Source organism: Rhizobium sp. Root1334, from assembly GCF_001426665.1.
Lineage (GTDB): Bacteria > Pseudomonadota > Alphaproteobacteria > Rhizobiales > Rhizobiaceae > Pararhizobium.
The window spans coordinates 1-56,258 of record NZ_LMEY01000010.1 but is presented as its reverse complement, the minus strand read 5'-3'; the positions used below and the strand labels follow the sequence as shown (position 1 = coordinate 56,258).

The 56,258-nt window shown below is 57.0% G+C and carries 54 protein-coding genes and 4 pseudogenes (1 of these 58 running past the window's edge); 39 read left to right on the top strand and 19 right to left on the bottom strand.

The features are described from left to right. The 5 genes from ASD36_RS13755 to ASD36_RS13735 form a co-directional block, all read left to right on the top strand. Nucleotides 1-444: the end of an MFS transporter gene (locus ASD36_RS13755; protein ID WP_164491965.1), read on the top strand. The gene continues 789 nt to the left of window position 1, outside the view; only the last 444 of its 1,233 coding nucleotides appear in the window; its start codon lies beyond the left edge, outside the window; it ends in the stop codon at nucleotides 442-444. 62 nt (nucleotides 445-506) lie between these two features. Then, on the top strand, nucleotides 507-1,613 hold the full coding sequence (locus ASD36_RS13750; protein ID WP_060511187.1) for an alpha/beta hydrolase: 1,107 nt from the start codon (nucleotides 507-509) through the stop codon (nucleotides 1,611-1,613). 140 nt (nucleotides 1,614-1,753) lie between these two features. Then, nucleotides 1,754-2,227, top strand: coding sequence for a hypothetical protein (locus ASD36_RS13745; protein ID WP_060511185.1), 474 nt, complete (start codon nucleotides 1,754-1,756; stop codon nucleotides 2,225-2,227). Between the two features lie 18 nt (nucleotides 2,228-2,245). Beyond that, nucleotides 2,246-2,944: a hypothetical protein gene (locus tag ASD36_RS13740; protein ID WP_060511183.1), complete on the top strand. Its 699-nt coding sequence runs from the start codon at nucleotides 2,246-2,248 to the stop codon at nucleotides 2,942-2,944. After that, the gene (locus ASD36_RS13735; protein ID WP_082562810.1) at nucleotides 2,941-3,360 is read left to right on the top strand and encodes a cyclophilin-like fold protein; all 420 of its coding nucleotides are present in this window, start codon (nucleotides 2,941-2,943) and stop codon (nucleotides 3,358-3,360) included. The genes ASD36_RS13740 and ASD36_RS13735 overlap by 4 nt, the downstream gene beginning before the upstream one ends. Before the next feature lie 260 nt (nucleotides 3,361-3,620). Here ASD36_RS13735 and ASD36_RS13730 read toward each other — a convergent pair whose 3' ends face one another. Continuing rightward, entirely contained in the window at nucleotides 3,621-4,337 is a 717-nt protein-coding gene (locus tag ASD36_RS13730) for a prolyl oligopeptidase family serine peptidase (protein WP_244489834.1), read from the bottom strand. A 314-nt stretch (nucleotides 4,338-4,651) separates the two neighbouring features. Here ASD36_RS13730 and ASD36_RS13725 point away from each other — a divergent pair, with 314 nt between their 5' ends. From ASD36_RS13725 to ASD36_RS31455, 7 genes and pseudogenes are all read left to right on the top strand, one after another. Continuing rightward, entirely contained in the window at nucleotides 4,652-5,596 is a 945-nt protein-coding gene (locus tag ASD36_RS13725) for a tripartite tricarboxylate transporter substrate-binding protein (protein WP_244489833.1), read from the top strand. 56 nt (nucleotides 5,597-5,652) lie between these two features. Continuing rightward, nucleotides 5,653-6,126 (top strand): tripartite tricarboxylate transporter TctB family protein, encoded by a 474-nt coding sequence (locus ASD36_RS13720; protein ID WP_060511174.1) that lies wholly within the window; start codon nucleotides 5,653-5,655, stop codon nucleotides 6,124-6,126. A gap of 11 nt (nucleotides 6,127-6,137) precedes the next feature. Further along, complete coding sequence (locus tag ASD36_RS13715) at nucleotides 6,138-7,637, top strand: tripartite tricarboxylate transporter permease (RefSeq protein WP_060511172.1); 1,500 nt, start codon at nucleotides 6,138-6,140, stop codon at nucleotides 7,635-7,637. 83 nt (nucleotides 7,638-7,720) lie between these two features. Further along, a complete protein-coding gene (locus ASD36_RS13710; protein ID WP_060511171.1) occupies nucleotides 7,721-8,605 on the top strand; it encodes a GntR family transcriptional regulator in 885 nt (294 codons plus the stop codon). A 141-nt stretch (nucleotides 8,606-8,746) separates the two neighbouring features. Next, complete coding sequence (acnA, locus tag ASD36_RS13705; protein ID WP_060511169.1) at nucleotides 8,747-11,365, top strand: aconitate hydratase AcnA; 2,619 nt, start codon at nucleotides 8,747-8,749, stop codon at nucleotides 11,363-11,365. 248 nt (nucleotides 11,366-11,613) lie between these two features. Beyond that, nucleotides 11,614-11,912: pseudogene (locus ASD36_RS31460) on the top strand (DUF892 family protein); the annotation flags it as partial. An 87-nt stretch (nucleotides 11,913-11,999) separates the two neighbouring features. Continuing rightward, nucleotides 12,000-12,299 (top strand): hypothetical protein, encoded by a 300-nt coding sequence (locus ASD36_RS31455; protein WP_060511167.1) that lies wholly within the window; start codon nucleotides 12,000-12,002, stop codon nucleotides 12,297-12,299. Nucleotides 12,300-12,725: 426 nt separating this feature from the next. Here ASD36_RS31455 and ASD36_RS13695 read toward each other — a convergent pair whose 3' ends face one another. Further along, nucleotides 12,726-15,071: a PBP1A family penicillin-binding protein gene (locus ASD36_RS13695; protein ID WP_082562808.1), complete on the bottom strand. Its 2,346-nt coding sequence runs from the start codon at nucleotides 15,069-15,071 to the stop codon at nucleotides 12,726-12,728. 279 nt (nucleotides 15,072-15,350) lie between these two features. Here ASD36_RS13695 and ASD36_RS30115 point away from each other — a divergent pair, with 279 nt between their 5' ends. The 6 genes and pseudogenes from ASD36_RS30115 to ASD36_RS30110 form a co-directional block, all read left to right on the top strand. Beyond that, the gene (locus ASD36_RS30115; RefSeq protein ID WP_082562807.1) at nucleotides 15,351-15,800 is read left to right on the top strand and encodes a BA14K family protein; all 450 of its coding nucleotides are present in this window, start codon (nucleotides 15,351-15,353) and stop codon (nucleotides 15,798-15,800) included. Nucleotides 15,801-16,111: 311 nt separating this feature from the next. Then, nucleotides 16,112-18,085, top strand: coding sequence for an OmpA family protein (locus ASD36_RS13685; protein WP_060511163.1), 1,974 nt, complete (start codon nucleotides 16,112-16,114; stop codon nucleotides 18,083-18,085). A gap of 161 nt (nucleotides 18,086-18,246) precedes the next feature. Next, the gene (locus tag ASD36_RS13680) at nucleotides 18,247-18,582 is read left to right on the top strand and encodes a hypothetical protein (RefSeq protein WP_060511162.1); all 336 of its coding nucleotides are present in this window, start codon (nucleotides 18,247-18,249) and stop codon (nucleotides 18,580-18,582) included. Nucleotides 18,583-18,785: 203 nt separating this feature from the next. Next, a complete protein-coding gene (locus tag ASD36_RS13675) occupies nucleotides 18,786-19,034 on the top strand; it encodes a DUF982 domain-containing protein (protein WP_060511160.1) in 249 nt (82 codons plus the stop codon). 804 nt (nucleotides 19,035-19,838) lie between these two features. Then, on the top strand, nucleotides 19,839-20,516 hold the full coding sequence (locus ASD36_RS13670; protein WP_060511158.1) for a hypothetical protein: 678 nt from the start codon (nucleotides 19,839-19,841) through the stop codon (nucleotides 20,514-20,516). A gap of 281 nt (nucleotides 20,517-20,797) precedes the next feature. Beyond that, nucleotides 20,798-21,534: pseudogene (locus ASD36_RS30110) on the top strand (ABC transporter ATP-binding protein); the annotation flags it as partial. A 68-nt stretch (nucleotides 21,535-21,602) separates the two neighbouring features. On the opposite strand, the gene ASD36_RS13660 reads toward ASD36_RS30110, so the two are convergent. Then, nucleotides 21,603-22,022: a hypothetical protein gene (locus ASD36_RS13660; RefSeq protein ID WP_060511153.1), complete on the bottom strand. Its 420-nt coding sequence runs from the start codon at nucleotides 22,020-22,022 to the stop codon at nucleotides 21,603-21,605. A gap of 428 nt (nucleotides 22,023-22,450) precedes the next feature. Here ASD36_RS13660 and ASD36_RS13655 point away from each other — a divergent pair, with 428 nt between their 5' ends. The 4 genes from ASD36_RS13655 to ASD36_RS13640 all read left to right on the top strand — a co-directional run bounded on the left by ASD36_RS13655 (nucleotide 22,451) and on the right by ASD36_RS13640 (nucleotide 25,848). Next, nucleotides 22,451-23,851 carry a sensor histidine kinase gene (locus ASD36_RS13655; protein WP_060511151.1) on the top strand — a complete coding sequence of 467 codons (1,401 nt, stop codon included), beginning with the start codon at nucleotides 22,451-22,453 and terminating at the stop codon, nucleotides 23,849-23,851. Next, nucleotides 23,848-24,495, top strand: a complete 648-nt coding sequence (locus ASD36_RS13650) for a response regulator transcription factor (protein ID WP_112834768.1) — start codon at nucleotides 23,848-23,850, stop codon at nucleotides 24,493-24,495. The genes ASD36_RS13655 and ASD36_RS13650 overlap by 4 nt, the downstream gene beginning before the upstream one ends. 314 nt (nucleotides 24,496-24,809) lie before the next feature. Beyond that, nucleotides 24,810-25,205 carry a DUF1236 domain-containing protein gene (locus ASD36_RS13645; protein WP_060511147.1) on the top strand — a complete coding sequence of 132 codons (396 nt, stop codon included), beginning with the start codon at nucleotides 24,810-24,812 and terminating at the stop codon, nucleotides 25,203-25,205. A 457-nt stretch (nucleotides 25,206-25,662) separates the two neighbouring features. After that, complete coding sequence (locus ASD36_RS13640; RefSeq protein ID WP_060511145.1) at nucleotides 25,663-25,848, top strand: hypothetical protein; 186 nt, start codon at nucleotides 25,663-25,665, stop codon at nucleotides 25,846-25,848. Nucleotides 25,849-25,913: 65 nt separating this feature from the next. Here the strand turns inward: ASD36_RS13640 and ASD36_RS13635 are convergent, their stop codons facing one another. Next, nucleotides 25,914-26,345: a hypothetical protein gene (locus ASD36_RS13635; protein WP_060511144.1), complete on the bottom strand. Its 432-nt coding sequence runs from the start codon at nucleotides 26,343-26,345 to the stop codon at nucleotides 25,914-25,916. Between the two features lie 413 nt (nucleotides 26,346-26,758). Between ASD36_RS13635 and ASD36_RS13630 the strand changes: the two genes are divergently transcribed. From ASD36_RS13630 to ASD36_RS13620, 3 genes are all read left to right on the top strand, one after another. Then, on the top strand, nucleotides 26,759-27,031 hold the full coding sequence (locus ASD36_RS13630; protein WP_060511142.1) for a hypothetical protein: 273 nt from the start codon (nucleotides 26,759-26,761) through the stop codon (nucleotides 27,029-27,031). 202 nt (nucleotides 27,032-27,233) lie between these two features. Further along, nucleotides 27,234-27,485 (top strand): hypothetical protein, encoded by a 252-nt coding sequence (locus tag ASD36_RS13625; RefSeq protein WP_060511140.1) that lies wholly within the window; start codon nucleotides 27,234-27,236, stop codon nucleotides 27,483-27,485. A 356-nt stretch (nucleotides 27,486-27,841) separates the two neighbouring features. Then, nucleotides 27,842-28,669, top strand: coding sequence for a Hint domain-containing protein (locus tag ASD36_RS13620; protein WP_060511138.1), 828 nt, complete (start codon nucleotides 27,842-27,844; stop codon nucleotides 28,667-28,669). A 130-nt stretch (nucleotides 28,670-28,799) separates the two neighbouring features. Here ASD36_RS13620 and ASD36_RS13615 read toward each other — a convergent pair whose 3' ends face one another. The 3 genes from ASD36_RS13615 to ASD36_RS13600 all read right to left on the bottom strand — a co-directional run bounded on the left by ASD36_RS13615 (nucleotide 28,800) and on the right by ASD36_RS13600 (nucleotide 30,663). Further along, nucleotides 28,800-29,135 carry a hypothetical protein gene (locus ASD36_RS13615; RefSeq protein ID WP_060511135.1) on the bottom strand — a complete coding sequence of 112 codons (336 nt, stop codon included), beginning with the start codon at nucleotides 29,133-29,135 and terminating at the stop codon, nucleotides 28,800-28,802. Between the two features lie 330 nt (nucleotides 29,136-29,465). Beyond that, on the bottom strand, nucleotides 29,466-29,879 hold the full coding sequence (locus tag ASD36_RS13605) for a hypothetical protein (protein WP_060511131.1): 414 nt from the start codon (nucleotides 29,877-29,879) through the stop codon (nucleotides 29,466-29,468). A gap of 79 nt (nucleotides 29,880-29,958) precedes the next feature. After that, nucleotides 29,959-30,663, bottom strand: coding sequence for an IS6 family transposase (locus ASD36_RS13600; protein ID WP_060511129.1), 705 nt, complete (start codon nucleotides 30,661-30,663; stop codon nucleotides 29,959-29,961). 51 nt (nucleotides 30,664-30,714) lie between these two features. On the opposite strand from ASD36_RS13600, the pseudogene metB reads away from it, so the two are divergent. After that, nucleotides 30,715-31,707, top strand: a pseudogene (gene metB / locus ASD36_RS13595) (cystathionine gamma-synthase); the annotation flags it as partial. A gap of 153 nt (nucleotides 31,708-31,860) precedes the next feature. Here the strand turns inward: metB and ASD36_RS13590 are convergent. Beyond that, the gene (locus ASD36_RS13590) at nucleotides 31,861-32,211 is read right to left on the bottom strand and encodes a MarR family transcriptional regulator (RefSeq protein ID WP_082562815.1); all 351 of its coding nucleotides are present in this window, start codon (nucleotides 32,209-32,211) and stop codon (nucleotides 31,861-31,863) included. A 322-nt stretch (nucleotides 32,212-32,533) separates the two neighbouring features. Between ASD36_RS13590 and ASD36_RS13585 the strand changes: the two genes are divergently transcribed. Then, nucleotides 32,534-34,351: a chloride channel protein gene (locus ASD36_RS13585; protein ID WP_060511199.1), complete on the top strand. Its 1,818-nt coding sequence runs from the start codon at nucleotides 32,534-32,536 to the stop codon at nucleotides 34,349-34,351. Nucleotides 34,352-34,634: 283 nt separating this feature from the next. Here ASD36_RS13585 and ASD36_RS13580 read toward each other — a convergent pair whose 3' ends face one another. The 3 genes from ASD36_RS13580 to ASD36_RS13570 form a co-directional block, all read right to left on the bottom strand. Then, the gene (locus tag ASD36_RS13580; RefSeq protein ID WP_060511125.1) at nucleotides 34,635-35,018 is read right to left on the bottom strand and encodes a response regulator; all 384 of its coding nucleotides are present in this window, start codon (nucleotides 35,016-35,018) and stop codon (nucleotides 34,635-34,637) included. A 96-nt stretch (nucleotides 35,019-35,114) separates the two neighbouring features. Beyond that, nucleotides 35,115-36,032, bottom strand: a complete 918-nt coding sequence (locus ASD36_RS13575) for a DUF6671 family protein (RefSeq protein WP_060511123.1) — start codon at nucleotides 36,030-36,032, stop codon at nucleotides 35,115-35,117. Nucleotides 36,033-36,099: 67 nt separating this feature from the next. Then, nucleotides 36,100-37,029: a LysR family transcriptional regulator gene (locus ASD36_RS13570; RefSeq protein ID WP_060511121.1), complete on the bottom strand. Its 930-nt coding sequence runs from the start codon at nucleotides 37,027-37,029 to the stop codon at nucleotides 36,100-36,102. A 123-nt stretch (nucleotides 37,030-37,152) separates the two neighbouring features. On the opposite strand from ASD36_RS13570, the gene ASD36_RS13565 reads away from it, so the two are divergent. From ASD36_RS13565 to trpB, 5 genes and pseudogenes are all read left to right on the top strand, one after another. Further along, nucleotides 37,153-38,736, top strand: coding sequence for a proton-conducting transporter membrane subunit (locus ASD36_RS13565; RefSeq protein ID WP_060511197.1), 1,584 nt, complete (start codon nucleotides 37,153-37,155; stop codon nucleotides 38,734-38,736). A 4-nt stretch (nucleotides 38,737-38,740) separates the two neighbouring features. Beyond that, nucleotides 38,741-41,158, top strand: coding sequence for a DUF2309 domain-containing protein (locus ASD36_RS13560; RefSeq protein WP_060511119.1), 2,418 nt, complete (start codon nucleotides 38,741-38,743; stop codon nucleotides 41,156-41,158). Between the two features lie 498 nt (nucleotides 41,159-41,656). Further along, the gene (locus tag ASD36_RS13555; RefSeq protein ID WP_277995999.1) at nucleotides 41,657-43,291 is read left to right on the top strand and encodes a diguanylate cyclase; all 1,635 of its coding nucleotides are present in this window, start codon (nucleotides 41,657-41,659) and stop codon (nucleotides 43,289-43,291) included. Continuing rightward, a pseudogene (locus tag ASD36_RS31450) lies at nucleotides 43,278-43,382 on the top strand (magnesium transporter); the annotation flags it as partial. The gene ASD36_RS13555 and the pseudogene ASD36_RS31450, both read left to right, overlap by 14 nt. Before the next feature lie 219 nt (nucleotides 43,383-43,601). After that, nucleotides 43,602-44,810 carry a tryptophan synthase subunit beta gene (gene trpB / locus ASD36_RS13550; RefSeq protein ID WP_112834769.1) on the top strand — a complete coding sequence of 403 codons (1,209 nt, stop codon included), beginning with the start codon at nucleotides 43,602-43,604 and terminating at the stop codon, nucleotides 44,808-44,810. A 64-nt stretch (nucleotides 44,811-44,874) separates the two neighbouring features. On the opposite strand, the gene ASD36_RS13545 is transcribed toward trpB, so the two are convergent. The 3 genes from ASD36_RS13545 to ASD36_RS13535 form a co-directional block, all read right to left on the bottom strand. Continuing rightward, complete coding sequence (locus ASD36_RS13545) at nucleotides 44,875-46,380, bottom strand: HWE histidine kinase domain-containing protein (protein WP_060511115.1); 1,506 nt, start codon at nucleotides 46,378-46,380, stop codon at nucleotides 44,875-44,877. Between the two features lie 64 nt (nucleotides 46,381-46,444). After that, the gene (locus ASD36_RS13540) at nucleotides 46,445-47,122 is read right to left on the bottom strand and encodes a ChrR family anti-sigma-E factor (RefSeq protein ID WP_060511113.1); all 678 of its coding nucleotides are present in this window, start codon (nucleotides 47,120-47,122) and stop codon (nucleotides 46,445-46,447) included. Further along, nucleotides 47,086-47,604: a sigma-70 family RNA polymerase sigma factor gene (locus tag ASD36_RS13535; RefSeq protein WP_244489831.1), complete on the bottom strand. Its 519-nt coding sequence runs from the start codon at nucleotides 47,602-47,604 to the stop codon at nucleotides 47,086-47,088. The genes ASD36_RS13540 and ASD36_RS13535 overlap by 37 nt, the downstream gene beginning before the upstream one ends. Before the next feature lie 296 nt (nucleotides 47,605-47,900). On the opposite strand from ASD36_RS13535, the gene ASD36_RS13530 reads away from it, so the two are divergent. Continuing rightward, nucleotides 47,901-48,302 (top strand): response regulator, encoded by a 402-nt coding sequence (locus ASD36_RS13530; RefSeq protein WP_060511110.1) that lies wholly within the window; start codon nucleotides 47,901-47,903, stop codon nucleotides 48,300-48,302. Further along, nucleotides 48,302-48,685, top strand: a complete 384-nt coding sequence (locus ASD36_RS13525; RefSeq protein WP_060511107.1) for a response regulator — start codon at nucleotides 48,302-48,304, stop codon at nucleotides 48,683-48,685. The genes ASD36_RS13530 and ASD36_RS13525 overlap by 1 nt, the downstream gene beginning before the upstream one ends. Nucleotides 48,686-48,708: 23 nt before the next feature. Here the strand turns inward: ASD36_RS13525 and ASD36_RS13520 are convergent, their stop codons facing one another. The 3 genes from ASD36_RS13520 to ASD36_RS13510 are packed head-to-tail and all read right to left on the bottom strand — an operon-like array spanning nucleotide 48,709 to nucleotide 50,844. Further along, on the bottom strand, nucleotides 48,709-49,149 hold the full coding sequence (locus ASD36_RS13520) for a DUF3429 domain-containing protein (RefSeq protein ID WP_060511105.1): 441 nt from the start codon (nucleotides 49,147-49,149) through the stop codon (nucleotides 48,709-48,711). Beyond that, on the bottom strand, nucleotides 49,146-50,141 hold the full coding sequence (locus ASD36_RS13515; RefSeq protein ID WP_082562802.1) for an FAD-dependent oxidoreductase: 996 nt from the start codon (nucleotides 50,139-50,141) through the stop codon (nucleotides 49,146-49,148). The genes ASD36_RS13520 and ASD36_RS13515 overlap by 4 nt, the downstream gene beginning before the upstream one ends. A 58-nt stretch (nucleotides 50,142-50,199) precedes the next feature. Then, entirely contained in the window at nucleotides 50,200-50,844 is a 645-nt protein-coding gene (locus ASD36_RS13510) for a hypothetical protein (protein WP_060511101.1), read from the bottom strand. A 145-nt stretch (nucleotides 50,845-50,989) separates the two neighbouring features. On the opposite strand from ASD36_RS13510, the gene folE reads away from it, so the two are divergent. From folE to ASD36_RS30100, 5 genes are all read left to right on the top strand, one after another. Beyond that, entirely contained in the window at nucleotides 50,990-51,598 is a 609-nt protein-coding gene (gene folE, locus ASD36_RS13505) for a GTP cyclohydrolase I FolE (RefSeq protein ID WP_060511100.1), read from the top strand. 40 nt (nucleotides 51,599-51,638) lie between these two features. Further along, the gene (locus tag ASD36_RS13500) at nucleotides 51,639-52,346 is read left to right on the top strand and encodes an SDR family NAD(P)-dependent oxidoreductase (RefSeq protein WP_244489830.1); all 708 of its coding nucleotides are present in this window, start codon (nucleotides 51,639-51,641) and stop codon (nucleotides 52,344-52,346) included. 120 nt (nucleotides 52,347-52,466) lie between these two features. Continuing rightward, nucleotides 52,467-53,078 (top strand): response regulator, encoded by a 612-nt coding sequence (locus ASD36_RS13495; RefSeq protein WP_244489829.1) that lies wholly within the window; start codon nucleotides 52,467-52,469, stop codon nucleotides 53,076-53,078. Nucleotides 53,079-53,205: 127 nt separating this feature from the next. Further along, on the top strand, nucleotides 53,206-54,753 hold the full coding sequence (locus ASD36_RS13490) for a cryptochrome/photolyase family protein (RefSeq protein ID WP_347360129.1): 1,548 nt from the start codon (nucleotides 53,206-53,208) through the stop codon (nucleotides 54,751-54,753). Beyond that, complete coding sequence (locus ASD36_RS30100) at nucleotides 54,734-54,976, top strand: DUF2256 domain-containing protein (protein WP_347360128.1); 243 nt, start codon at nucleotides 54,734-54,736, stop codon at nucleotides 54,974-54,976. Before ASD36_RS13490 ends, ASD36_RS30100 begins: the two co-directional genes overlap by 20 nt. 225 nt (nucleotides 54,977-55,201) lie before the next feature. Here the strand turns inward: ASD36_RS30100 and ASD36_RS13480 are convergent, their stop codons facing one another. Together ASD36_RS13480 and ASD36_RS13475 are read right to left on the bottom strand one after the other, a co-directional pair. Continuing rightward, nucleotides 55,202-55,477 carry a hypothetical protein gene (locus ASD36_RS13480; RefSeq protein WP_156393854.1) on the bottom strand — a complete coding sequence of 92 codons (276 nt, stop codon included), beginning with the start codon at nucleotides 55,475-55,477 and terminating at the stop codon, nucleotides 55,202-55,204. Nucleotides 55,478-55,947: 470 nt separating this feature from the next. Then, nucleotides 55,948-56,258: aldehyde dehydrogenase family protein (locus tag ASD36_RS13475; RefSeq protein ID WP_156393853.1), on the bottom strand; the 311-nt coding region annotated here is incomplete at its 5' end.

Below are 56,258 nucleotides of genomic sequence, written 5' to 3'. Positions count from 1 at the left end.
TCGATCTCGACACTGTCTCTCCTGCTCCTGTTGATGGGCCTGGCGGGTGTGGCCGGGACCACGATCGTCAGTCATTTCCTTCAAAAGCGATTGTTCGTCATTCTCGCTGCAATCCCGCTAATCATGGCCGTCATTGCATTGGGGCTGATCGCATTCGGATCGTCCTCGACCATCACCGCAATCCTCCTGATCGGATGGGGTCTGTTCAGCACCGCCGCTCCTGTCGGCTGGGGAACCTGGCTTAGCCGGACCATGCCCGACGACGCGGAGGCAGGCGGCGGGCTGCAGGTGGCGACCATCCAGCTCGCAATCACTCTTGGCGCTTCTATCGGCGGCGTCCTGTTCGACGGCTCCGGCTGGTGGACCACTTTCCTGTTCGCCGCGGTTCTGCTGGTCGGCTCATTCATTTTCGCCATCGCCGCCTGGCGGTCCACACGCCGATGAAACGCGGCGGTCACTCCCGCCAGCTCAATTTCCGTCGCACCACCACTCAAGGAGACATGCAGATGACCAACCAAAACCAAGACGACACGCAGACCTCGACGACCGGTATCGACCGCCGACATCTTCTCAAGATGACGGGTGCCGGCGTCGCGGCCCTTGGGGCGATGTCCATTTTCAACATGACAAATGCAAAGGCTCAAGACATGTCCAACGGCGCGTCAAATTTCTACACCAGTGACCGGGTGACCCTGCAGAAGGTCACGTTCAATACCCAGTACCAGACGAATGTCGCCGGCAATCTCTATCTTCCCAAAGATCTGGACCGTGCGACGAAGAACCCGGCAATCATCGTCGGTCATCCGATGGGTGCGGTGAAAGAGCAGAGCGCTAATCTCTACGCCACCAAAATGGCGGAACAGGGCTTTGTCGCGATGTCCATCGATTTGCCGTTCTGGGGAGAAAGCGAAGGGCAATCGCGTAACCTGGTTTCCCCGGAAGTCTATTCCGAGGCGTTCAGCGCCGGTGTCGATTTCCTTGGTTCAAATGCTTTCGTTGACCGCGCCAACATCGGTGCAATTGGTGTCTGCGGCAGTGGCAGCTTCGTCGTCAGCGCGGCCAAGATCGACCCACGTATCAAGGCCGTCGCAACCGTCAGCATGTACGATATGGGCTCGGCCTTCCGTGATGCGCTCAACCACTCCCAGAGCGTCGAGCAGCGCAAGGCGTTCATCGCCGCAGCAGCGGAACAGCGCTGGGCAGAAGCAGATGGCGCCCCTGTCCAATATGTCGGCGGCACCACTCTGGAACTGACAGCCGATACAGATCCAGTGCAGCGCGAGTTCTTCGACTTCTACCGGACGCCGCGCGGCGAGTTCACCCCAGCAGGCGCAACGAAGCAGACGACCACCAAGCCGACGATGAGCAGCGTGGTCAAGTTCGCGAACTTCTACCCGTTCAACGATATCGAGACGATTTCTCCGCGGCCGATGCTGTTCATCTCGGGCGACCAGGCGCACTCGAAAGAATTCAGCGAGGACGCCTACAAGCGTTCTTCCGAGCCGAAGGAACTGGTCTGGGTAAAGGGAGCCGGTCACGTCGACCTCTACGACCGTGTCGATCTGATCCCGTTCGACAAGCTGAAAGGCTTCTTCGATCAACACCTCGCTTGACCGGTAAGCGGAATGGGGCCGCGGGAATTGCTCGGGGCCTCAGTCCTTCCATCGGTCACGGCCAACTCGAGAATATGCGTACGCATGGCGAGGCAGAGCGTGCGACAGCCGCTAATCGATCGGTACAAGGGATCAAAACAATGAAGATCTTTCGCTGGTCCGGCTTGATGGCCCTTCCCTTCCTGATCGTTCTGGCAGGCTATTTCGTGGTCGAAACCGAGCTATCGCCGACGAAAGCACGCGCGGCGTCGAACTCGGTGACCTTCCCGCCTCTCGATCAGCTCGAGCATTACACGACGGTTCGGCGGGGGATCACCCGCGAGCACATGCTGACAAGCCCTGAAGCCCTCGCGGCGCTCAAGGCCGGGCAGCCTGTTCCCACCGGCACGCATATGGTTCTTGTCGACTTTCAGAGCGATGTTCTGACGCGGTATCTCGTCGGACAGAAGATCGGTGATGGCACCGATCAGTGGGAATACCAGTGGTTCTGGCCGGATCAGACCGTCAAAGCGGACGAGAATGTCGCTCGCTGTTATTCCTGCCACCGGTCAAAGCAATCCGAACATTTCATGTTCACGTTCGATGGAGCGATCTCCGATGACGATGCGCTTTGATGGCAGCGAGGCGTCGCCATGCTCCGGCTAGCAACCGACCGTCTTCTTCTTCCCGCCAGTATGGCAGCGCTTTTGTTGCTGTCGCTCGCCTACTGGTGGCTCGACAACGGCCCGCATGAGATTTTTGGCACGGCTATGTTCGGACTTTTGGCATGGCACCTCTACACCAACAGGCGTTGGTTCCTGAAACTTCGTATCGGGCGTTATGACGCCCGCCGCTGGGCAGTCGCGGTGATGCATACCTGGCTCGCGATCAACATTGCGGTGCTGTTGGTGACCAGCGTGCTGATATCCCGCTCGGTGCTGAGCTTCATCCAGTTCACGGATAATATCAGCGTCATCGAGTTCCACTGGTTCTCGGCCTATTGGGTGGCAATGATCATCGCCGTTCATGTCGGCAGCCATTGGACGCGTGTGATGGTCACGGCAGCAACAGTGTTCAGGCTCTCCCCGTCGCGAATCAGGTGCGGCGTGCTCAGACTTGTTGCGATGACCTTCGTAGCTCTTGGCGCCTGGAGTTTCGCTGTCCTCGGCGTCTCGACGAAGCTAATGTTTGGTTACAGCCTGGATTTCTGGGACTTCACGGCGTCTGTGACCCCGTTTTTCGCGCACTGGACTGCGGTCGTCGCAGGTGTCGCGGTACTTTCACACTACTCGTCGGCTGGTCTGATGTCAGCCCTAAAGCTTCGTTCTCAGTCACAGAATGGTGGAACATGAAACGTCTGACAGAAACATCGATGATAGCCGCTTTGCTCACACTAACGCTTGGAGGAGCCGCCTTGGCGCAGGACCGCATTTCGATTTCATCCGAGTGGGGCAACGTCACGGCCGAGCTGGCCGACAACGCGGCTGCTCGCGCACTTGCCGACATGCTGCCATTGACGATCGAGATGGACGATCATCTGCGCCAGGAAAAGACGGGCAACTTGCCGGCGGCACTGCCGGCCGCTTCGCGACAGCGGGAATTTTCTGCGGGGACGCTTGGCCTTTGGAGTTCGGGGGATTTCGTCATCTACTACCGTGATGGACGCGTACCGTCGCCCGGCATCGTCATTCTGGGTCAGGTCCAGGGCGATGTCTCGATCTTTGACCGATCCGGAACCGTCACTGTCAGCATAGGTAAGGCTCCCTGAATCCGTTGCAGGGTGGCGATACTCTCAAGCGCACATGCTGCGCCCGATTGATGGGATGGGCGCATACCCGCGAGGACATTCTGCGCGCGGTCGATATCTTTCGCTATGGCCTGCCGCCCGACAAAGGGGTGGTAGGTACCCTGCCTGTCGTAAAAAAGGAACGACCGCTTTAAGTTCGCAAGTCCGGTTGTGTGACCTATAGCACTGCGGGCGCCAAGTCGACGCCCCCGTTGCGCGGTACGCAGAAAGGATTTAGACACCTACTGTGGCGCAACCTCAAGGCGCTGTTTAAGAAGCCAATCCCAAAGCTCCGGATCATTTAAGGCGGCCCACTCGACGCCCGAGTGGTCCACGCCCTCCAGAACGCTCAAACGAGCATTCCGCTTTAGACCCACAAGGCGTTCGTAAAGCACGACTGAATCCGACAAGGGAATGACGTCATCGCTTGTGCCGTGGAAGACCCAGAAGGCCGCCTTTTCATTTGTTCTGCTCAGGTAGTGGCGATTTCCGCCACCAGCGATCGGAACGAAAGCGGCAAACTTCTGGGGAAACTGTTCCGCCATCGCCCAAGTGCCGAAACCGCCACGGCTGAACCCCACGACATAGACCCGCGTGCGATCGACGCGATACTTCGACATGACCTCGTCGAGAGCCGCCTCCACTTTCTCGATCGGAAATAGCAGTTCTTCACTCGGGTTTTGCGGCGAAAACACCAGGAAGGGGAATTTCTTCCCATCCTCGATCAATTTCGGAATGCCGCTCGATCTCACCTTCTCGATATCTGTCCCGCCCTGATCGCCGCCGTGAAGCCACACGACTAGCGGATACGCCTTATCGGACGACGCATAGTCGTCTGGCGTGTACATCAGATAACTGAGATCGTTCTTTATGCTTGTGCTCGACCTCACTGCCAACTGCTCGGCATGCGTCAGTCCCGCACTGTACAGGCCGCATACGGCCGCAAAGACCAGCACCATGATGTTCCGCGTCATTCGATCACCTCCTCCGCGATGTTCGGCGTGTAGGCACATCAAATGGAACACAGGTACCAAAACTCAAGCTTTGGCCGCCAATTGGAAGGCAAACCGTCGATCCCATCGTATCCCGCTATCGCTTGAAACAAACTCATGTCCCACCGCGAAATTTGGAAATCCGTCCGTCCCGGATAAAAACTCGCCTCATCCCATATTTACTTTTATAGTTATATAATGCAAATTCTGCGCACGGCTCAGGAGGTGAGCCTTACCAGCAGGAGGAAATCGCTGTGCGCAATTATTTTAAACTCGGACTTTTGGCCGCCGTCGTCGGCGGCACTTTAGGTTTTGGAACGCTGCAGGCTTCGTCGCAGGATCTGGAACTGACCATCATGGCGCCCGCCGGTGCCGGTGGCGGATGGGATTCGGCGTCCCGCTCGATGCAGGAAGCCATGATGGCGAGCGGCAATGCGAAGAGCGTGCAGGTCATCAACGTCCCCGGCGCAGGTGGTACGGTCGGTCTTGCCCAGTTCATCGGCTCCGCGAAGGGCAACCCTAGCCAACTTCTCGTCGCGGGCATCACTCTCGTCGGCGCAAGCATCTCCAACCAGTCCCCGGTCGATCTGACCCAGGTCACCCCGATTGCCCGTCTGACCGGCGACCCGCTCGTCATCGTCGTCCCGAAGGATTCCCCGATCAAATCAATGGACGATCTGCTGGCTACGATTAAGAAGGACGTCGCGACAACTATCTGGGTTGGCGGATCGGCTGGCGGTGCGGATCATATCCTCGCGGCACTCGTAACCAAGGCAGCGGGTGCAGACCCCAGCAAGATTAACTACGTCGCCTATTCCGGTGGCGGCGAGTCGCTTGCAGCGATGCTTGGTGGTCAGGCGACCGCAGGCGTGTCGGGCTACGGAGAATGGGAAGGCCAGATCAAATCCGGCGACCTCAGGGCATTGGCGATCTCATACCCGGAACCGATCGAAGGCATCGAGGCAAAGCCGTTGAAAGGGCAGGGACTTGATATCGAACTCGTCAACTGGCGCGGTATCTTTGCGGGTCCTGGCGTCGAAGGCGCCGATCTCGATGCGCTAAAATCTGCTGTCGAGAAGACCGTGAAGTCCGCCGAGTGGCAGGCAATCCTGAAGACCCGGGGCTGGACCGATTACTATGCGCCATCCAATGAGTTCAAGGCCTTCATCGGTTCGGAAACCGAGCGTGTGAAGACCATCCTGACGTCCATCGGTCTCGCAAACTAACCTGACGAAGTGCGCGGAAGTCGCCGAGTGCCGCTTCCGCGCGCGACGAGGACAAAATGACCCAGAAAACTCTTCACATCCCCAACCGTCCAACGGCGGTGATCGCTGTCGTCCTGTTTGCCATCGCGTTCATCACTTACTGGGATGCCAGCCATATGAAGGTGCGGGCAACCTACGGGATGAGCGCCAGCGCGGCGTCTTATTTCGTGGCGCTCCTTTTCGTAGCGCTTGCCATCGGCCACCTGATCAGCGCCTTCAAGCCATCGGACATCGAAGTCGAGGCCGCGGACTGGATGGCTGTCGGCTGGATCGGTTTTGCTCTTGCAGGGTTGATCGGGTCGATCTGGCTCGGTGGCGGCTTCATCCTGGGCTCGACGCTTCTCTTCGCGCTGACCGCGCGGGCGTTCGGGCGCAAGGCCCTTCTCGTCGATCTCTGTCTCGGAGCGGTCATCGGGGTCCTGGTTTTCCTTCTCTTCAATAAGCTCCTGACGCTCGCGTTGCCGCAAGGCCCGCTTGAGCGGCTCTTCTGAGGACGCCCCTGATGGATACTTTTTCCTTTTTGATTGATGGGTTCGCGCTGGCTATTCAGCCGGCGAACCTCATCTACGCCGCCATTGGCGTTCTTATTGGAACGGCCGTCGGTGTTCTCCCAGGTATTGGCCCGGCACTGACGGTAGCACTTCTGCTTCCCGTGACCTTCAAGCTGGATCCTGGAGGTTCGATCATCATGTTCGCCGGAATTTACTACGGCGGCATGTACGGTGGCTCGACCACCGCGATTCTCCTCAACACGCCTGGCGAAAGCGCATCGGTCGTCACCGCGCTCGAGGGCAACAAGATGGCACGGGCAGGACGCGGGGGGCCGGCACTCGCGACTGCGGCCATCGGTTCGTTCGTGGCCGCATTGATCGCTACAGCCGGGTTAGCGGTTCTTGCGCCATACCTCGTGAAGATTGCCGTCAAGTTCGGGCCCTGGGATTATTTCGGCCTGATGCTGATCGCGTTCGTGACGGTATCGGCAACATTCGGGTCATCGCCGCTGAGGGGGCTGACCAGTCTGGCCTTCGGTCTCTGGCTCGGACTGATGGGGATTGATCAGTTGACCGGGCAGGCTCGCCTGACATTCGGTGTTCCGGAATTGCTGGATGGCGTCGAGGTGACAACGCTCGCGGTTGGTCTGTTCGCGATCGGTGAAGCCTTCTTTGTGGCGTCCCGTCATCTATACAAGCCCGAGAAGCCTATCCCAGTGAAGGGATCGATCTGGATGACCAGAGAAGACTGGAAACGTTCCTGGAAGCCATGGCTTCGCGGTACGATCATCGGCTTTCCCATCGGCGCACTTCCGGCGGGCGGCGCCGAGATCCCGACCTTCCTGAGCTATACGATCGAACGCAAACTGAGCAAAAATCCGGAAGAATTCGGCCACGGGGCTATCGAAGGCGTCGCTGGTCCGGAGGCTGCAAACAATGCGTCCGCCGCCGGCACGCTGGTTCCACTGCTGACGCTTGGATTGCCGACGTCTGCAACCGCTGCCGTCATGCTCGCTGGCTTCCAGCAGTACAACATTCAGCCGGGCCCCTTGCTGTTCACGCAGCACGCCGACCTCGTCTGGGGGCTGGTCGCCAGCCTGTTCATTGCCAATGTCATGCTGCTCGTTCTCAATCTGCCTTTGGTCGGAATGTGGGTGAAGCTCCTCAAAATTCCGCTGCCCTGGCTCTATGCAGGCATTCTTGTGTTTGCTTCGATGGGTACGATTGCGGCGAACCCCTCGGTGACGGAACTGCTGCTCCTGACGGGTTTCGGCGTCGTCGGATTTGTGATGCGCCGCTACGACTATCCCATCGCTCCGGCGGTTGTCGGTCTGATCCTCGGGCCCCTCGCAGACAGTGCCTTGCGTCGCTCCCTGCAGATGAGCCTTGGCGATCCGATGATCCTGCTCCAACACCCGAGTTCGGCCATCATGATCGGCATTGCCGTCGTTGCCTTGGTCGCTCCGTTCGTATTCAGAGGTCTCTCAAAGTTCCGTCAAGACGAGGATTGATGGCGCAAATCTGTTTGACTGCGCCGGGCGGCGCACATCACTGTGGTAAATTCTACTGAAAGAACAGGACGCACGGAAAAGGCATGGCCAGGAACAGTCTCTCACCCCGGATCAGTACGGACATCATCGAGTTCGTGAAATCCAACGCTATGCGAAAGGGAGATCATCTGCCTCTGCAGATGCTGGCCGATAATTTTCGTGTGTCCCGAGCTCCGATCATGAGCGCTCTTCAAAAACTGGAAGAGAGAGGCATTGTGCGAGCCGAGCCGAACCGCGGATATTTCCTTGCTGTGAACGGCGAGGCAATCGACGATCTTGAGTCAGAGAATGGCCAGGCTGCCGAGGGCGACGATGCGATCTATCTCAGGATCGCGGACGATCGCCTGTCCGGGAAGTTTGCCGAGCGCGTCAGCGAAAACGAGTTGATGCGCATCTACGAAGTGCCACGAACCAGGCTGTTGAAGATCCTTCACCGGATCGCCGACGAGGGCTGGATCGAGCGGCTTCCGGGGAACGGATGGTCGTTCAAGCAAACCCTCATGTCGAGGAAGAGCTATGAGGAAGGCTATGTCTTCCGTGCCGTGATCGAGCAGCAGGCGATGCTGCTGCCGACGTTCCAATCGGATGCGGACGGTTTTCGAAGAGCGCGCGAGACACAGACGGAACTTGGAAACGGCGGATACGAACATTGGTCGCGGGCCGAGATCTTCAAGGCCAATAACGACTTCCATGAAATGCTTGTCGCCTGTTCCGGAAACGAGTTCTTCCTGGACGCGATAAAGCGGATCAACAAATTGCGACGTCTCCTGGAGTACCAGATCACCATCGATCGCAGCCGCCTGCCGAAACAGACGGCAGAGCATCTGCATATCCTCGATCTTCTCGAGAGTGATCGACGATCAGAGGCGGCGGCCTTTCTCTACACCCACATCATGGGCGCCAGCAGGATCAAGACACCGAAAGTGTAATCAGGAGGGGACTGACAGGCGAAACCGCGCTGCCACAGGGATATTACATTTTGTTATGATAAAATGTGATTTGTAGATGCCCTTTGCGACTTCGTCCTTGACAATCCTGTTCCAAAACGGACATGCGATGAGAGATTTGAGATGACGATCATATCGAAACTCACGGTAAACGAGGTGGCGTACGACGTCATCGACCTGCCAGCAGAGGTTGGACACCAGCTTCGGTCGCTTCCATACATTCAACGCATCCTGTTGGAGAACGTTCTTCGAACAGCAGGTGAAGATGCTGCGAGAGCAAAGGCTGCGATCATTGACTGGCTTGCGACGGGTTCGAGTGAATTGGAGATCCCGTTTCTTCCCAATCGTGTCATGATGCACGATACCACATGCGGTCCTGCACTTGTGGACATCGCCGGAATGCGGTCGGCTCTTGCAGAGGCGGGCTATGATCCCGCGCTTCTCAATCCCGTTGTCCCGGTGGACGTCTCAACGGACCACTCCCTGGCGGTCGATGCCTTTGGCGGCTCTGAGTCGCTCGAACTCAACATGAAACGCGAGTTCGAGCGCAATGCTGAGCGGTATCGCTTCATGAAGTGGGCGACCAATACGCTCACCGGGTTTCGCGTGCATCCGCCCGGTACCGGCATCATGCACACGCTCAATCTCGAACGCCTCGCGACGGTCGTGTCGACCATCGAGAAAGATGGTCGTCTCTGGGCGGCGCCCGACACATTGATCGGTACCGACAGTCATACACCGATGATCAACGGCATCGGCGTCCTTGCATGGGGCGTTGGCGGGCTGGAAGCGGAAAGCGTGTTCTTCGGCATGCCTGTCTCGCTCCGCGTGCCTGATGTGGTGGGCGTCCGGCTGACGGGTATTCTCGGAGATGGAGTGCTTGCGACCGATCTGGCGTTGACGGTAACCCATATCCTTCGAAAGATCGACCTTCAGGACAAGTACGTGGAATTCTACGGTCCCGCAGTGTCGGCGCTGACGGCTGGCGACCGATCGGTGGTTGCAAACATGACGCCTGAGTTTGGTGGCAATTCCGGCTATTTTCCGGTCGACAGCCGCACGCTTGATTACCTTCGGGCAACGGGTCGAACGCCGGAACAGGTCGAGCTTGTCGAAGCCTACACCAAGCGCGTGGGTCTTTGGTTCAATCCGGACGAAAATCCGCGCTACACGCACGTGGTCGAGATCGATCTGTCGGCGATCGAACCCAGCCTTGCCGGACCTACGCGTCCTCAGGACAGGATCTCGTTGGGAGAGACTTCTGCAGCGATCTGGTCGATGAAACGCGGAGCAGTCGCAAGTACCGACACTTCGGAACCGAACGATGGTGCGGTCGCCATCGCGGCCATTACGAGTTGCACCAACACGTCCGATCCGCGACTGGTTATTGCGGCAGGTTTGCTAGCGCGAAAAGCGAGGTCATACGGTCTTCTTCCGGCGCCTTGGGTGAAAACGTCCCTCGCGCCGGGATCACCGACTGCAGAAAGATATTTGCGGCGTTCTGGGCTGCTGACGGATCTCGAAGCGGTCGGATTTGGGATCGTTGGCTATGGGTGCACGACCTGCATTGGCAACTCCGGACCATTGACCGAGCCGATCGCCCTCGCGATGAAGGACCGTGGAATCCTTCCGGTCGCCGTCCTCTCGGGAAATAGAAACTTCCCCGGTCGCGTACATCCGCAGATCGAGGCCGGGTTCCTTGCTTCGCCTCCACTTGTCGTGGCGTTCGCGCTAGCGGGAACTGTGGAGCTGAATATTTTAACCGACCCGATCGGGCAAACGGCTGATGGGCAGGCCGTGACCCTGTCGATGTTGTGGCCCACGAGCCAGGAAATTGACGAGGCGGTAGCGCTTGGGTCCGATGCGGTGGATTTTAAGCCAGCCTATGATGAAGCGGAAGCCAGCAAGGCCTGGCGCGATCTCGAGGCGCCGGCGACGACGTTGTTTCCATGGGACGAGACGTCGACCTACATCCGCAGGCCACCGTTTGCTGGCTTCGGAAAAGGCAGCTTGCTCGGAACGTACGATGCGCATCCGCTGATCGTTGTCGGTGACGACATTACGACGGACCATATTTCGCCAGCCGGGGCGATCCGGGCTCAGAGTGAAACCGGCCGATATCTCATCGAGCGAGGAGAAGTCCCGACCGATCTTAATGTCCACGCCTCGCGACGTGGCAACTGGGAAGCGATGGTTCGGGGGTTGTATACCAACCGGACCGTTCAAAATCTTCTCGGCGGCGAAATACCTCCAGGATCGACGATCCATGCGCCCTCAGGCGAAATCCTCCCGCTCTGGTCAGCCGCCAATCGCTACGCCGAGAGCGAGCAGTCCGTCGTGATTGTAGCCGGTGAACGCTACGGCATGGGATCGTCGCGAGATTGGGCAGCCAAGGGAGCCTCCCTCCTCGGCGCACGCGCGGTCTTGGCTGTAAGCTTCGAAAGGATTCACCGATCCAATCTCATCGGCATGGGTATTCTTCCAATGAGACTGCCGGAGGGTTTGGGACCAGATGAACTCGCTCTGAAGTCAGGTGACCTCATCGAAATACATGCCAACGCAGGCCTGATCTCGCCGCGTTGTCCGATCGACGTTGTCATTAAACGATATGGGGGTGTAGCTACCACGTTCAAAGCGGTCGCGGCGATCGAGACGGCCGCTGAGGTCGACACATTGAAGGCGGGCGGAATTTTGCCGCTGATGTTGAAGAACTTGGTCGAATCTCAACGCAGCACGATTTAGCGCGACATCGCGCCACCGCAAAGGTCGATTCTAGCGTTCTGGACGGTCTTCCCACCACAGACGGAAAAACAGCGCAGTCATTGATTTTCGTCTTCGAGCTGCAAGATATCCGTCATCTCATCGCTGGCTGCCTCGGTCGCCGTTTGTTGGTTTTCACGCGGGGCAGTTCTCAGTGGAAACCAACACCCAACAGGAGAACCACATGGCTGAGAAGACACTCGACGACCTGTTCCTCAACACCCTCAAGGCAGCAGGTGTTCGAAATCGTCGTCAAGGCAGCCGGCGGTAAAACCTGCGAAACGATTCAGGGCATCATCGCCGAGGGCGAAGAGATCATGGAAGAATACAAAGGCTCGCGCTCGATGCTGGCCTAATTTCCTCGGCACAGGCTGTTGAGCACTACGAGTTCGCCCGCTACGGCACTTTCAACTAGGGCAGAGCTGTTGGCTACACCGAAGCCATCGCGCTGCACGATGACAATCTGCAAGAGGACCTTGCGACCGATGCAATCCTCACCCGACTGGGCGAAGCTTCTGCGAACCGAAGGGTGCATAAAAGAAAATCGCTTGATACTTTATCGTACAATGGAAGCGCAAGGCCCGCCCGGGCGAGCCTTTTTGTCTGTGAGGTATCCGTGAGCATAGAAAGCCGTCGGTCAACGATCCAAAAGCTGATCATCAGCGAGGGCATCGCTGGACGCCCGATCGAGGATGACGCCGAATTCTTGTCGCTGGCGGAACTTTGGGTCCACCGCGAAATCGACATGATGGAAATGCGTAGGCTGTACGAGGGTGTTCGGGAAGAACGGCGTCGACGAAAGTTAGGTGCGGACACTACACCCGCCCTTGACCCCACCGTGAATGAACCGCCACCATCGACTGATGAAGTGTTGGCTGAGATCGCGCGGATCACACGAGCCAGTGAGAAACGGTGATGCCCGCGAACTTCCTTTCTTCCCGTGCGCTGCTGGTGGCCTGGATTCGGTGAGCGTTTGAACTCGGGAAGATCGAAAGCAGCACGATGACGGCGTTTGACACAAACTCGGTCTGCCACTTCTGCAAGCGTCGAACCAGAACCGCCGCAGCCCATGTGATCCATCGTTGACGTCGCGTGCTGTCCATGCATCATGGCTTCGGCGTTTTCCGCCTCCTCTTGGAGGTCTCATGCGAGCGCCGAAAGGGGCCTGGTTTTGCTCTGCCGCCTGGCCGGTTTTTACTCCGGCGTTGAAAACGAGGTTTGGGGGTTCGAGTCTTCGTATCTCTCCACGGGCCAAATTTTTCCGCCATGTCCAGTGCCCACGGATCTCGAAAGGTGGGCTGGTGGACGAAATTGTGCGTGTGCATTTGTAATCGCCACAACGTTATTTCTCGCAGATTTGCCTTGGTCCTCGATACGGCTGATAGCTGCAGTCTGAAACGCGGAACGAGCGATAGTTTTGTGAGCAGGCGGGAATATTACACGACTGCGCTTCTTCGTTTCCGCCGGTGATATCACCCGTCCCGAGGTCGGGGTTTGTTCTCGGCTCCGCAAGGCCGACTTGCATGAATTCCCTCCATATCCGAGCGGGAAGGTCGCCACCGGTGACGCCCTTCATTGGCCCTCCATCGTCGTTGCCCACCCAAACACCTGCAACCAGTGGCTCCGTGAATCCGACAAACCACGCATCCCTATTGTTCTGACTGGTGCCTGTCTTGCCAGCTGCAAAGACGCCCGGGGATGCCACACGTCCCGTGCCTCGTTCCACGACCAACTGGAGCAACGTGACCAGGTACTGCTGGTACTGGGAAATATCCACCGAAGGTTTGATCTGTGGTCCGATACGGAAAGCGCGCGGCTGCGCTTCCGCCTGAAAATCGATGACGCCCCAAGGTACAATCGGGGAACGTCCGGCGCGCACGGATGCGTAGGCTCCTGTCAGGTCAAGCAGATTGACCTCCGAGGCGCCCAGAGCAAGTGCTGGACCTTTGGCCAGAACTGCATCAATTCCGAGTTCCTTGGCTGCGGCTGCGACGTTATCGATTCCGACCTCTTGTGCTAGGGCAACGGTGGCGGCGTTGAGGGAACGAGCGAAGGCTTCCGCAAGGGTTACGCGGCCACGATATCTGCCGCTCGAGTTTTCCGGCGACCAGCCATCGATCTCGATTGGGCGATCGTCAATCCGATCACCGAGAGTGAAGCCCTTTTTCAAGGCTGCATAGAATACGAATAGCTTGAACGTAGACCCTGGCTGCCGCATGGCGGCGACAGCGCGGTTAAACTGGCTGGCTTTATAGTCGCGTCCGCCCACCATCGCGACAACTGCTCCATCGGGCGTCATTGCGACCAACGCGGCCTGCGATACCCCGCGCGTCACTCCCTCTTCATCAAGGGCGCGTTTTACTGCGGCTTCTGCGGCTTGCTGCAGACGGGGTATCAGTGTCGTCCGGACCGTCATCGAGCCGGGGGACGGACCTGCTATTTCACGCGCCTGTCCTGAGACCCAATCGGCAAACCAACTGCCCGCGCGAGGCGTCGGAGCGGTGACATGGAGCGCAGCAAATTCGGCCTTCGCCGCCTTGGCCACATCTGGCTTCAGTTTGCCATTTTCCACCATCGCGTCTAGCACGGTTGTCGTCCGTTGCCGGGCGCCGTCGAAATTATCGATCGGGTTTAGCTGGCTCGGTGCCTTCAAAAGACCTGCCAACATGGCGGACTCCCTGATATCGAGGGCTTCGATATCCTTGTCGAAATAGATTCGTGCGGCAGCAGGCATCCCAGTCGCGCCAGCACCAAGATAAACAGAATTCAAGTATCGGGTAAGGATCTCTCGTTTGCCCAGTTTCCATTCCAGCCAGAAGGCGATAACCACCTCCTGTATCTTGCGCTTCAGTGTCCGGTCGCTTTCCAGGTAAAGGATCTTGATCAGTTGCTGGGTAATCGTGCTGCCGCCTTGCACGACCTCACCGGCCTGGAAATTTCTGACTAACGCGCGTGAGATGCCCCTTAGATCTATACCATAATGATCCAGAAACCGCCGATCCTCAATTGAGAGAACAGCATCGACCAGGTGTGGCGGAAACTGTGCGTATCGTGCCAGCGGTCCCTGGAAAGGACCCTGCCGCACTAATGGCTGCCCGTCCGCGGTCACGAGCACGGTGGTTGGCTTCAGAGTTCCATCGGCTATTTCCCGCCACGGGACGTCCTTCAGCGCCAGGAATAGAAGGCTGGCCGAAACCAAAAGAAAGCCTAGCAAAACCAACGTCGAAATAGCGCGCCAGGAGCGCCATCTCACGCGTTTGAAAAGCTTCTTGAAGGACAGTTTTACGGGAAGCAGAGCCCGTATCTTTGCTGGACGTACCGAAAGGCGTGACAAGAAAACTTCACGTCTCAGGCCCGGCCGCGAGGTATTGAGATTCTGAGATTGTTCCTTGAGATTTCTTAACGCGTGTAAAAGCCAAGCCGTCGTGCGCCGCCATATCGTCCCAACATCATGGCGCAGTGCAGATGCGAGTTGCTGAACTGCTGGCCGGCTTCGTCCAAAGGGTGGCCCCAGATCCTCTTTCGCGGTGGAAAGGATGACTGCATCGGTTGGTTGCGCAGATACCTCAACGTTCGCGGGCTGCGACTTTTCGGCTTCATCAGGACCTGTTTGCGGAGTATCCGCCTTCCCGGAGTCAGGCGCTCCGCGACCACGTTTTGGCTTTGAATCGTCCTCGGTGCCGGGCATTCATATCGCTTTCATGTCTCCTCATCCAATCTAGTGCCTAATGCGCGTGAGGGAAGGCATGCAGTTCTGCCATGATCTTTTTTCGTGACCAACGCGGGATTCGTTTCGGCTCGGGTCGAGCCCGGCGATTACCAGGTAGCGGGCATCGGTCGATGCCACACCGGACTAAGGTCTTGTGTCGGAAGCGCAAAGGTCCCGGACGCTGGATTTACGGAACATAGGCGGAGGTGGGTCGTTCAAGTGGCGGTGAAGTAAACGGCATATTGAAAGGCTAAAACGATGCAAATATTAGGTTTGAATATCGCGCCCCTCGCGCTTTCGGTCGCAATGTTCGCGACCTCATTCGCGCCCGCAGAAGCTTTTACGGGACCTCGGTACACTCAAATCGCTCAACTCGGGCAAGATGTTGAAGTCGTACAATATCGCCGACGCGATGGTGACTGGCGCAGACGCGACGGATTTTACCGGCGTGGGAATGAGGCTTACTACAACGGCCACCGTGGATATTACGAACGTCGCCGCGGGTATCGTCGATATAACGGCGCATGGTTTCCGCTGGGTGCATTTGCCGCCGGCGCCATTATAGGTGGAGCGGTTGCAGATCGGCCGGTGCGATACGGAGGCAGTCATGTGGAGTGGTGCGCCAATCGTTACCGCAGCTACCGAGCCTACGACAACACTTATCAGCCCTACAACGGGCCGAGGCGCCTGTGCAATTCCCCATATTGAACAGCATCAATCTGCAAAAGACGAGGAACGGCCGGGGAATGAATTCCGGCCGTGGAATGCGTAACAAAGAGATTCCGGACCCCGTGCTGCTGACGCGTTAATCGGTGCTCGTCTTCTCCGACATTTAGCCTCGAAGTCGGTGCGCGGTTATCGACACACCTGGGTGTTTCCCGTCACCACGAGATTGATCGCGAGCGTTGGATGCCGCCAATCGTGGGTGAGCTTTGTCAACGCAGGATATTTTCAAGGATCACGAACGAAGAAGGCTGAAGGCCTGTGGTCTTAACCAAACCTCTGAAGAAGGAAATATAATGACCATTCGATCCAGACTTTTTGCGACCGTCGCATTTCCGATGCTGATGATGTCTGTCGGGGTCCAGCCTGCTCTAGCAGACAGCCTGATGAAGCCGTTTGAAGTCGCGCAGGAAGGCGGCATCTCAAAGGACGGCGGTGAACAGGCACCGGAGGAACTGTTGCGCAAGAAGCGCAAGCAAGGTGCCGAACAGTCCCAAGAGGAGCCGGCTGCCGAGGACGGTGAGCCGAGCCGCGCTGAGCCCAAAAAGCGCCAGCGGCCCGAGCAGCAGCAGGAAGCACAGCCGCCTGAAGAAGAACAACCGAGCCGTGCCGAGCGGAACAAGCGCGAGCGGGCGGAACAGCAACAGCAGGAAGAAATCCAGTCCTCCGGCGAGAACGACGTAGGCAAGGCAGCTGATGAGAAGGCCAAGGCGCCTGCTGAGCGCGCGAAGTCTCAAAATACCGACCGGCGACAGCAGGAGGAACCCCGGCCTGCAGCCGATGACGAGGCGGCCAAGACTGCAAAGGAACGGGCGACGGCACGTCCCGAGCGCCAGAAGCGCCAGGATGCAGAAGGCCAGCAACAGAAGGATGCTCAGCCTTCCAGTGAGAAGGAGGCTGCTCAGAAGGCTGCCGAAGAAAACCGCCGTATTCGCGCCGAGCAGAAAGCCCCGGCCAAACAAGAAGACGGACAGCAGCCGGTGGCTGAAGGCGATCTGCGCCCGGCAATTGATGCCGATGCGACTGAGACTCGCCCCAAGCCTATCCCGGACCTCGTCGATCCGCGCAGCAATGAAGAAAAGCAGAAAGTTGCCCGCGATCCCGCAGCTTCCGACGATACGATTGTGCTGCCCGTCGACAACGGTGCCGCTGTTCTCGACAGCGACAAGGATGCCGACAACGCCGACGGCGATGCCCGCGAAACGCGCCGCAAGCAGCGTGAGCGAGCCCGCGCAGAGGAAGAGAATGTCGAGGTTCCGAAATCGGATGAGGAAGCTCAGTCGCGCCTCAATGACCGTAGTCCAAGCCGCGAGGAATTGGACGGAAACATCAAGGAAGAAGGTCGCCGTGTCGATGGCGTTCCGGAATTCAACGCAAAAGACTTGATTGATGCCTTTACCGGCAACGACGGCCGCCCGCCGCGGATTAACGACAGCCGCGACAACAGGGTGGTTCTCGATTTTGGCGACCAGATCATCGTGCGGGGCGACGACCGTCCGCGCCTACGCCTCAACGCCCGGGAAACCTATTATGAAGAACTCTCACGCGGGCGGTCCCGCGAGGTCATCCAACGGCCAAACGGTATTCGCATCGTGACGATCTATAATCGCTACGGCGATATCATGCAGCGTTCACGCATCGATCAGGACGGACGCGAGTATCTGATGATCTATGCGCCCGAGACCGACAACGATCCACGTCCGCCACTTTACGATGTCGGCCTGGACCTGCCCCCGATGCGCCTGCGCGTGCCGGTTCGCGACTACATCATCGACACGTCGAGCGAGCCCGATCGTGACTACTATGACTTCCTTGCGGAGCCGCCGGTGGAACAAGTCGAGCGCACTTACTCGATCGATGAGGTGAGAAACTCCGCCCGTATCCGTGACAAAGTGCGTCGTATCGATCTTGATACAATCACCTTTGCCACGGGCAGCGCCGAAGTGCCAATGTCGCAGGCGAACACCCTGCGGAAAGTTGCAGACGCGATGCTGCAGGTGATCAAGAAAGATCCCGGTGAAACCTTTTTCATCGAAGGTCATACCGATGCGGTCGGTGGCAACGAGCCGAACCTTGTACTCTCGGACGAACGTGCCGAATCGGTCGCCTCTCTGCTGACCGAAGTCTACGACATCCCGGCTGAAAACCTGGTGACGCAAGGTTATGGCGAGCGCTTCCTCAAGGTCCGCACAGAGGAAGCCGAACAACAGAACCGCCGGGTGACAGTCCGTCGCGTCACGCCGCTTGTGCGTCCCGTAGCCCAGAATTAGGGAGGCATTTTACCGGAGGCAACCGCGAAACATTCCCTTGAGATGGAACGGAATGCTCGGTGTCCGTAACCTGCGCTGCAGGACGGGCACCGTCCACCAAAGGTATTTTACCCAGTCGGCGAGGGAACAGGATTGACCCCTTAGAATTCAAGGAGGAACACATGCATATCGAAGCCCCGAAACTATGCGAAAACCATCCGGATCGTGACCTGCAATTTCAGGAGTGCATAGAACGCATTATGCAGGAGATCATCGCCGAAGCGACAAGAAAAGGGTGGGAGTCGGTCGAGACGGTGCAGGCCATGCAAGAAGTACTTATGAGATTGCGCCTCGGCTTTGCCGGAGGTCTGGATCCGGAAGATCCAATGAACATGGCGCCCCAGCCATATTATGATGGCCAAATCGAACGTTCGACCCTTCTAACACGGTCGTCAATTGTCGGGGTACCTTCTCTGCAAACTTCTTTGAGGCGTGAGCGACATCTCCCTGAAACCTAGAAGTCAGGGTTCGCATCGTGGACCTGGTATCAATCCAAAAGGCCGGCAGTCTCAAAGCGTCTACCGATTTGCATTTGTCCATGTAACGGACGATGTCTCCGGAATCCGAAACCGGCGTTCATGGCGACGATGAAACACGCTCTACGAGTCTCGTGAGGCGCCGAGCTAACTATGCTGGAAGCAACTGGATAAAGGAGTGTTTTATGAACACAACGATTTGGGATGCAAACGTCGAGGTAAAAAAAGAGTGCGAGGATCATTTTGACGTCGTCCGAAATCCGCGCCAGGCTCTCGCCTACCTGTTGTCGCAATGGCCGGAGGGCAAAGGAGCCAGCCATGCCAATGCCCGGCGCGCGTGCCTGGGTGCTCTGGCGGGAACAAACACGAACGCCGAAGCCCGCGCTGCATTTGAATTCGCTGCGCGTGACGCTGGCATTCTCCGGCAGAACTGACGGCGGACCTCTTGTCCGCGTGTTTGACTCACGATCGATGCTGACAGCGTCAAGCCAGTGTGGCTGGGATCGCCGCCGTCACCCCCCGCGAAAAGACGCAAGGTTATAGCAGCCCTTCCTCAAGGTCCGGACACGGGAGGCCGAGCACCAGAACCGCTGGGTGACAAATCCGTCGCGTGACGCCGCTGCTCCGCCCCATGGCCCAGGATTAGCCATCATCGACCCCCCACTGGTCATTTCCTTCGCTGATGGCGAGACGGACAAAGCTCATTGCGCATCGTTCTTCAGCAAATAGGAACGACGTAGCTTCAGCGGCAAATCCCTAACGGCCCTAGCCCCGTCGCCGGCGCGACACCATCGCCGTTGCCGGTTTCTGGGAGACGCGCTTGGAGCCCTCTCCTATTGCTGTTGCGATCGGGCGACATTGACGCTCGGACAGGCCGAAAAAGAGCTGTATCAGACCATAATGACGATGGTTGGCAATGCCGTTCAGTAACCGTCGACGACTGGCAACACTTCGCCGGTGATGTAACCGAAGTATCGTGGCGATGCGCGGAGGACAAATGCGGGGGGCAATCTCTTCCGGGTGCGCATCGAAAGCACCGGTGCCCCGGTGGATGATCAGTGGCGCGCCTTTTCCTTTGGATGCGTGCCGGACCTTTGTGGAAAATCGACCAGACCTAGGTCCTAGACACAACAGTAATGGTCTGGGGCCGGTAGAACCGATCCCCCGCACCAACTAGTCTCACACTGAAGGTGACCCGTCCTTACAGAGTGGGTCGCGAAAGCTGAATGGAGAGACTTATGTCTATCACGAAAATAATCGGCCGTAGCGTCGTCGCGTTGACCATCTCGCTGGCCCCAGCCGCAGTCGCTACATTTGGCATCACAGGCGTAGCCTACGCAAAAGATGGCAACGGTAACGACGGCGGAGGCGGACGTGGCAACGGCAACGGAGGAGGCCGCGGCAGTAGCGCGAGCTCCGACCACGGTAAATCGGGTGACGCCCGCTCAGATAAAAAAGGAAAGGCTGACCGCACCGACCGCAATCCGACGCTGAAGTCGCTTTTCACATCCGGAAAGAAATCCGACAAAGCAATCGAGGCGGAAAAATCGGTAAAGACGGTCAACGTGAAGGCGGCCCACTCCAACACTGCCGGAATAAACTCGCTCAACCGCAACTATCATGCATATCTGAATTCGAATGATCCTCGCATGGCGGCGGTTTCAGCCTATGCAATCGCCTATGCGGAGTTTGAAGCCGAGAATGGCACCGACGTTGTTCCGACTAATCCGGCCTTGAGCGACGAGGCATTGCGCGACGCGCTCGCCAGCTTCACGAAGGACGGTGTTGTAACCGACTACGCTCTGGATAGGGCCAAGGATATCCTCGGTGTCGGACCCGAGTTTGGCAAGATCGATCAAATCCGCGACACACTTCCGGAGCCGGCGCCCCATGCCGAACTGGATACTGCGAACTAGAAACTAATGTGACCAGACGCTGATCAAGCTGCTCGGGACAAAGTTCGGCCGAATTCGCCCGACAGTCTCAGGGTCCGCCTCAACGCTTTACATGTCTCCACGACACAGAAGACGGGAAATCCAATGAGCGGCCAGAACGGCACTGGCGAGTGGGCACTATCGAGGAGAGCGTCTGATAAAGGCTGATCGCCGAGGGGTGTCTATGCCGAATACACGGGACCGGCAGTTGGATGGGCTTCGGGCCATTGCCGTCACGGTGGTGCTATACGCACATTTTTCTGCTGCTGCACTCAGCTCTCCTTCTGGCGGCGGTCGTGATGGCTGTTGGAGGTGAGCGTTCCGGTCATCGTGGCTTTCGTCGCTCTGCTCTACCGGTTGCAGCCGCACATGCGTGCCATGCATCTGGCGTGGAGCCAAATGCAGGGTTGGAGCGGCTCTCTTGAAGAGGTCTGATGGCTGTTGGATGCCTCCGACAAGCCGCCGCCGCCGGCAGGGACGAGTCGGCCCGGGGCTTACACCAACAGATCAAATTCGACCACGTAACCTTCAAATATCCCGGCTCAGGCGAGCGACCGGTCGTGCTGCGTGCCGCCACGTTTGAAATCCGCCCGGGTTGCTCGACTGCGATCATCAGTCGATCAGGTGCCGGGAAAACGACGATCGTCAATCTTCTGTGTCGGTTTGTTGAGCCCGATCAGGGACATATTCTCGTTGACGGGATACCGCTGGACAGAATCGATCCCACGAAGTGGCGGCGCCAGATTGCCCTTGCCAGCCAGGATCGCGAACTGGTGGATGGGACCATTCTGGAAAACATCACCTATGGCCCTAAGATCAAGGGCCGGCCGCCGCACCACCATCGTGATCAGCCACCACCGTAGCACGATCTCGTTCTGCGACGAGGTCGTCATTCTCAGTAAAGGCCGCGTAGCGAACCAGGCTCCTTTTGCCGAATCGCCCGAGCATGGATCAGCTCCACGAGCACGAAAAGACCGAAACCCGCCTTGCTATACGTTAATGTGTTGCAGTTACGGGATGCAGGCTTTGTGGCGGGGCAGACCGGGCGTCCTTCGGTTTTAGAACTGTTCACCCGGCCAGGACGGCGACAGGGCTTCTCGGTCGCAAAATCGCAGGCTTTGCATGCCGGCGATAGGTTTTCTGGGTCGAGTAGACAGAGGTGCGTTCCGGGTTGGCCTTCGCCTTCACTTTACAACTGCCCAGCTCCGTTATGAAGCGCCACAACGCCTCGTCGATTGCGCGTTGGGCATCGGCCAGAACCCCGGTACTTCTCCTGCTGTACCGTAAACAGCTATAGTTGACCGCGTTGCTTATCGCGACATCGGCAAAACGGCGACAGGCAGGCGTGGCTTCCACCAGCCGCAGGGCCGTCCGGATGTTGATGGCAAAAGCCAGTTCGAATTCGATCGCAGTAAACTCCTCATCGAGGGACGTTGGATGGATGCGCTCAAGGAAGAGACACCAGGACGGATCGGCTTTCATCAGCATGACTTGCTCCGGTTTTTTTGCCATTCGGGGTTATATTGGCCGATATCCAACCCGCGCGCCTTAGGCTTTGGTCGTATGCGGGCGGCGACATTAGTCCAGGGATCGAGCTCGGCGGTGCTCCAGGTCCGGCTGACACGAAAGTGTCAGCGGATTCCAGTCCCAGGAAGGGTGTGTGTTCAAAAGCGATGACCTGGCGGATATGCAGCCGTCTTTAACGCGCTGAAAGTCCAGATCGTCTACCTGGAGCGACCCGGAAACGTTACACAAGGTTTAAGACGGCAGCTTCGGCTCAGCAATTCCCCCTTCGACGTTGCGACGTATACTTTTTCTGTCGGTCCTGCGTTATTGACGAATAGCCTCGACGCCTTACTTTGTGACGATTGATAGCGCGCCGGAGTAACATCGTGCGTTTGGGAGCTGAATCGATCATGCGGTTGTTCGCGGAGCGTTACCGCTGGAATACCCCCAGTCTGGCCCAACAGTTTCTCCTCATCGGAGGTTTGGTGTCTCTCGGGGCGACGATCATAGTCGGAGCGTTCGTTACCAGTCTGATTGAAGCTGCAGTCACCAGGAATACCGGGGCTGCGACCGCTCTATACGTCGACAGTGTCATTGCGCCCCTCTTACCAGACATGCAAACCAACAACGACCTCAGCGAATCGGTGCAACGAGCACTCGACGAGACTTTGGGCCAGGGCACACTGGGAAAACGGCTATTGTCGTTTCGTCTGTGGCGTCCCGATGGCACTATTCTATATTCAAACGAAAAAGCTCTGATCGGACGAAAACTACCGATCAGCGATGGACTGCAGACGGCATTAACAGGAACGATGGTTGCCGAATTCGACCACGCCGACGATGTAGGCAGTGAGACCGTGCGCGATAGCGGCCTGCCGGTGCTCGAAATTTACAATCCGGTCCTCCAGCCTTGGTCGGGTGAGGTCGTCGGCGTCCTGGAGTTTTATGAAATCGCCATCGACCTTCAGCAAAGTCTGAACCACGCCCGCTTGCAGAGCTGGCTCGCTGTCATAGCATTCACGATGTCTTTTTTCGCAATTCTGTCGGCCCTCGTGTTTAGAGGCAGCAAGATCATCGACAGTCAGGACAAGGCGCTGAAGCGTCGCATTCAAGAGCTGTCTGAACTTCTGTCGCAAAACGGCGAATTGAGTGCGAAGCTCCAGCGGGCGAGCGAGCGCACAACAGCCCTCAATGAACGGTATCTGCGACGCCTGGGGGCGGAACTTCATGATGGACCGGCACAGCTTGTCGCCCTGGCAGCACTGAAGGTGGACAGCGAGGCTATCAGCAATCCCCGAACTTCGCGGACGGTGCGGGACTCGGAAATCACATCGATCAAATCCAGTTTGGATGATGCGATGCAAGAAATCCGGACGATCTGCAGCGGTCTCGTGCTTCCGCAGATAGAAGGCGCCAACCTTCGGGAAGTTATTCAACGCGCGCTCAAAGCCCATAGTGAGCGCACAGGCACGCATGTCGAGCTGTCCCTATCTCCGACATCTCCCCAACTCTCGATCTCAGCGAAAATCTGCGTGTTCCGGTTTCTGCAGGAGGCGCTCAACAACGGCTATCGTCATGGCGGAGGCGCGGGGCAATATGTCATCCAGACCTACGAGGGAAAAACTGTCTCTGTTAAAGCCGGCGATCGCGGTCCAGGTTTTGACCCAACCAAAATGAAAACGTCCAGCCTTGGCTTGTCGGGCCTGCGAGAACGGGTTGAAAGCCTTGGGGGAACATTTGAATTGAAGACATCTGACCGGGGAACCGAGTTGTGCATGTCCTTAAACCTAGATGAAATGGAGCCCTCGTGATGGCAGAGATAACAATTGCGGTCATCGACGATCACCCGCTTTTCCGTGAAGGCGTCATGCGAATTCTTTCGGAAGTCCAAGGTTTCAAAATAGTTGGTGAAGGCTCAACAAGGGAGGACGCGCTTGAGATATGCGCCGCCCTGAAGCCCGACATCCTGCTCATGGATATTTCGATGCCAGGCGGTGGGCTGAATGCGATCCTGCCTATCCTGGAAATCAACTCCGAGCAAAAGATAATGATGCTGACAGTCTCGGAAACAAGCGACGACGTCATGAGCGCCCTGGACAAGGGGGCGAAGGCCTATGTTTTAAAGGGCGTCGGATCACGGGTGCTGGCGGACATAGTCAAATCGGTCGCTGCCGGGGAGACATATGTATCCCCGACCCTGTCAGCGCGGCTGCTCTCCAACATGGCATCGGCCGCCGCCTTGGCAAAGCAGCCCAATCCGATCAACGAATTGACGAGCCGCGAGCACGAGGTCCTGGACCTAGTTGCGGAAGGGCTCAGCAACAAGCGGATAGCGCTCCGGCTCGGCGTCCACGAGAAGACAATCAAACAGCATATGACCCATATTTTTGCAAAACTCGGCACCAGCAACAGAACGGAAGCTGCGATGGTCCTCCGCAATCGCACTCTCGTCTAGGGAGCTGCGGTTCAACCTGCCAGCAGACCAGTCGCTAGCATTGCAAAGATCAGTCCCACGATCGGTATCAAAAGCCAGCGGGCTTCATGCAAACTTGTGTCCATCGTCGGCTCCTATGTTCAATCCACCGTGAATAGAACGCACCGGAATTTGTTCCCCAGGATGATTTGGGACCGACGTTTACTGTGTCGATACAGGACTTTAGCCCTACCATTTTCTGGCGTTCGTCTCATAGAAGCCGGACTGTAGCCCTAGGCGGGAACAGCTTTCCAAGGATGACGTTGTGCTGCTGTAAACGGAAAAAGGAGCCTGTTATGAAAACGAAACTCATTCTCGCATCAGCCCTCGCCACAATGCTGCTCGGCGGCGCCGCTGTTGCAGAAGACGGCGCAGTTACCGGGGCGGCTGGTGGTGCGATCACTGGCGCAATCGTCGGCGGTCCCGTGGGCGCTGCAGTTGGTGGCGTCGCCGGCGCGATCGCGGGCGCTGTCATTGATCCCCCACCGGAACGTGTTGTCACCTACGTTCGACAGCAGCCTGTACAGCGTTCAGTTGTCCTCGAACAGCCTATCGTCGTCGGGAAGCCATTACCGCAAGAGGTGGTTCTGATGCCGATCGCGGAGGATCCCCGTTATTCCTACACGATCGTCAATGAGCAGCGTGTCATCGTCGACCCACAGACACGGACTGTTGTCCAGGTGATCCAGTAACGGTAACCGGTCCGGTGACATGATCGCCGTGAAGGAGATATGCAATGAACAGTTTGATCTGGCTCGTTGGAGCAATTGTAATCATCGGCGCAATCCTGTCGTTTATTGGGTTCGCCTAAATTTTGGCAGGGCGGTACGCGACGTGCCGCCCTGCTTCGTCACGCCTGCCCCCCGCCCCTCACTGAGATCAACAAATGTCATATCAACACACGCCAAAGTCCAGTTCCTCACTAGGCGGGGTTTTCTTCGTTATTTTTCTTGTGATGGCCGGACTGACCCTGGCAGTGCTCTCCACGAGCATGGCCGGACCGCCTAAACGACAGGTAACGGTGGTCTTGCCGGTTGGCAGCCCTCACTTCGAGCAGAACAAATAGCGTGCACCATTCACAGCTCGACCTCGCGTAGTCCAGGGGCCGCGTCAAAAGTGGTTTCAACGAGACGACCTAGGAGCGCTGCCATGTGGCTTGAGCTGACATCTGATACCGATGAAAAAATATACGTGAACGTTAATCAGCTGATTGTCATTTATCCGGCAGATGAGCACAAACTCACGCGGATTCTAACGTCTGGAGGGCCGATCACGATCAAGGAGCCAATGGCATTTCTCCAGTCAAAACTTGAAGGCGCGACCGGCAAACAGTAATCCAACTTGCTGCAAATCCCCGAGTTCAGGGCCGCCGAATGTCTTCGAGACGCACGCCATCAGTTTTAATGCAGAAATCTCAGACGAATCTCATCTGCGAGGGTGGCCTGCCGGTTCACGATAGTGCGCCCTTTGGAATCCTTCATGATATATCGGCCATTGCGCACGACCTCGCTGATCCCGTCGCTATGGCGAACAGATAGTCCTGCAGAACCGGTCTTGCCTTGCGAACCCTGACCCTTCGCGCCTTGGGAGTTTCCCCGGGTCTCGCTTTTGCCCGCGCCCTGATTGCCATTGCCGCCGCCGTTCCCGTTGCCCCCACCGTTTCCATTGCCGCCGCCATTTCCATTTCCGTTATTGCCATCTTTTGCAAAAACAGAATGGGGGGCAAGCTCAAGGGTAAAACCCGAAACCTTCACTGTGTAGGGCGTTGCCGCAAGGAATACGCTCAAGAGAATGCCGAGTTGAGACTGGACAAATTTTCGGCCCGTCGTCATGTGGGACTCCTTCCGAGCGAAGCTATCTAGCGCCCATCACCTGAAAGCACGCAGGCATGCGTACCATAGCGCTGTATACTCTGAATTTGACCGCGCAGATCGTCAACGGGACCTGATCGTTTTACCCCCATCCCAACCTGTTCTCTATCTCGTCCAGGCATGAGCCGTTTTGTGGTGGGGGTGAATCTCGCGCGATAACAAAAGGACCTGTCGTTTAAACAAATTTGGGGCAAAAACTCGTTGTTTGCAACCTCGCTAGGACCTTTGCCTTGAAATTCATTCCAAAGGTCTTGGCTTGTTAGAGGGCCGAAGCCGGATGGAGGGATGCTCCTCAAGAGTTATATTGACAGTAGGGGTGTCTCGCGATCAGCGCCAGCGCTGAAAAAAGAAGGTTAGGTATCACGAGGTCTGAAATGCCCGACGGATTTACGATTTACGCTTACACCTTAGGAGCTGGGAGTTCCTTGTCCTATGTGTCGGACGAAGCTCGGGCCTATGAAGAAGCGCGTCGTCATCGTCTCTTCCTCCTCGAAGATCCCACTCGAAAGCTTCCGCAGTATACGATTGTCTATAGGGTTTTGCTTCGCCCGGTGCAGATCGGAGCCCTCCTCGATATTTTGAATGACCGAGGTTGCGCGCTTGAGAGGCTGGTGGAAACCATGGAGCCGATCGGCAAGGTCGTTTGATCATGCATTACGTTTTCGTAATTGAGAATCATTCGGGCCCAGACCGTCCACGTATGGACGCGAAGGCGGTTGCCTCTAGGAACGTAAGGGCGAGCGGTTGGCGTGTCGCGTCTCGGCAGGCCAGAAACAGTGGAGGCTTCTTCATCCAAGGTAGGGCCAATACTCCATCACCGCGTCGATCCGACTGGAAGGAAACCGCACGATGACGCATTATGCCTGGACAATCAGAGCTAGCGGTTTGCAGGACGTACAAAAGGTCACAACGCTGCCGGAGCTTCACGACGTTCTTCAGTTGTTGAAGTTACCCGGAATAGCCCCGCCGGCATGGTTGACCATGGATCCTTGGCGCGAAGAGCTCTCCGGGGATGGCCGCTACGTCTATGATGAAGGCGGCTCGGATGAATGGTCCGTTGTCTGGACAAAAGTCTATTACGGGCCCGGTGACGTTACGTGAGAGGGACGCATTTTTACGAAATCTCTTTAGCTTTATGAGACAGGATGACCCGCCGCTCGAAAAGCACGACGGGTCTAACTGGGGGTGGCCATGCCGCCGTGTCTATGCAATCCACGGCGAAGGTTGAACCGGTGATTTACCAATCGGTTCCGGCGTAGTTGATACATAGGACCTTTGCAAGCCCACGATGGACTTTGGTCCTTCACATCAAGCCACCTTTTGGATGTCCAAATTTGCGATATCGCCCAACGGTTCATCTAATCGCTCGGTCGGATGATAAACATACGCACTTTTAACAGGCTCTATTCTGGACGTAAGGCATCTATCGTTCTCCAACATCAACGATGGAGAAAAAAATGCCCACTCCCAGTGATCGCTCACTCAAGACGCAGCTGGCACGGCGCCATTTCTTGGGCATTGCTGCAGCCGCGGGCGCCAGGGTTGCCGCAGTAACAACCGCGGCAGGCTCGATTCTATCACCTTCAAACGCCAACAGCATGGGGAGAAACTGGGGCAAGCATGAGGGAAAAGGACAACACGGGTCAAATTGCTTTCTGCGCGGGACCACCCTCTCCACGCCGGCCGGCGAAGTAAACGTCGAAGAGCTTTCCATCGGGGACTTGATAACGACGGTGAATGGGGAAGCGATGCCCGTCCGGTGGATTGGTCGTCGAACCTACAAGCCCACCCGTTATTCCGCGGCCGAAAACGTGATGCCAATTCGAATCCGACGACATGCCTTGGACGGACAAGTGCCTCATAGCGACCTTTATTTATCGCCGGGGCATGCTTTGCTTGTTGACGGGGTTTTGATCCGGGTGATGGACCTCGTAAATGGGGCATCCATTGCCCCAGCTCTACCTGAGGGGATAAACGCTGTCGAATACTTCCATATTTTACTCGATGGGCATCAAGTAATCCTTGCTCAGGGTGCGCCAACCGAAACCCTGCTTTTGGACGGACAAAATGACGAGCACTTCGCGAACTTCGCTGAACTGCGGCAACTACTTCCGGGGATTTTGAATACGCCAATGAAGCCTGCTGCGCCGATCGTTGGCTACGGAGGGAAGAAGCATCTGAAAGCTCTATTGCGTATTGCGGCGAGCCTCGTCGCGGGACATGAAGTAATATTGGATGACTATGAAAAAATCGCGGCTCGCGCGTATTCGGTTGCCCAGTTCTAAACTCTTTCACGAGGCGTTGGCTTCTGTCAGCACGGAACTGTTCAGGGGCACGACAGGAAGAAAAATGAATCTATTTGCCGCAGCTGGTCCTGCGGCATTTATTCTCGTTTTTGCAGATACCAGTTTACGTCTATCTCGAAAGACGTCTGGCGATAATACCGAAAACAATAACCACTCCGATCGTGCCTGTGAAGCCAATGAGCGCATTGATAGAATTGCGCAGCTGTTTCGCGGACGAGGAGATCGCGGGTTTTTGAAGCTCCGAAACTCTTTCTCGGAGATGGGCTACGTAAGCCATGAGCCGGCGAATTTCTTCGATATCGGAGAGGCCCGCCTTACCTTGAATCGGCTCAGGGGCATCGTGGTTATCAAACTCCGCGCTCTTTAATTCCGCGAAATATTCGTCGATCTCGTTTTTACCCCTCGAAAGGGCCCGCTTACTCGGTTTTTCACTTCTGCCGCTCATGATTCATTTGCTCCACATACAGATGTCTGGCAACGCGTAAGACGGAAAAGGATGCACATAGAATCTGCCCCACAACGTTAGGCACAGTAAGTTAGGCGCCTTCCCTATCTGTCTGCCCGCTGGGTCTGTTCGTCCTGATATCCTTCACTACTTCCTCGACAGCCATCAGCGCCTCCTCTACGGTCCAACCGGATGATGCGGCTCCAGATATGATCGCGTCCACAAGGGGGTGGACAAGCTCTTCGCACTCCATCGTACGCTGCATATCTCCAAGTTCATGAGTCGGTGGGGGGATTTGCATGTTGGTCTCCTTCGCATGGAAACCCTGGGCTAGATAGAATGTTCCCCAAAGGTTGATTCGGTCCAATCGAAGTGTATTGACAGCGCGGCTAAGGCAGGAGAGGTGCAGAACTTGACAATGAAGGCTTCGCTACGCTCGATAAGTTCCGGATAGCGGTTGAGCGGCCAGATGGCGAGGATTTGACGATGGTACCGGTGACCGAGCCAGAAGGACAATCCGTCCCCGAAGATCGCGCCAAGAATTGCTGCGGCCAACAAGGGCCAGAGGACTAGAACACCGCTCGGCACGAGCGCGCTGAGGACAAGGATGGCACCGTGCCCGGAGCAACCACGCCAATGATCGGGATGGACTCGGAGAGCGCAAGCAGGACACCGCGCGGTATAGGCAATGTGGGGACGCCCGACCAGCCACTGGATCACCGATAAGACAAAAGACGCGACCATGCCGGTGATCCTACAGGATGTTGGTGGGAGTTGTCACGTTATCGAGCGTTGAGCGGTCTTTGTCGCAGGCAGCCTGCTATCAAGCCGCCGCACCGGTGACAGCCTTCCAGTGCGCCATTGCGCGGATGCGATGAATGTGGGTGGCCAGTGCGGATCGTTTGTGACGTGGGGTGACGAAGAGATTTCGAAGCGCGGAGAAGATGGAGATGAAGCGCTGCAGACTTCCCGTTGATCGGAAACCTTGCATCGTCCTCTCCCGTTTCCGCAGTGGCAGATGGGAGTTTTCCGCTCGATTGTTGAGCCCCTTGTGGGATCGGTGCTCGACAGCCGGCATAACCTCACGCTTGGCTGCGCCATACGAGCGGAGCTTGTCGGTGATGATCCGCTTGGGCGGCATACCTGCTTTCTTCAGTAGACTTATAAGCAGTCGCTTGGCAGCCTTCGTATCGCGTCGGCTCTGAACAATCTCGTCGAGAACATAGCCATCTTGATCAACGGCACGCCAAAGCCAGTGCTTTCTGCCGGCGATGGAAATCACCACCTCGTCCAGATGCCAGACATCCTGGCGCGAAGGTCGCCTGCGACGAAGCTGTTTTGCGTAGGCCGGCCCGAATTTCCGACCCCATCGCCGGATCGTTTCATACGAGACGACAATTCCGCGCTCCAACAGCATTTCCTCGACAAGGCGTAAGCTCAGCGGAAACCTGAAATACAGCCAGACCGCATTCGAGATGATCTGATGCGGGAAACGGTGGCGCTTGTAGCTGACGGCAGGGCTCTTCATCCCCCGTCTCTATGCCCAATTCACTGACGCTGCGTTTATGTGACAATACCACTAGCAAAGCTTGAGGGCGGAGCGGGAGCCGTGGTGACATCATCGGGAATGGCGGCCGTGAATCTGATTCTCAGTCTTTTAAAACCCGGCGATCGCGTCATTGCGCCACACGACTGTTACGGCGGAACATACCGACTGCTCCGGGCTCTGTGCGACCGAGGTCATTTCGAAGTAGAGTTCGTCGATCAGCAGGACACGGCCATGTTTGATGCAGCCCTGCAACGGCGTGTTTCACTGGTGATGGTTGAAACACCAAGTAATCCGCTCATGCGGGTGGTTGATATCAAAGCTATTGCGGAGCGCGCGAAGTCCGCCAACGCCCGTCTTGTCGTTGACAACACCTTCCTGTCGCCTGCGCTGCAACAGCCCATTGCGCTGGGAGCCGATTTCGTCGTTCATTCTACAACAAAGTATCTGAATGGTCACTCCGACGTCGTGGGCGGCGCAGTAATTGCGGCCAATTCCCGCGATGTAGAAGAACTTAAAGCTTGGGCGAACCTCATCGGCGTCACAGGCTCGCCCTTTGATTCCTACCTAACCCTACGTGGAATCAGAACCCTCTTCCCGCGGATCGAACAACAGCAAAAGACCGCCGCTGCAGTGGCGGCATTTCTCGATCGGCGGCCTGAGGTCCGGGTGGTCCACTACCCCGGACTGGACACCCATCCCGGCAGGGAGCTCGCGCTGCGTCAGCAAAAAGGTTTCGGTGCCATGCTGAGTTTTGAACTGGAGGGAGGCTTGGAGGCGGTGCGCAGCTTCGTCACTGCATTAAAAGTCTTCACTCTCGCCGAGTCGCTCGGCGGCGTGGAAAGTCTGATCGCCCATCCAACGACCATGACCCACGCCGGAATGGGTGAGGAAGCCCGTCTGGCTGCAGGGATCAATGACAGCCTGCTGCGAGTTTCGATTGGCCTGGAAGCCGAGCAGGACCTAATATCCGATCTTGCGTGCAGTCTGGCCGTCACAGGGACCAGCTCTCGGAAACAAACCTGAATTTAAAAAGGAACTGTTCGGCGCTTCTGACAATCAGAAAGTGGCGTTGGCGACAGATCGAATTTCCACCTCACCAGCATTCTGCCACGTGCTGCCCTATCCCAAATTATGGTCGGTGCAACGTTGGGTTTCCGCACCACGCCCATTGGGACCTCATTTAAAGTCGTTTTGCAGACGCTGAAGAATCGTTATGAGTTCGGGGGCCATGTCGCGCACCTCCTTGAGATGAGCTGCACTTAACCGCAGCAGCACCGCGTCGGCCTTTTCCGTTAACTCCAATGTCTGTCGTCGCTTGTCCGTGGGGTCGGAATTTCGGGTCACCAGACCGGCGGCGCTCAGGCGACCTACAAGCTCAGTTGCCGAGTGCGGCGCAATCAGTAGCCGGCTCGCCAGCACTCCAATCGTCATAGGGTCATCTAAAGTATGTCCCTTGATTACAAGCAATGCCTGGTGCTGCTGGACTGGGAGGCCTTCGTCCTGGGCAGCGCATGTGCTGAAATTCATAAACTTTCGCAGTGTGAAACGCAGGTTGGCGAGCGCCTCATAGTCACTTTCGCTCAGGGTGTCTCTATTCACTTCCCACCATCTCTCCGTTTCGTTGAACTCATCCGGCACCTCCCGTCCCCTGATCTACTCTAGTCGGTCCCGGGTGAAGGCTCGGACATCAATGGCTTCCGGCGAAAAGCTTTCCCAGCCTTTTTTTATCATGGCGACGAGAATCCACGACCAACAAAATCATTGATTTATATCGTAGCACGATATATCTGCGCCTCGATAAGGAAATGTGACGCGCTGAAGTGCAGCCGGACCGGGAGAATTCGCGTTGATAAACCCTGAAACGAGACCGCCGCATCGCCAACATGATTTCACCGGTGGGCTTGCCCGGCGGGAAGCCGGTGACTTCACAACGGACAAGCGCGTTCTTCTGTTGATCGGCATGGCGATCATCGTCGGTACAGGAGGAGCGTTGGCTGCGTGGGTGCTCGTCAATCTGATCGCACTTGTGACAAGCGTCGTGTGGTTTGGGCACTTCAGCACTGAGCCATCATCCCTGGCAAATGCTCCACGGTCGCTCTGGATGGTCTCTGCACCCGTGATCGGCGGGCTAATCATAGGCTTGATGGCACGCTTTGGTTCTGAAAAAATCCGCGGCCACGGTATTCCCGAAGCGATAGAGGCCATCTTGATTGGTGGCAGCCGGATGTCGCCCAAGGTTGCGCTCCTAAAGCCGCTGTCCTCAGCGATTTCGATCGGAGCTGGCGGACCGTTCGGCGCTGAGGGCCCAATCATCATGACGGGTGGCGCTATCGGTTCTTTATTTGCCCAATTCTTCCATATGAGTGCGGCTGAACGTAAAACGCTGCTGGTCGCTGGTGCCGCAGCCGGCATGACGGCAATTTTCGGCTCGCCTATTGCCGCTTTGATGCTCGCGGTGGAATTGCTGTTGTTTGAATGGAAGCCGCGAAGCTTCATTCCGGTGGCCGTCGCGGCATGCGTCGCGATCTGCTGGCGGCCCTTCCTTTTTGATCCAGGTCCACTTTTTCCGACGAATTTCCACGCTCATCTTCCCTGGTGGGGTATTTTTCTGTGCGCGGCGATGGGCATCATCTCGGGCCTTCAGTCCGGCGTGCTGACGACGCTGCTCTACAAGATCGAGGATGCCTTCGAAAAACTCCCAATTCATTGGATGTGGTGGCCAGCCATCGGCGGCTTGATCGTTGGATTGGGTGGCCTCCTGGAACCGCGTGCGCTTGGCGTCGGCTACGACATCATCTCAGATCTTCTCTCCAACCATATCGCTGCGAATGCCGTCCTTGCTATCCTTCTTGTGAAGGCGACAATCTGGCTGGTCGCGTTGTCATCTGGAACTTCCGGTGGTGTCCTTGCACCACTTCTCATTCTGGGTGGCGCTCTCGGCTGGCTGGTTGGCCTTGTCTTTCCCGGAGATCCAGGTTTCTGGGCGCTCCTCGGTATGGCAGCGATGATTGGTGGGACCATGCGGGCGCCTTTGACCGGGACATTCTTCGCGGTCGAGATTACGGGAGACATCAGCGCTCTCGTGCCCTTGCTTGCTGCCACGGTCACCGCCTATGCCGTAACCGTTCTTCTGCTTCGTCGCTCGATTCTTACCGAAAAGATTGCTCGCCGCGGCCAGCACATCACGCGCGAATATGGGATCGACCCCTTTGAATTCACACGCGCTGCTGACATCATGGTTCGTAAGGTCGATACCTTGCCTGCCTCCATGACCATCGGAGCAGCCTGCAACTTCCTCTCCTCCGAGGAGAAAACGCATCGGATCTATCCGGTCGTCGAAGCTGACGGGGCATTGGTCGGCGTCGTGTCTCGGGCCGATGCACTTCGCTGGCAGGGAGACAAGGAGCTTGCGGATCAAACTCTGGCAGACCGGGTTTCCGACGGGTCAATTCCAGTGGGCCACACCGATGATACGGTTGCCTTCATCGCAGACCTTATGCTCGCCGCGGAAACTGGTCGTATTCCGATCGTCGATCTGGCTTCTGGCAAGCTAGTGGGCCTGATCGCGCGTAAAGATCTGTTGCGTCTGAGAAGCGCGCTTCAATCCTCGGAACTGGAGCGCCGTCCTTATTTTGGATCCGTGCCGCCGGCGCAGAATCCCACTTAGGATTTCGGCCGGTGTTGAAATCTTGGCTGATTGGAGATTTTTCCGCTGAGCTGTTTCAAGCAAGGAAGCTGACATCCGGCCTCTGAAATTGTTGGCCGTCGCTGGACGCTTGCGCGGCGTGGAAACGTTTGGAAATCCTTGACTTCATTGGTGAGCCCAGACGAAATGAGGTAACTTCAACCGAAACTGAATACTATTCTCCGCAATCGGTTATCTCGCTATTCGCATCGTAGTAACGCAACCCGTTAAAAAGCGGGATTAACCCAGGACGCATAAGTACTTCTCAAGCTGAGACATTGCTCTCATTTATGAGCTGTGAGATTGCCGTCAGAATTTGTACGTTGGCGAATGGTTTTCCAATCATCAAGCTGTTCGGAACGCCGTTGGCAGACCACTCGAAACTGCTGTCACCACTCATGTAAACAATTGGCATGTTGGGCACGAGTTCCCGGGCTCTGTGGCCGACATCCCAGCCACTTGGACCAGCACCCAGCCTGATATCCGTGAGAACACCTTTAAAACGCTCTGCGTCCTTGTTGAGTTCTTCAATTGCCTGCGTTCCATTATTGGCAACGACCACCTGGAAGCCACCCTCTGTCAGAGCTTCTTCCAGAACGATATGCAGCAGGGCCTCATCTTCAACAAGGAGCAAAAGAATTTCGGACATAGGATTTCCTCAAATTGCGAGAATAGGCGATCTAGGGCAGTCAAAGGGCTCTGCCATAGCATTACTCCCAGAAGCGTAAGATATCTTGAATGCTGGCTAAGGGTTGCAGGAAGGACAGAATGTGGGATCCGCTTCCGCGCCGATTGATCGCTCGACAAGCTGCTCGGCATGGCAGGCCACGCAACTCATGACATCGTGGGACGGCAATTGCGTCCGGCAGCCACAAGCGCTGCAGCGGAGCCCACCTTTGATGCCCACCCAACCCCACCCTGGATGGTTGCAATCGGGACACAGGGTTGTAAGACGCTTTGTGAAGAGTTCCCCGAGTTTAGCGATGACAACCATCCGCCGGGGGTTCATGAACGCCCGCATATCTGTCTGGAGGCGAGCTTGCGCAGTTGGCGACAAAGAGATCGCGCGCCTCGTCGCATCGATCAACGTCGACTGGTCTCGTACGCCTTTGGCTAAGATAGATTTTGCGCCGACCACGCTGACAACAAGAGCCTGACGAGGAAAGTCGATTGCTCGAATAAAGTCCTCAGCCTCAGCGATGTCTTTTATATCCCGATGAGCGAAACTGGGAGTTTCGTCGATCATCATATCAATAATATCGATGCCCGATCCCGTATCGTGCCACACAAGAAGTTCACGACCTGCCGGAATGAACGGAACGAACGGATGTGAACCGTAAGATCCTTCACTTCCAATACCAATTGTCAGGCCAGTCAAGGTCGCAGCAGCCCTTGCCTTTGCCCTCGCGGCATCCAGCATGGTTCCTTGTCTTTTCGTTTCGCCAGTGAATGTGCCAAAAGCATCGGTATCCAGGCCGTTCGGGACGACGAGATCAACGCCGATGTTGGCAAAGGATGGCGACAGGGCATCTGCTTTTCCGTGCATCGTCCCGAGCGCTGCTCGGGACGCGAGGGATGAACAGATTAACGACGTGAGCTTGGACGCTGCATCACCTTCTCCGGCTCGATAATTTTCTGTCCCGAACAAACCCAGAGATTTCATTTCGCCCGCTCTGACCAATGCTAATGGTGGGCTTTTCTAGCGCGCAAAATTCCTTGTTAAAAATACATTATTCTGGTGTTTTCGTTCTTTTTAATAGAACGGTTTCGCTTGGTGTGCCCCGCGCACCCGTTGGGTTGATGAGAGGTGCTATAAGGGGGTTGGGAAAACGACGCTTCACGGTTACTGCGTAGAAGGACTCGATCATGCCTGGCAACGCGTCGAATTCGATCAGCGTGCCGACCTCCAGTTCGCCTTTGACGACAATAGGCGGCAGAACGGCAAGACCAACTCCTTCGCGTGCGAGAAGACGCATCATCGCCATGTCGTCCACTTCTGCTGCAATTTGCGGCATGATACCGAGCCGTGAGACGAGCGCCTCGAACTGCGCGCGTACACCGCTTTCCAGCGTTGGGAGGATAACGGGATATTCCCCGAGAAGGTCAGCAAGGCTTGCGTCAGGTTTTCCGTAGGACGGTTTGCCGATCAAGCTTACCCGTTGCTGGTAGAGCTGCTGGGCGATGAAGGGTGTTACAGAATCCGTTCTTGGCGCCTGGTTCAAGAGGACGATGTCAAGGTTTAGTGCTTCGAGCCCGCCCAGCAACTCGCTGGTGCTGCCGGAACGCAGGATCATATCGACATCGGAGCGCCCGAGGATGGGGCGCAGGAACTCCATCTGAAAGTTGCGCGACAGCGTCGCGAGCGCGCCGATGCGAATTGCGCGGCGCATCCTACCGGTTTCCTTCAATGTCTCGACCAGTTCCTCGCCGGCCGCGAAGATCGTGTCGGCATGGTCGAGCGCGATGCGACCTGCCTCAGTCAGATAGAGTTGTCGGCCACGACGTTCGAACAGTGCGTGGCCGAGGCGCTCTTCCAATTGCTTTATCTGGGTCGACAGCGCTGATTGGGACAGGTTTAGCCGTTCGGCGGTTCGCGTCAGGTTGCCGTCATGCGCGACGGCACGAAAATAGCGGAGATGATGATAATTGAGCTCAAGCATTCTTCTATTTTATAGAACGAATTTGCAGAAACAATGAATTTTTATCAGAGCTACACAGCTGATAACACCTCCGTCAGATCGACGCCGCTTTCCAAAAGTGTCGGCCCCAACTGGAGATCGTTCATGATTGTTAGTCTGCCGCTGATAGCGCCGATGCTTCTCGCCGTTGCGTCCTTGTATTGTTTCCTGGCGCCGGGCCTTCGTCCCCGCGTTGCAATTTGCATTGCAGAGCTGTCGGCAATCGGCGCATTCGGAGTTGCTGTCTTGTCCTGCATTGTTTTGGCTCTGCACGGCCCAGAAACCAGCCCGCCTATCGGCTTTAGCTACTTCACGTTCGCGTCCCGACTCGATCTCGTCAGTCTGGTGATGCTTCTGCTCGTCTCCTTCATCGGCTGGGTCGTGCTGCGTTACGCCGGTACCTTCCTCGACGGGGAGGCACGACAAAGTCCATTCACTGGCTGGATGACCGCGACGCTCGCGGCCGTTCTTTTCCTCGTGCAATCCGGCACGCTGATGCAGCTTGTTGTCGGCTGGGTCGCGTCTAGCCTGTTTTTGCACCAACTCCTGTTGTTCTACCCGGAGCGAATCGCTGCCCAGCGAGCGGCCCGCAAGAAGTTCATCGTTTCGCGGATGGGTGACCTTGCTCTGGTTGGTGCCATGGTGTTGCTCGCCGTCACCTTCGGAACCGCAGATATTGCGACGATCCTCACGGCTGCGCGGGAGGGCGAAGGTCTGCCATTGACCATAGGTGCTGCTGCGCTGCTCGCAATCGCCGCGCTTGTCAAATCCGCGCAATTCCCGACCCATGGATGGCTGACAGAAGTGATGGAAACGCCAACCCCGGTCTCCGCGCTGCTGCATGCCGGTGTGGTCAACGGCGGCGGCTTCCTGCTCATCCGCTTTGCCGACGTCCTGTTGCAGGCACCGATCGTGCTTGCGGTGCTGGTCATGGTCGGGGGCTTCACAGCGGTCTTCGGCAGTGTTGTCATGCTCACCCAATCGGCGGTCAAAACCTCACTTGCCTGGTCGACGGTCGCGCAGATGGGCTTCATGATCCTGCAATGCGGTCTGGCGCTCTTTCCCATCGCGCTTCTTCACATCGTGGCCCACTCGCTTTACAAGGCCCATGCTTTTCTATCGTCCGGCTCCGCGATTGAAACAGTCTCTTCAATCAGGCGTCCCGGCCCTGTCACAGTTCCCAGTGCAAAAGCTGTCGGTCGCGCCTTCTTTGCAGCACTCGCCATCTATGCTGTGATTGGACTGCTCTTCGGTTTCGCAGGCAAGCCACCGCAGGCGCTCGCACTCGGTGCGATCCTGATATTCGGTGTCGCCTATCTCATCGCCCAGGGGCTTGCGGACGCGGCGCCGCGTGCTCTGACCTGGCGAACGTCACTGTACGCAATCGCAGCTGCCACGGCCTACTTCGCACTCCAGTGGATCGCCGACTACCTGATGCTCGGCACGCTGCCGGCAACACCGCAGCCCGGTCCGCTCGAGTGGACACTGATGCTGCTCGCCGTCGTCACCTTCGGCGTGGTGGCGGTGGCCCAGTCGCTGTTCCCGCTCTGGGCCTATCATCCGGCGGCGGCGGGCCTCAGGGTCCATCTCGCCAACGGCCTTTATGTCAATGCCCTCTTCGATCGCCTGCTCGGCGGCTGGACCCTCTCGCGTTCCGCCTCGCCAACCCCAGCTTCCGTGAAGGAGTGAACCTATGAACGAGATAACCACAGTCGACACGCTGATCGGCGAAGCCCTGGCGCGGGCTGCAGATCAGGCGGTGCGGGCCATCCCACCGGCCTGGCCACTCACGGCGACGGTCGCCGTCAACCCTTTCCTTGGCCAGGTAGTCGAAACCCTCGACCAGACGGCTGCTCGAATCGCCCGGATCGCCGGCGTGCGGCTCGCGTTGCCGCGCAAGCACTATGTCCAGAAGATCGAGAGCGGTGATATCATCGACGAGGATCTCGTTGCGGCGCTCGATTCACACCCGCTCTTCAATCGCATCGACCTTTTAGCCTTGAAAGCCATGGTTTTCGAGGAGGCGCAACCGATCGCTGCTTTGCCGACCGTCGCCGAACTCGCAGCGAGTGCTACGGGGAAAGACTGGCCGGGGCTCATTTCAGATCGGATTGGGACCTTTGCTGCCGGTTTCTTCGATCAGGGCCACGCACTCTGGGCCTCTTCCCGGCGCAACGGCCTCTATGCCGCATGGCGTGCGTTCGCGACCCATGACCTAACGCCGGAAATCCTTGGCCTCAAGGGTTTTGGTACTCATGTGGCGGAAACGCCGGAAACGCCGCATGTTGCCATCGAGCGGGCCACCATCTCGCTCGGCCTCGGCGCGGAGCCCGGCACCTATTTCCACCAGCTTCTGTTGACTGTCGGTGGCTGGGCGCAGTTCGCGCGCCACATCCAGTTCAAGGCCGAGATCGAGGGTCGGACGGATACGACGGCGCTCGAACTGCTGGCGATCCGGCTTGTCTTCGAAGAGGCGCTTTATGCGCGTCACAAGGCTGGAATCGAGAGCGAGTGGCAGCGGGTACGGCGCACCCATGTCGAGCCGATCAACCCCGATTTCGACACCGTCATCGACGGGTTGCTGCAGGTGGCTGCCGAGCGCGCAGCGCAGCGGAAGCTCGCCGTGAAGCTTGCTGCACCCTCGACAATCAAGATTGCCGAGTTGCGGCCGGTTCTGCAGGCCGCCTTCTGCATCGACGTGCGCTCTGAAGTCTTCAGGCGCTCGCTGGAAAGCATCGATCCGGGCATTCGGACGCTCGGCTTTGCCGGCTTCTTCGGTCTCGGCGCAAGTCACAAGGGTTTTGCCTCCGACGTCTCCGAACACCGTCTGCCGGTCTTGCTGAAGCCATCCGTCTTCAGCTGCAGTGCCGTCGATCACGATCAGGATGCCGACCAGCAGGCGCGGTTCAGCGCCCGTGCGGTTCGGGCCTGGGGCCGGTTCAAGCTGGCCGCTGTTTCCTCCTTTGCTTTCGTCGAGGCGATGGGCCCCATTTATGCCGGCAAGCTGGTGCGCGATGGTCTGGGCTTCAGCAAGGGCAAGGGTCCGGATACCGCCAAGCCCCGCTTTGGCCCCAGCCTCGACCTCGAAACCCGGGCCGTTATTGCTGAAACAGTACTCAAGGCCATGTCGCTCACCGAAGATTTTGGCCGCTTCGTGCTGATCTCCGGGCATGGCGCCAACGTGATCAATAATCCATACGCCAGCGCCTTCCATTGCGGTGCCTGCGGCGGCTACGCGGGCGACGTCAATGCCCGTCTGCTGGCCGACCTGCTGAACGATCGCGCGGTGCGCGAGCAGCTTGCAACCAACGGCATCGCCGTCCCTGCGGACACCGTCTTCCTTGGCAGCCTGCACGATACGACGACGGATACCGTGACGCTGTTCGAAGGCGATCTTGAGAACGACATCGGGGCCGAGGACATCGACCGTATCCGGCAATGGCTCGCCCAAGCTGGCCGGTTGACGCGGGCCGAGAGGGCGAGACGTTTGCCGCGGGCAACGGCGCAGAGCGTCATTGAGCGCAGCCGGGATTGGTCGGAAGTCCGGCCAGAGCTCGGGCTTGCCGGCTGCCGTGCCTTTATCGCCGCGCCGCGGAAGCGCACCGCCGGTCGGTCGCTGGAAGGTCAGGCTTTCCTGCACGACTATGCCTGGCGCAAGGATGAGGGCTTCAAGATCCTTGAGCTCATCCTCACGGCCCCCGTCGTCGTCGCGAGCTGGATCAGCCTGCAATATTTCGGCTCCACGGTCGCGCCCACGCTCTTCGGGGCGGGCAACAAGCTGCTGCACAATGTCGTCGGTGGCATTGGAGTGGTCGAGGGCAATGGCGGAAACCTGCGCGCAGGCCTTCCTTGGCAGTCGGTGCATGACGGTGTGGATTTCGTCCACGAGCCGCTTCGCCTGACCGTGGCCGTCGAGGCACCGAAAGAGGCGATCTCCGACATCTTGAAGCGGCATCCGCAGGTGCGTGGCCTCTTCGACAATGGATGGCTTAGCCTCTTTGCGCTCGACGAGAACGGGCAGATGGTCTGGCGTTATGATGGCGGGCTTAATTGGCGAGACGAACGTCAGCAGGACACAAAAAATTGCGCGCATGCGAATGCCATCGCCTGACTGTCCTGACGTCGATCAGCGAAGATATGGATTAATAACTCGGCGCACTACGCTTGCGCTGCGCCGAGTCGTGCCGCCCGGTGCTCATGATATCCCACGAGATTATCGGCTGTGACTGTTATCGCGCCGACCAACCGAAAGACGAGGCAAAATGACCGCAAATCCAACAATCGATAGCTTTGCCGTCCCAAAAGGATTCGTTCAGAAAAATCAGGCATAGTCACATGCAAAGTCGGGTGAAATATCTTTCTTCAACCCAAAGCTTGTTTCGATCCACCGGAATATCTGAGTAGGAACACGGTCGTGCTTGCATCAAACCTGACTGAAGAGCGGAAGCGCGTTACGGCACTTCACAACCTCGAAATAATCGGGACGCCACCAACGGCGGCTTTTAACGCTATCGTGGAAGCGGCTGCAGCCATATTCAAATGCCGGACATCGCTTGTCTCGCTCATTGCTGAAGAACGGCAATGATTCAAGGCTAGGTGTGGAACCGAATTGGAGGGAACGTCAAGAAGTGTCGCATTTTGCGATCATACAATCAGCCTAAAAATGCCCCTGATTGTGCAGGACGCCTCGGTCGATGCGCGTTTCAAGGATAATCCGCTCGTCACAGGTGAGCCGAAAATTCGATTTTATGCGGGCGTACCGCTGTCATTCGATGGCGAGCTCTTTTTGGGAGCTCTCTGCGTTATTGATACAGTCCCAAGAATACCGAGTGATGAACAGGTGCAGCAACTCACTCGCTTGGGATGCGCTGTCGAAGGTTTGTTGGCTGCGCATTTCCATCTGACCGCAGCGAAGGCCGCGAACGAGGAAGCCAATCGTCAAACTACAGAGGCGAAGCGCCGCGAAACGTTGCTGGAGCAAGTCGAACGGATGGCGGCCATCGGCGCCTGGCGCATCGATATCGCGACCAATGATGTGATTTGGTCCGATCAAATTCGTGTCCTTCACGAGCTTGAGGATGGCGAGACTGTATCCCTGGAAAAGGGCCTGGAATTCTATCCCGAGCCAGATCGGACACATGTTCGATCTGCGGTGCAGGACGCAATCATCCTGGGCAAAGCCTTTGAAATTGAGGCTGACTTTATAACTGCGCGTGGACGAAAACGCCGGATACGCTCCATCGGCGATGTCGAGGTTTTGAATGGTGCGCCAGCCCATATCATTGGGACGTTTCAGGATATTACTGATCGGAAGCTGACCGATGCCAAGCTCGCGAGCATCGGCCGCATCCTCGACCATTCGTCGAACGAGCTTTATGTCTTCGATGCTGAGACACTGAAGTTCGTTCTCGTGAACCGGGGGGCACGCGAAAATCTCGGATATTCTAGCGAGGAAGTGCTCGATCTCACTCCAATCGATATCAAACCGGAAATGACGCAGGCGAGCTTCGAGGCAATGATCGGCCCTTTGGTCAGACAGGAAACCGCCAGTTTGTCATTTGAAACCTCGCATAAGCGGAAAGATGGGAGCGTTTACCTCGCCGAAATTCACCTCCATTTTGCGGCGGGCGAACAACCACCTGTTTTTATAGCGATCGTTCAGGACGTTACGCAGAGAAAAGCCAAGGATAATTATATCCAGGAATTGGCGTTCTTTGACGCCCTTACGGGTCTCGCAAACCGTACGCTCCTGCTGGATCATCTGCGCCCGGCTGTTGAGAGAGGCAAGCAAGCCACGCTTAATGTCTGCCTGCTTTTTCTCGATCTTGATCGCTTCAAGGAAATCAACGATACGCGTGGTCATTCCGTTGGTGATGAAGTCCCCATCGAGGTTGCGCGTCGCTTCCAATCAACCGCTCGTGGTTCAGAAACCCTTGCACGCATCGATAGTGACGAATTCGTATTGGTTGTCGAAAACGTCTCCGAGAGCGAGGTGTTGAACCTCGTCGGACGTTTACGACACTCCCTGGCGGCCCCCGTCATAGCGTCGGGAAAACCCCATTCGCTTGACGTCAGCATCGGTGTTGCTCAGTATCCAAAAGACAGTTCTTCGGCAGAAGAGCTGCTTCAATTGGCAGACATCGCTATGTATGAGGCGAAAGTTACCGGGTCCCATCATCGTCTCTACGACGCAAGAATGAAAAGTGCAGTCGCCAAGAGCCACGATATCGCCGAACGAACTTGACACGCGCTATGGGTATTTCGTGGTGCTTGGTGCCATCGTTGTTTTGTGCAGTGTCTTGTTTTGCCGGTTTAAAAAATCCGGTTGGCTGTAAGATTCAGACTGCCCAAGGTGATGCCGCCCGTATTGGCAATCACCGGTCTGCACCGTTCGACAATCGTTTTTGATGGTCCATGGGCCGGCCTAATCCACAGGTGTAAACGACCTCGAACTGTTGTTTGAAGGATCAATGCGATGTTTTGGAATTAATTTCCTCGCGCGCCATCCGAGGAGCGCTCCTTCGCGTATCCGCTGCAGATTGGAGCTCACCGCTATGCGCCACATGTTATCCTACGCCCTGCCCAATGCTGAGGGCTTTTTCGGCCCGTTCGGCGGCCGCTTCGTTGCCGAGACGTTGATGCCGTTACTGCTCGCGGTCAACGCTGAATGGCAGAGTGCCAAGACAGACCCATCGTTCTGGGATGAACTGGATCAGTATTCACGCACATACGTGGGACGGCCCAGCCCTCTATATTTCGCGGAACGCCTGACGGCCCGGCTGGGAGGCGCGCGCGTCTACATGAAGCGCGACGAGCTCAACCACACGGGGTCCCATAAGATTAACAACTGCATGGGCCAGATTCTAATCGCCCGCAGGATGGGAAAGCGCCGTATCATCGCCGAAACAGGTGCGGGACAGCATGGCGTCGCAACCGCCACCGTGGCGGCGCGGTTCGGCCTTCAGTGCATCATCTACATGGGCGCGAAGGACATCGAGCGACAGGCTCCGAACGTCTTCAGGATGAAACTGCTTGGCGCGGAAGTGCGGCCTGTGACGTCGGGCAATGGCACCCTGAAGGATGCGATGAACGAGGCGCTCCGGGACTGGGTTTCGAACGTCGACGACACATACTATCTGATTGGAACCGTCGCCGGGCCGCATCCCTATCCCGAAATGGTGAGAACGCTGCAGTCGGTGATCGGCATTGAGGCACGAGAGCAGATACTGGAACAGGAAGGTCGCCTTCCCGATCTTCTGGTCGCAGCCGTCGGCGGCGGTTCCAACGCCATTGGCCTCTTCCACCCGTTTCTTTCCGATGCCAGTGTAAAGATGGTCGGGGTCGAGCCTGCTGGAAAAGGTCTCGATACGTTGGAACACTGCGCGTCTTTGACGAAAGGACGGTCAGGCGTGCTACACGGCAACCGGACTTATCTGCTTCAGGACGAGGACGGGCAGATCAATGAAGGCCATTCGATCTCGGCTGGTCTCGACTATCCCGGTGTTGGGCCGGAGCATGCGTGGCTGAAGGATTCTGGCCGCGTGACCTACTCATCGGCGACGGATGTCGAGGCGCTCGAAGCGTTCCAATTCCTGTCGACCGAGGAAGGCATCATTCCTGCGCTGGAGCCTTCGCACGCCATCGCCGAGGTCATGAAGACCGCACCCCAGATGACGTCAAATCAGATCATCATCGTCAATCTCTGCGGCCGCGGCGACAAGGACATCTTTACGGTATCCAACCTGTTGAAGCTCGATAAGTAAGACGTTATTGCAAGGCCCGCTCACTTTTGGGCGGGCCTGTGCTGTTCCGTGCAGATCCTGCAGGTTACGATTTCTCTTCGATGTTCGCCAATGGCAGCGTTAGGTTGAACACCATCCCCGGCCTATCGTAGGTGGCGGTCGCCTTCCCACCCAATTCCAACGGCATTGCCCGCAAAATTACCCGGTTTCCAAACCCTGCGCTGCCGGACGAAACGAGTTCAGGCCCGCCATTCTCGCGCCAGGTCAGATGTAACTCCCCGAAGTCACCTCCTGTCACCGTCCATGACAGTTTAACAACACCAACATCGTTCGACAGCGAGCCGTGTGTGGCAGCGTTTGTCGCCAGTTCGTTCAGCGCGAAGGAAAGTGACAGCGCCGCTCTCGTTGTAAGCCTTACTTTCGGTCCTGATATTTCTAAGCGCCCCCTCGCCTGTTGTTCTAAGGGCTGAAGCATCGCCTCGATGATCACGTGCAGATCGGCTCCCGTCCAGCGTTCGTGTGTGAGGACATCATGCGCACGCGAGAGCGCCATGATGCGGGACGTGATTGCGGATCTGGCATGGACAATCGACGGCGTGGCACGCAGCGTCTGGGCAACGATGGACTGGACGGACGCCAGGCTGTTCTTGACCCGATGGTTGAGTTCCGCGATCAAAAGCATCTGCTGCCGTTCACCGCGCACCCTCTCTGTGACATCCGAGCCTTGGACGAAGATGTGTGTGATGTCGCCGCCGTCGTCTCTGACTGGCTGGAAGACGACGTCGAGGAAGCACTCATCCGGATCGCTATCGACAGACTGGAAAACAAGTTTGGCGGACCGACGTGTGGCGGGATCTCCCGTCTTAAAGACATTATCAAGCGCAGGAAGAAAGCCCTGCTCATCAATCTCGGGAAGCGCCGACGCCAAGGGCTGGCCGATGACATCGCGTCCGCCTATAAGCCTGCTGCATTCAGGATTGAGCATCTCGAAGGTGTGATCCGGTCCGGCGAGCATTGCCATGAACGTCGGCGACTGTTCGAACAATGTTTGCAAACGGTGATGCTCATTTGCGAGCCGCCGATCGGCAAGCACCCGTTGGGTCGTTTCAATCACGACGGCGAGAACGCCGGCTGGTTGATCGGTTTCGTCAAGGATGGGCGAATAGAAGAGGTCAAGCCAAACCTGTTCTGGCGGGCCGCCGCGCTGCAGGGTTATCTCTTGATCGTGGTAGGTCAGTGACGCGCCAGAAAGACCGACCTGCATCACGTGGGCATTGAATGCCGCATTTTCTGGCCAAGCGTCGCGTACTGTCATTCCGAGAATTTCGGGATGCTTTGCGCCGGCGATCACAGCATAGCCGTCATTGTAGATCATCACCCCGTCTGAACCGCACAGAATTGTCATCGGTACAGGCGACTGGAGCATTATCGACACCGCCGATTTCAAATAGCCGGGCCACGTCGCAATCGCACCGAGCGTTGTGGTGCTCCAATCAAAATTCTTGATAAGTGAACTGGCAGGGCCAATTGCTCCGAGAAAGCCAAAGGGACCGGTTTCGAAACTATCAACCCGTTCGGTAACGTGAGTCATGCCGTCGTCCTGATAGTTCGATGCTGATCATGGCCGCTTCGAAAGGCGGCAACCGCGTTTGAGATTAAATACCGAGAAACGGCTGGAGGAAACGCACGATCCGGCTGGTGAAACGCAGCGGGGCTTCGGTTATCGCCAGGCAGATGCAGTCCTCTTCCGGCGTGGCCTTCGGCTGGTGCGTGAGATCGTCATCGGCCAATTCGACGTCCCCGCGGTTGAAGACGGAGACAGAGTCGCCGAAGCTTCCGGCAAGGACGAGCGTCACCTCGCGGCCACTATGGCCATGTTCAGGAACAGGTTTGCCGGCAGGTATCTTCAAAAGCCTGACGATCGTGCTTGGATCCGATGTCGGCACCTTCATCTGACTTGCCCCGCTACCCAGAGAGCGCCACCGCAATCCGCCCGCAGCCTCGACGTAAGAGAAAAGCGGCTGCGGCATCAGGGCATCGCTCCGGACTGCGATATCAGTGACATTCGAACTTGGAACGTCCAGACGCTTCTGGATTTCCTCCCACCCGGAGGTCTCATCGCCTTCCACTTCTTCGCACTCCAGGAAATGGCCGCCGATGCTTTCAAACTCGGAAAGGCGCTGGCGACATACGGGGCAGAATGACATATGCGTGGCGACGCCAATGCTCCATCCTTCAGACAGGGTGCCGGCCGCATAGGACATCAGCAGCTCGTCACTGAGGTGATGAAGGACAGTTACGCGTCCTTGAGTATTGCGCGCAGCTTCAGACATGCGTTTCTGATCCTTGATTTCACGGTTCCGATCGGAATGTCCAGCGCCGCGGCAATGGCGGGGTGCGCCATGTCCTCGAAGAATGACAATCGGAGCGTTTTGATTTCGTCGGGCTTCAATGAAGCCATCGCAACCCTGAGCCTGTCGGCATCCTGCTGGCGCTCGAACGCCACGTCGGCGCCAAGTTCGTCTTCAGGAACGAAAGCCGGGTCGTTCGGGTCGAAGGTCGGCCGAGGCCCCCGGCGTAGAGCGTCGATCCGGACGTTTCGAGCAATGGTGTAGATCCAGGTTGAAGCCTGTCCCCTGCCCGGATCGAACAGGCGCGCCTTCCGCCAGACCGTAAGCATGGCTTCCTGTGCCATCTCGTCGGCAAACGCACGGTCGCTGCCGATCTTGGACATGTAAGCGCGGACCTTCGGAACGAAATGCTTATAGAGAAGCTGATAGGCGTCGACGTCCTGACGTTCGGCAACCGCAGCCATTAGGGCATTGATGTCCCCGGGTTCAAGTGCCTTTCGCCCATCTGCCATGGTTCGGCTTCCTCCGTCGAAGGCTGTCGGGAGCTTGACTACGTTGCCAGCCTCCGGACGTTCGACAGAGACGGATTGAACGGGCGTTGATGTCTTCATGGCCTTTATACGCGAGTTTTGCAGTGCGGATCAGTAGTGCTCGAAAATGTACGATTCGGGATGAAACCAGAGGCATATCGGACAATTCTCTTTTTTCGTTGGAACCTTTTCGGCTGCTTACGAGTTTCGGGCGACCTCAGGGGCTGACAATGATCGAAATCGATATGGAGACCGTTCCGAGTGGTGCAGTTCGCATCCTCGTCGTGGAAGATGAAATCCTCATCCGCATTATGGTGGCAGACGGTCTGCGAGACCTTGGCGGTACGCTTGTCATCTCCGCCGCCACCGCTGACGAGGCCTGGGACTATCTGGTTGCGGAGGATGGCCAGGTGGATGTCGTCTTTACCGATCACCGCATGCCGGGCAGCCTGACAGGAGCTCAATTGGCGTCGAAAGTCGCCGAACACTACCCTGATATCCCGGTTATCGTGACATCTGCCTTCTACGACGGGACCGAATGGAGTGGTCTCGTACTGCCGAAGCCATACGATCTCGATGCCACCATAGACATGCTGGTCGCGACTGCGAAAAAGGCCAGGGGAGAAGCTTGATGCCGTCAGCCGAAACCGTTCTCCTTGTCGAGGGCGACATCCTTTTGCGGCACCCTCTGGCCGAATACCTGCGGGAATGCGGCTTTGTCGTGCATGAGGCCGCAAATGGCAAGGAGGCGCAGGCGGTTCTTGTCTCCAGAGACCTGAAGGTCGGGATTGTTCTCGCCGACATGACGACGGATAAAAGCGGTTTTCAATTGCAGGCGTGGATCAGGTCGAAAATGCCGCACGTCGAGGTCATCCTGGCGGGATCGATTGACAAGGCCGTCGATGAGGCCGGAAGTCTTTGCAACGAGGGACCCGCCCTTGTGAAACCATATGAACACCGCCTTGTTCTCGACCGTATCCGCCAGTCCCTATCCCGGCGTGCGCAACGCCGCTGATAATCTGGTTTCAGAGATTGCCCTCAGCCACTCGCAGAGACGGCGCGGTCCATCAGCATGACGCAATAGGCAAAAGCTACGATCACAGTCACCCGCAGACGAAGCTTCCAGTACCAGCGCTGATCGTCGCGTCCGGCAACGGTTCGGTAATCGGCCATAAGTAATAACCCGAACAGCACCATCTGCACGAAAAGGGCGGTTACTGAAAGGCCAAGCACGAGGGTCGCAAAGGCGATCAACGCAAACACGTTGCTCGTCACGATCATCAACAGGTCGCCTCGGCCTCTGGTCTCGGTTCCCCACAGCGTCCCGGCCATGAACGAGCTGATGATTGCGCCGTACGACAGGAAGATTGAGGCGGTATTCACTCCCAGGACGGTTTCCGGGGCGAGCATCAGCAGCCAGAAGGGAAACGCACCCATATAGGTCAGAGCAGTCGCTATAGTGCGCGGTGTGGCATTCATTCCGATGCCTCGATAATCTCACGCAGCGCGTCCGCGAGACCCGCCCCGCTCAGAAAGGCCGCTTCGACGCGGCCCCCGATGCACCAGTCGCCGCAAGCGGCCAATTGCGATGCCCGATCCATCAGATAGGCGCTTCCCGCAGGCCGTTGAACATTGGCATATCGCCAGCGATGGATCATCGCTGCATCCGCTTCTGACGGCGCGACCGGGATATAGCGACGCACCGCCTCAATCATCTTTTGACGGATAGTGTCGAGCGGCTTGTCGGTGTTGGCATCGGCCCACATGGAATTCGAGTTCACGACCAGGCAGGGTGCCTCCGACCGGCCCGGTTTGGTGTTGTTCCGGGAAATCCAGTCGATGACTGGGTCGTCGATACGAGCGGCCACGAAGGGAATGCTGCCATCGTAGTCCAGCCTGATCATCAGCGTGAAGCATGCGCTCATCTCGACGGCACCGAGCATGTCATGGTGTGCGAAGCGGGATGGAAGAACGGCTGAAGACTGAGGTGCTGGTGCGGTGGCGAAAACCCAGTCGAACGGCCCCTCGCGCCGATCCGCAATATGAAGGAACCATCGTCCAGGGTCTCCGGTGATCTTGGCGACCTGCTCGTCGACACGGACATCAAGACCGATGGCCATTGCCTTGGGCAACGCGTTCATCGACGGCACGCCGGCATATCTCGGTGTGGCAGGCTGGAACCGTTGCGACAGTCCATCCCTGCTCAACGAAACCACTTCACCGTTCCAGGACTGAATGACGCCGTCGGCCTGACCAGCCTTCAGTGAATCGTGGAAACGGTCGCTCCTGATGGTAAAATACTGCGCGCCATGATCGAAGGAGACCTCGTCAATCCGTCGGGTTGCCATCCGGCCTCCGACACCCCGGCTCTTTTCGAAAACGCCGATATCGGCGATAGACGACAACGCTCGCGCGACCGTCAGTCCCGCCATCCCCGCGCCAATAATCCCAATTCTCGGTCGCTTTACCATAACGGGTCCATTCTGGATGAGGTTGCCTGAACTGCGTATCGATGACGAAAACGGGACGTCAACCCTGCAGTTGCCGCGCTCGCTTGCCAAATGGGTGCAGCCTGTGCAGCTGTCCTCGGGCGACGTAACTTTTAATCAGGTCACGCTCGGCATCGAACGGATGTCCGTTCCATCCCTGGTGGCCGAAGCCAGCCAGCATCACGATGTCTCCAGCGGCGGCGACTTCACCGATCACATATGTGATTGCCATCAGGCCTGAGCTGGGCACGATATAGCTTTCAGACGTGAGAGCCTGCAGTTCTCTGTCAAGTCGATCATGGTAGAGGCGCGGTATCGCTGTGAATGCCTTCTCGGTTTCAGCGGCGAAGCTCGCGAACTCAGCTGTGAAATCCTCGCAAAAGTCATCCAGTACCGGATACTGACCGGTCAATAGCGATTCCAGCTCAGCGAACCTCGCCCCATCTCGAACGCACCAAAGAGCGGAAGCCTGTAATATCGCGGGGTGCTCGCGCCAGGAGCGCTGTCGGATCATCGACTTTGCGGGTCGCCCCGTATTACAGACGGCGATCACGTCTGTACGCAATCCACCGCCACCAACTGAACGACAATCGTTGAAGCGGATAACAACGTCACACTTATCGATCGCGCTTGCATCGGATGGAGCGAACGAACCGTTTCCTACAATGGCAATGCTGCGAGACAAGCGAATAACCCTTTAAGATTGCCAACAATACGAAACCCGCGCAGAAGCAGATCAAAACGATCACGGCATCCCAACCTGGAATTTTTGATCTGAACTTTGAAAGTGCCCGTATCCCTGTCGTTTAACCATATCTGGAGTATCTCTCATGGATGCGATCGTCACGGAGGCCGCCCTTTTTCCTGCACTTGAACACCCGACACAGCAGGAAGCGGAGGCCGCGGTGCGCACGCTGATCCGCTGGGCTGGCGACGATCCCTCACGCGAAGGTCTGCTCGATACGCCCAAGCGTGTCGCGAAAGCCTACCGCGAATTGTTCGCCGGCTACGACATGGCTCCAGAGGACGTGCTGTCGAAGACGTTTTCGGATGTAGCCGGATATAAGGACATGGTGATCGTCCGGGACATCCCGTTCCATTCCCACTGTGAGCACCACATGGTCCCGTTTCATGGGATTGCACATATCGCATACATCCCAGACCACGGCGTGCTTGGGCTGTCTAAGATGGCACGGTTGGTCGATCTCTACGCCCGCCGCCTGCAGACCCAGGAGACCATGACCGCCCAGATTGCCCATTCGCTCGATGAAAGTTTGAGACCGAAGGGTGTCGCGGTGATGATCGAGGCCGAGCACATGTGCATGGCCATGCGGGGCATCGGCAAGCAAGGGGCAAAGACGCTGACAACCACGTTCACCGGACTGTTTGAGACGTCCGCTACGGATCAGGCGCGGTTCATTATGCTCGCCCGTGGATAGAGGCCGTCGTTCGCCAACCCTAGCAACCAAGGAGGTGTCAATGAAAGACCCGTTGATGACTTCTTTGGCAGCCGGGTATTCCGCCTTAGTGATCGGAGCCAGTGGCGGTATCGGAAGTGCGATGGCGCGGAAGCTAGATATGGACGGCAACTGCGGCAAGTTCGTCCGTCTATCGAGGCGCGAGGACGGGTTTGATGTAACTGATGAGAATTCCATGCATCGTGCAGCAGAAGCGCTCAAGGCGGAGGAGTTTGACCTCATCTTCTGCGCGACAGGTGCGCTGACCATCGACGGCGTCGGGCCCGAGAAATCGATACGGCAGATATCGCAGGCGTCGATGATGGCCCAATTTGCGGTCAATGCCGTGGGACCTGCCCTCGTTCTGAAACACTTCGTACCGTTGCTCTCTAAAAAGAAGCGCGTCATTCTTGCGCTTCTGTCGGCGCGGGTCGGATCGATCGGCGACAACGCTCTGGGAGGATGGATCTCGTACCGCTCTTCGAAGGCTGCGCTTAACCAGATCGTCCACACGGCCGCGATTGAGATTTCCAGGACGAACCCATCATCACTGATCGTCGCAGTGCATCCAGGAACAGTATCCACCTCCCTGTCGGAGCCGTTCTCTGCCGGTCACGCAAGGTCGGAGCCTGATGAAGCTGCAAGCCGCATCCTGCGCATGCTTGACGGATTAAAGCCTGGTGACACTGGAAAGTTCTACGCCTATGACGGAACGTCTATTCTCTGGTAGCCGCAGCGTCGCACGCATCGGGACATGCTGATAAATTGGGCAGCAGAAAACATCCGGCCCCTGCATCTGGTGCTGAATCCTTACGTATACCGTGTTGATCCCGGTCAAAAGGAGACGGTCGTGAGCGATGATGCACAAAAGATCAATGCCGCAACGGAAACCATTGCCCTTTCCAAAACACGATCCATCCTGATTGTAGATGACGACTGTGTATTTGGACAAAGGCTGGGCAAGGCGTTCACAGAACGAGGCTTCAATGTGTTGGTATGTGGCACGGCGGAAGAGGCTCTTGCCATCATAAGCTCCTGCCAACTGCACATTGTCATTACCGACCTCCGTATTGGGCAGCAGAACGGACTGACAATCGTAGAGGCCGTAAAGGCTATCTCTGCAGATACAAAAACGTTGATGCTCACCGGATATGGAAATGTCTCGACGGCTGTCGCTGCAGTCAAGCTGGGTGTCACCGAGTTTCTCAGCAAGCCTGCCGATGCAGATGAAATCCTTGAGGTCCTTGGCATAACCGACTGGGCGAAATCCCGCGCGGCATGCACCCTCAAAGAGCCGAACATGGTACGTTCGGAGCATATCCTCAGTGTGTTCAGAAAAACAGGAAACAACGTGTCCGAGTCTGCTCGCCTTCTCAACATGCATCGACGGACGCTGCAGCGTATATTGGCCCGCGCACGTGCCGCCCCTGATGCCCGGACTTATGGTGGGGTGACACCTTAGTATTTTTCACCTTGGTTATCCTGAAGTCTGGGCCCGGCGGGACAATGCTGTGCGAGCCGACCTTTTATTTCCATCATCGCTTCCTTTGAATGAGCTGCGATGAACAATGATAAGCAGGCAAATCGCCGTGAAACCGGTCCGAAATCTCATCTTCATTCTCGGCGACCAGCTTTCGCTGTCACTATCCAGCCTGGAAAATGCTGATCCCGAACTGGACGTTATCTTGATGTGCGAGGTGATCGAGGAGGCAACCTATGTGCATCATCACAAGCTGAAAATGGCCTTGATTTTCTCGGCCATGCGGCATTTCGCGCTGGAGGTCCGGGGGAAAGGCTTTGACGTCCGATATACCCAATTAAACGCTCCTGACAATTCCGGTTCGTTCAGCGGTGAGCTTGCGCGCTCTGTTGCCGCTAACTTACCACAACGCATCGTTGTCACCGAAGCCTCAGAATGGCGGGTCCTCCACGCCATGAAAGCATGGCAATCATCTCTCGATCTCCCGGTCGAAATTCGCAGCGACACCCGGTTCTTGTGTTCGAAAGCAGAGTTTCAAGCCTGGGCGCAGCACCGCCGCTCTCTGACGATGGAATATTTTTACCGGGACATGCGCCGCCGTACGGGTCTGCTGATGAATGGAAAAGATCCGGAGAGCGGACGATGGAACTTTGACGCGGACAATCGCAAGCCTGCCAAGCCGGACCTTTTTCGCCCAAAGCATCCTGGTTTCGCGCCGGATGCATTGACAAGGGATGTCCTCGACCTCGTTGAAAGCGCTTTTCCAGGGAATATGGGTTCGACGGCTCATTTCTCTTTTGCGGTGACCCGTGCCGACGCGGAAAAAGCTGCGGACGCGTTTATCAGGGACTTTCTACCGAACTTCGGCGAAACCCAGGACGCGATGTTGACGGAAGAGCCATTCCTCAACCATGCGCTTTTGTCCTTCTATATTAACATTGGCCTTCTTGATCCGCTGGCGCTATGCCGGGCAGTGGAACGCGCCTATCTTGATGGACAAGCGCCGCTCAACGGCGTTGAGGGTTTCATCCGGCAGATCATCGGGTGGCGCGAATATATTCGCGGCATCTACTGGCTGAAAATGCCGGGCTATGAAAACAGCAACGTCTTCGATGCGCACAGACCGCTGCCAGAGTTTTTCTGGACCGGTGATACCGATATGTCCTGCGTTTCATCGGTGATTACGCAGACAATTACCCATGCTTATGCACACCATATTCAGCGCCTTATGGTGGTCGGAAATTTCGCAATGCTTGCGGGTCTCGACCCCCACGCTCTCCACAAGTGGTATCTGGCCGTTTACGCAGACGCCTTCGAATGGGTGGAGCTCCCAAACGTCATCGGCATGAGCCAGTTCGCCGATGGCGGTTTCATGGCATCCAAACCCTATGCCGCAAGCGGTGCCTATATCTCACGCATGTCGAACTACTGTGATGGCTGCAGATACGACGTCTCGAAAAAGACAGGCGAGGAGGCCTGCCCGCTCAATTCACTGTATTGGAACTTCATCGATCGCAATGCCGGAAATCTGTCGAAAAATCATCGTCTCTCCCAGGTCTTCTCCTCGTGGCAGCGCATGGATCCCGATAAGAAGCAGTCCTACCGCGACAGCGCTTCAGCGTTCCTGCAGAAACTGGATGACGGTGAACGGATTTGAAAAGGCATTGGACGTTACGGATTTCACCAGGAGCGACGCATCTGTGCCGAAGATGATCAAGAAATCTGAGCTGCCGACGAAGAAATGCGCATCCTGCGGCTTGTCCTTTACGTGGCGGCGGAAGTGGGCAAAAAACTGGAATGATGTCAAATTCTGCTCGGACCGTTGCCGTCACTCGAAGAGCATTCAGAGTGTCGATTGCCACCGAGAACTGACCCGGTAGTTGAGTTAACCCCTCAGGCTGGACCAGGGAGGCGCATCAAACTATGCCGCCCGCCGGGCAGTTTGGTTTCAAATTCTTCTGGTGATCGACAGCTGAGCGCCGAGCGAAGACGCCTGGAATTGTAGAGCTGTTCATGAACCTCGGCAACCGCTCGGCAGGTCCGAGAAGGTCTCGTAGCCAAGGGGGTTAGAATCCTACTTTAGTTCTAGGTGACTAATAGCTGCCTTAATGGGCCTGTGCTTTCGAGATTGTAGCCAGATTGGTACGAAGCCGCAGAAAGAGCTCATGCTCGCAGTGGGCTTTAATGTTTTCAAGGATCGGACCAACGTAAGGATTAAGCTCCAAGGGCCGGAGCGCTTCCTCGACCATTGCTCTGGCGATGTGGATAGCTGAGGCGATACTCGCATCGGTATTCGGTTTTGAGCAGTGAGCCGCCAAACGGATCTGAAGAGCCGCGAGGGCTTCAGATGCGCTGTCCACGACAAATGTCTGATCCTGCATTCCCATTCGCTCCATCCTCAAATTGGAACACACACTAGCGCCAATTCGAAGATCAAGAACCCGCGGATTCATAGGGGTCGCGAGGCGATTTCTTCAGCGCTGGAATTAAAATCTGCGGCGAAATAATGCCCCGTTCGCTATAACGAACGGGGCATGTGGACCAGGCTCAAATGATCCATACGTTGGTGTCGGCGAAGGAAGCCCGACAACTTCCCCAGCGTGCTCCTTATTGGTTAACGGAAGAGTAACGGCTCCGTGTCGCGTAGCGTATGTTGTATCCGGAGGATCTGTTTAACCAACAGATTAAAAGCAACGTGAAATCGGGAGCCATCGGGCGACGACTTCCGATCCAATTGGGCTTAAAAGACGCGGCGCAGATAGCAAACATGAATTAATCATGCCGAATAACCAAACGAGTGGCACGCGCGAGGTCAGAAACACTGGTGTCATCGAACGTTTATTTCCGACTGTCAGAGACCCCCGAGCGCAACATACTTCAACTCCAGAAAGCCCTCTATGCCGTACTTCGATCCTTCGCGCCCGGTGCCGGACTGCTTGATGCCGCCAAAGGGCGCCATTTCATTGGCGATCATGCCGGTATTGACGCCGACCATTCCAGCTTCAAGCGCTTCCGCAACACGCCAAATACGAGCCATATCTTTGGCATAGAAATACGAGGCGAGACCGAATTCGCTATCATTAGCCATGGCAATGACGTCTGCCTCGTCCTTGAAGGAAACAATCGGCGCCAGCGGCGCAAAGGTTTCCTCCCTCGCCACCT

What these genes read in the sequence shown, in the direction of transcription:
- ASD36_RS13720 (WP_060511174.1), top strand. Translation starts at nt 5,653, where the DNA reads ATGACCCAGAAAACTCTTCACATCCCCAACCGTCCAACGGCGGTGATC.
- ASD36_RS13675 (WP_060511160.1), top strand. Translation starts at nt 18,786, where the DNA reads ATGAACACAACGATTTGGGATGCAAACGTCGAGGTAAAAAAAGAGTGC.
- ASD36_RS13670 (WP_060511158.1), top strand. Translation starts at nt 19,839, where the DNA reads ATGTCTATCACGAAAATAATCGGCCGTAGCGTCGTCGCGTTGACCATC.
- ASD36_RS13545 (WP_060511115.1), bottom strand. Translation starts at nt 46,380, where the DNA reads ATGACTCACGTTACCGAACGGGTTGATAGTTTCGAAACCGGTCCCTTT.
- ASD36_RS13645 (WP_060511147.1), top strand. Translation starts at nt 24,810, where the DNA reads ATGAAAACGAAACTCATTCTCGCATCAGCCCTCGCCACAATGCTGCTC.
- ASD36_RS13630 (WP_060511142.1), top strand. Translation starts at nt 26,759, where the DNA reads ATGCCCGACGGATTTACGATTTACGCTTACACCTTAGGAGCTGGGAGT.
- ASD36_RS30100 (WP_347360128.1), top strand. Translation starts at nt 54,734, where the DNA reads ATGACGGTGAACGGATTTGAAAAGGCATTGGACGTTACGGATTTCACC.
- ASD36_RS13695 (WP_082562808.1), bottom strand. Translation starts at nt 15,071, where the DNA reads ATGCCCGGCACCGAGGACGATTCAAAGCCAAAACGTGGTCGCGGAGCG.
- ASD36_RS13750 (WP_060511187.1), top strand. Translation starts at nt 507, where the DNA reads ATGACCAACCAAAACCAAGACGACACGCAGACCTCGACGACCGGTATC.
- ASD36_RS13745 (WP_060511185.1), top strand. Translation starts at nt 1,754, where the DNA reads ATGAAGATCTTTCGCTGGTCCGGCTTGATGGCCCTTCCCTTCCTGATC.
- ASD36_RS13620 (WP_060511138.1), top strand. Translation starts at nt 27,842, where the DNA reads ATGCCCACTCCCAGTGATCGCTCACTCAAGACGCAGCTGGCACGGCGC.
- ASD36_RS30115 (WP_082562807.1), top strand. Translation starts at nt 15,351, where the DNA reads ATGCAAATATTAGGTTTGAATATCGCGCCCCTCGCGCTTTCGGTCGCA.
- ASD36_RS13525 (WP_060511107.1), top strand. Translation starts at nt 48,302, where the DNA reads ATGCCGTCAGCCGAAACCGTTCTCCTTGTCGAGGGCGACATCCTTTTG.
- ASD36_RS13540 (WP_060511113.1), bottom strand. Translation starts at nt 47,122, where the DNA reads ATGTCTGAAGCTGCGCGCAATACTCAAGGACGCGTAACTGTCCTTCAT.
- ASD36_RS13685 (WP_060511163.1), top strand. Translation starts at nt 16,112, where the DNA reads ATGACCATTCGATCCAGACTTTTTGCGACCGTCGCATTTCCGATGCTG.
- ASD36_RS13600 (WP_060511129.1), bottom strand. Translation starts at nt 30,663, where the DNA reads ATGAAGAGCCCTGCCGTCAGCTACAAGCGCCACCGTTTCCCGCATCAG.
- ASD36_RS13520 (WP_060511105.1), bottom strand. Translation starts at nt 49,149, where the DNA reads ATGAATGCCACACCGCGCACTATAGCGACTGCTCTGACCTATATGGGT.
- folE (WP_060511100.1), top strand. Translation starts at nt 50,990, where the DNA reads ATGGATGCGATCGTCACGGAGGCCGCCCTTTTTCCTGCACTTGAACAC.
- ASD36_RS13735 (WP_082562810.1), top strand. Translation starts at nt 2,941, where the DNA reads ATGAAACGTCTGACAGAAACATCGATGATAGCCGCTTTGCTCACACTA.
- ASD36_RS13560 (WP_060511119.1), top strand. Translation starts at nt 38,741, where the DNA reads ATGAACGAGATAACCACAGTCGACACGCTGATCGGCGAAGCCCTGGCG.
- ASD36_RS13565 (WP_060511197.1), top strand. Translation starts at nt 37,153, where the DNA reads ATGATTGTTAGTCTGCCGCTGATAGCGCCGATGCTTCTCGCCGTTGCG.
- ASD36_RS13530 (WP_060511110.1), top strand. Translation starts at nt 47,901, where the DNA reads ATGATCGAAATCGATATGGAGACCGTTCCGAGTGGTGCAGTTCGCATC.
- ASD36_RS13710 (WP_060511171.1), top strand. Translation starts at nt 7,721, where the DNA reads ATGGCCAGGAACAGTCTCTCACCCCGGATCAGTACGGACATCATCGAG.
- ASD36_RS13480 (WP_156393854.1), bottom strand. Translation starts at nt 55,477, where the DNA reads ATGCAGGATCAGACATTTGTCGTGGACAGCGCATCTGAAGCCCTCGCG.
- ASD36_RS13615 (WP_060511135.1), bottom strand. Translation starts at nt 29,135, where the DNA reads ATGAGCGGCAGAAGTGAAAAACCGAGTAAGCGGGCCCTTTCGAGGGGT.
- ASD36_RS13515 (WP_082562802.1), bottom strand. Translation starts at nt 50,141, where the DNA reads ATGGTAAAGCGACCGAGAATTGGGATTATTGGCGCGGGGATGGCGGGA.
- trpB (WP_112834769.1), top strand. Translation starts at nt 43,602, where the DNA reads ATGCGCCACATGTTATCCTACGCCCTGCCCAATGCTGAGGGCTTTTTC.
- ASD36_RS13660 (WP_060511153.1), bottom strand. Translation starts at nt 22,022, where the DNA reads ATGCTGATGAAAGCCGATCCGTCCTGGTGTCTCTTCCTTGAGCGCATC.
- ASD36_RS13730 (WP_244489834.1), bottom strand. Translation starts at nt 4,337, where the DNA reads ATGGTGCTGGTCTTTGCGGCCGTATGCGGCCTGTACAGTGCGGGACTG.
- ASD36_RS13605 (WP_060511131.1), bottom strand. Translation starts at nt 29,879, where the DNA reads ATGGTCGCGTCTTTTGTCTTATCGGTGATCCAGTGGCTGGTCGGGCGT.
- ASD36_RS13640 (WP_060511145.1), top strand. Translation starts at nt 25,663, where the DNA reads ATGTGGCTTGAGCTGACATCTGATACCGATGAAAAAATATACGTGAAC.
- ASD36_RS13715 (WP_060511172.1), top strand. Translation starts at nt 6,138, where the DNA reads ATGGATACTTTTTCCTTTTTGATTGATGGGTTCGCGCTGGCTATTCAG.
- ASD36_RS13680 (WP_060511162.1), top strand. Translation starts at nt 18,247, where the DNA reads ATGCATATCGAAGCCCCGAAACTATGCGAAAACCATCCGGATCGTGAC.
- ASD36_RS13625 (WP_060511140.1), top strand. Translation starts at nt 27,234, where the DNA reads ATGACGCATTATGCCTGGACAATCAGAGCTAGCGGTTTGCAGGACGTA.
- ASD36_RS13535 (WP_244489831.1), bottom strand. Translation starts at nt 47,604, where the DNA reads ATGGCTGCGGTTGCCGAACGTCAGGACGTCGACGCCTATCAGCTTCTC.
- ASD36_RS13570 (WP_060511121.1), bottom strand. Translation starts at nt 37,029, where the DNA reads ATGCTTGAGCTCAATTATCATCATCTCCGCTATTTTCGTGCCGTCGCG.
- acnA (WP_060511169.1), top strand. Translation starts at nt 8,747, where the DNA reads ATGACGATCATATCGAAACTCACGGTAAACGAGGTGGCGTACGACGTC.
- ASD36_RS13740 (WP_060511183.1), top strand. Translation starts at nt 2,246, where the DNA reads ATGCTCCGGCTAGCAACCGACCGTCTTCTTCTTCCCGCCAGTATGGCA.
- ASD36_RS13500 (WP_244489830.1), top strand. Translation starts at nt 51,639, where the DNA reads ATGAAAGACCCGTTGATGACTTCTTTGGCAGCCGGGTATTCCGCCTTA.
- ASD36_RS13635 (WP_060511144.1), bottom strand. Translation starts at nt 26,345, where the DNA reads ATGACGACGGGCCGAAAATTTGTCCAGTCTCAACTCGGCATTCTCTTG.
- ASD36_RS13580 (WP_060511125.1), bottom strand. Translation starts at nt 35,018, where the DNA reads ATGTCCGAAATTCTTTTGCTCCTTGTTGAAGATGAGGCCCTGCTGCAT.
- ASD36_RS13590 (WP_082562815.1), bottom strand. Translation starts at nt 32,211, where the DNA reads ATGAATTTCAGCACATGCGCTGCCCAGGACGAAGGCCTCCCAGTCCAG.
- ASD36_RS13655 (WP_060511151.1), top strand. Translation starts at nt 22,451, where the DNA reads ATGCGGTTGTTCGCGGAGCGTTACCGCTGGAATACCCCCAGTCTGGCC.
- ASD36_RS13575 (WP_060511123.1), bottom strand. Translation starts at nt 36,032, where the DNA reads ATGAAATCTCTGGGTTTGTTCGGGACAGAAAATTATCGAGCCGGAGAA.